This window comes from Citrobacter sp. BIDMC107 (assembly GCF_001037575.1).
Lineage (GTDB): Bacteria > Pseudomonadota > Gammaproteobacteria > Enterobacterales > Enterobacteriaceae > Citrobacter > Citrobacter freundii.
Genome location: NZ_KQ089848.1, coordinates 2692798 through 2750468, shown reverse-complemented (window position 1 = coordinate 2750468; position 57671 = coordinate 2692798). Strand labels below are relative to the sequence as shown.

General features: G+C 52.3%; 51 protein-coding genes and 1 tRNA gene (2 of these 52 only partly in view). 21 read left to right on the top strand and 31 right to left on the bottom strand.

Going from position 1 to position 57671, the window contains the following annotated elements; all coding sequences use genetic code 11:
- Window positions 1-136, top strand: the 3' end of a protein-coding gene (locus SK39_RS12775; protein WP_003837768.1) for a glycoside hydrolase family protein. The gene continues 215 nt to the left of window position 1, outside the view; the window shows 136 of its 351 coding nt (coding positions 216-351); its start codon lies off the left edge, out of view; its stop codon occupies window positions 134-136.
- Window positions 137-154: 18 nt separating this feature from the next.
- Here the strand turns inward: SK39_RS12775 and SK39_RS12770 are convergent, their stop codons facing one another.
- The 4 genes from SK39_RS12770 to SK39_RS12755 form a co-directional block, all read right to left on the bottom strand.
- Window positions 155-757 carry a response regulator transcription factor gene (locus tag SK39_RS12770; RefSeq protein WP_032937223.1) on the bottom strand — a complete coding sequence of 201 codons (603 nt, stop codon included), beginning with the start codon at window positions 755-757 and terminating at the stop codon, window positions 155-157.
- Between the two features lie 361 nt (window positions 758-1118).
- Entirely contained in the window at window positions 1119-1967 is an 849-nt protein-coding gene (locus tag SK39_RS12765) for an EAL domain-containing protein (protein WP_032937222.1), read from the bottom strand.
- Window positions 1968-2166: 199 nt separating this feature from the next.
- On the bottom strand, window positions 2167-2607 hold the full coding sequence (locus SK39_RS12760; RefSeq protein WP_032937221.1) for a winged helix-turn-helix domain-containing protein: 441 nt from the start codon (window positions 2605-2607) through the stop codon (window positions 2167-2169).
- Window positions 2608-3128: 521 nt separating this feature from the next.
- Window positions 3129-3887, bottom strand: coding sequence for an SDR family NAD(P)-dependent oxidoreductase (locus SK39_RS12755; RefSeq protein ID WP_003023319.1), 759 nt, complete (start codon window positions 3885-3887; stop codon window positions 3129-3131).
- A 119-nt stretch (window positions 3888-4006) separates the two neighbouring features.
- On the opposite strand from SK39_RS12755, the gene SK39_RS12750 reads away from it, so the two are divergent.
- The 3 genes from SK39_RS12750 to SK39_RS12740 all read left to right on the top strand — a co-directional run bounded on the left by SK39_RS12750 (window position 4007) and on the right by SK39_RS12740 (window position 7652).
- Window positions 4007-4906, top strand: a complete 900-nt coding sequence (locus SK39_RS12750) for a LysR family transcriptional regulator (protein ID WP_003837759.1) — start codon at window positions 4007-4009, stop codon at window positions 4904-4906.
- A 47-nt stretch (window positions 4907-4953) separates the two neighbouring features.
- Complete coding sequence (yhjD, locus tag SK39_RS12745; protein ID WP_016151136.1) at window positions 4954-5979, top strand: inner membrane protein YhjD; 1026 nt, start codon at window positions 4954-4956, stop codon at window positions 5977-5979.
- Window positions 5980-6329: 350 nt separating this feature from the next.
- Window positions 6330-7652 carry an MFS transporter gene (locus tag SK39_RS12740; protein WP_003023312.1) on the top strand — a complete coding sequence of 441 codons (1323 nt, stop codon included), beginning with the start codon at window positions 6330-6332 and terminating at the stop codon, window positions 7650-7652.
- Window positions 7653-7745: 93 nt separating this feature from the next.
- Here the strand turns inward: SK39_RS12740 and SK39_RS12735 are convergent, their stop codons facing one another.
- Window positions 7746-9806, bottom strand: a complete 2061-nt coding sequence (locus SK39_RS12735; protein WP_048217064.1) for an AsmA family protein — start codon at window positions 9804-9806, stop codon at window positions 7746-7748.
- Between the two features lie 78 nt (window positions 9807-9884).
- Window positions 9885-10652, bottom strand: coding sequence for a cyclic-guanylate-specific phosphodiesterase (gene pdeH / locus SK39_RS12730; RefSeq protein ID WP_003023308.1), 768 nt, complete (start codon window positions 10650-10652; stop codon window positions 9885-9887).
- Window positions 10653-10882: 230 nt separating this feature from the next.
- Between pdeH and kdgK the strand changes: the two genes are divergently transcribed.
- Window positions 10883-11812, top strand: a complete 930-nt coding sequence (gene kdgK, locus SK39_RS12725) for a 2-dehydro-3-deoxygluconokinase (protein WP_032937217.1) — start codon at window positions 10883-10885, stop codon at window positions 11810-11812.
- A gap of 100 nt (window positions 11813-11912) precedes the next feature.
- Here kdgK and SK39_RS12720 read toward each other — a convergent pair whose 3' ends face one another.
- The 4 genes from SK39_RS12720 to SK39_RS27125 all read right to left on the bottom strand — a co-directional run bounded on the left by SK39_RS12720 (window position 11913) and on the right by SK39_RS27125 (window position 17412).
- Window positions 11913-13406 carry a M16 family metallopeptidase gene (locus tag SK39_RS12720; RefSeq protein ID WP_003846129.1) on the bottom strand — a complete coding sequence of 498 codons (1494 nt, stop codon included), beginning with the start codon at window positions 13404-13406 and terminating at the stop codon, window positions 11913-11915.
- 221 nt (window positions 13407-13627) lie between these two features.
- On the bottom strand, window positions 13628-14914 hold the full coding sequence (gene dctA, locus SK39_RS12715; RefSeq protein WP_003837746.1) for a C4-dicarboxylate transporter DctC: 1287 nt from the start codon (window positions 14912-14914) through the stop codon (window positions 13628-13630).
- A gap of 157 nt (window positions 14915-15071) precedes the next feature.
- Window positions 15072-17078 carry a biofilm formation regulator HmsP gene (hmsP, locus tag SK39_RS12710; RefSeq protein WP_071681698.1) on the bottom strand — a complete coding sequence of 669 codons (2007 nt, stop codon included), beginning with the start codon at window positions 17076-17078 and terminating at the stop codon, window positions 15072-15074.
- 226 nt (window positions 17079-17304) lie between these two features.
- Window positions 17305-17412 (bottom strand): type I toxin-antitoxin system toxin Ldr family protein, encoded by a 108-nt coding sequence (locus tag SK39_RS27125; protein WP_003023297.1) that lies wholly within the window; start codon window positions 17410-17412, stop codon window positions 17305-17307.
- A gap of 428 nt (window positions 17413-17840) precedes the next feature.
- Between SK39_RS27125 and megL the strand changes: the two genes are divergently transcribed.
- Together megL and SK39_RS12695 are read left to right on the top strand one after the other, a co-directional pair.
- Window positions 17841-19037 carry a methionine gamma-lyase gene (gene megL / locus SK39_RS12700; RefSeq protein ID WP_003023295.1) on the top strand — a complete coding sequence of 399 codons (1197 nt, stop codon included), beginning with the start codon at window positions 17841-17843 and terminating at the stop codon, window positions 19035-19037.
- 117 nt (window positions 19038-19154) lie between these two features.
- On the top strand, window positions 19155-20453 hold the full coding sequence (locus SK39_RS12695; protein WP_003837738.1) for an aromatic amino acid transport family protein: 1299 nt from the start codon (window positions 19155-19157) through the stop codon (window positions 20451-20453).
- Between the two features lie 35 nt (window positions 20454-20488).
- On the opposite strand, the gene SK39_RS12690 is transcribed toward SK39_RS12695, so the two are convergent.
- The 12 genes from SK39_RS12690 to SK39_RS12640 all read right to left on the bottom strand — a co-directional run bounded on the left by SK39_RS12690 (window position 20489) and on the right by SK39_RS12640 (window position 32533).
- The gene (locus SK39_RS12690) at window positions 20489-21691 is read right to left on the bottom strand and encodes a sigma-54 interaction domain-containing protein (RefSeq protein ID WP_003024321.1); all 1203 of its coding nucleotides are present in this window, start codon (window positions 21689-21691) and stop codon (window positions 20489-20491) included.
- Window positions 21692-21867: 176 nt separating this feature from the next.
- Window positions 21868-22872: a dipeptide ABC transporter ATP-binding subunit DppF gene (gene dppF / locus SK39_RS12685; protein WP_003024319.1), complete on the bottom strand. Its 1005-nt coding sequence runs from the start codon at window positions 22870-22872 to the stop codon at window positions 21868-21870.
- Entirely contained in the window at window positions 22869-23852 is a 984-nt protein-coding gene (gene dppD, locus SK39_RS12680; RefSeq protein WP_032950483.1) for a dipeptide ABC transporter ATP-binding protein, read from the bottom strand. Before dppD ends, dppF begins: the two co-directional genes overlap by 4 nt.
- Before the next feature lie 10 nt (window positions 23853-23862).
- Window positions 23863-24765 carry a dipeptide ABC transporter permease DppC gene (gene dppC / locus SK39_RS12675; RefSeq protein WP_003837734.1) on the bottom strand — a complete coding sequence of 301 codons (903 nt, stop codon included), beginning with the start codon at window positions 24763-24765 and terminating at the stop codon, window positions 23863-23865.
- A 9-nt stretch (window positions 24766-24774) separates the two neighbouring features.
- Window positions 24775-25794, bottom strand: a complete 1020-nt coding sequence (dppB, locus tag SK39_RS12670) for a dipeptide ABC transporter permease DppB (protein ID WP_003837733.1) — start codon at window positions 25792-25794, stop codon at window positions 24775-24777.
- Between the two features lie 166 nt (window positions 25795-25960).
- Window positions 25961-27568, bottom strand: a complete 1608-nt coding sequence (gene dppA / locus SK39_RS12665; RefSeq protein WP_044700383.1) for a dipeptide ABC transporter periplasmic-binding protein DppA — start codon at window positions 27566-27568, stop codon at window positions 25961-25963.
- A complete protein-coding gene (locus SK39_RS27120) occupies window positions 27483-27719 on the bottom strand; it encodes a hypothetical protein (RefSeq protein ID WP_127674029.1) in 237 nt (78 codons plus the stop codon). Before SK39_RS27120 ends, dppA begins: the two co-directional genes overlap by 86 nt.
- Window positions 27720-27928: 209 nt before the next feature.
- The gene (locus SK39_RS12660; protein WP_127663664.1) at window positions 27929-28228 is read right to left on the bottom strand and encodes a hypothetical protein; all 300 of its coding nucleotides are present in this window, start codon (window positions 28226-28228) and stop codon (window positions 27929-27931) included.
- 73 nt (window positions 28229-28301) lie between these two features.
- A tRNA-Pro gene (locus SK39_RS12655) sits at window positions 28302-28378 on the bottom strand.
- A 91-nt stretch (window positions 28379-28469) separates the two neighbouring features.
- Window positions 28470-30164: a kdo(2)-lipid A phosphoethanolamine 7''-transferase gene (gene eptB, locus SK39_RS12650; protein ID WP_003837727.1), complete on the bottom strand. Its 1695-nt coding sequence runs from the start codon at window positions 30162-30164 to the stop codon at window positions 28470-28472.
- A gap of 213 nt (window positions 30165-30377) precedes the next feature.
- Window positions 30378-31580 carry an L-lactate MFS transporter gene (locus tag SK39_RS12645; RefSeq protein WP_003024301.1) on the bottom strand — a complete coding sequence of 401 codons (1203 nt, stop codon included), beginning with the start codon at window positions 31578-31580 and terminating at the stop codon, window positions 30378-30380.
- Between the two features lie 251 nt (window positions 31581-31831).
- Complete coding sequence (locus tag SK39_RS12640) at window positions 31832-32533, bottom strand: autotransporter outer membrane beta-barrel domain-containing protein (protein WP_003846109.1); 702 nt, start codon at window positions 32531-32533, stop codon at window positions 31832-31834.
- A 157-nt stretch (window positions 32534-32690) separates the two neighbouring features.
- Here SK39_RS12640 and tag point away from each other — a divergent pair, with 157 nt between their 5' ends.
- The gene (tag, locus tag SK39_RS12635) at window positions 32691-33260 is read left to right on the top strand and encodes a DNA-3-methyladenine glycosylase I (protein WP_044700387.1); all 570 of its coding nucleotides are present in this window, start codon (window positions 32691-32693) and stop codon (window positions 33258-33260) included.
- Window positions 33250-33690, top strand: a complete 441-nt coding sequence (locus SK39_RS12630; RefSeq protein WP_003846105.1) for an N-acetyltransferase — start codon at window positions 33250-33252, stop codon at window positions 33688-33690. Before tag ends, SK39_RS12630 begins: the two co-directional genes overlap by 11 nt.
- Here the strand turns inward: SK39_RS12630 and SK39_RS12625 are convergent.
- Window positions 33659-35992, bottom strand: a complete 2334-nt coding sequence (locus SK39_RS12625) for a molybdopterin guanine dinucleotide-containing S/N-oxide reductase (protein ID WP_044700390.1) — start codon at window positions 35990-35992, stop codon at window positions 33659-33661. The two genes, SK39_RS12630 and SK39_RS12625, sit on opposite strands and share 32 nt — an antisense overlap.
- Before the next feature lie 159 nt (window positions 35993-36151).
- On the opposite strand from SK39_RS12625, the gene SK39_RS12620 reads away from it, so the two are divergent.
- The 6 genes from SK39_RS12620 to ghrB all read left to right on the top strand — a co-directional run bounded on the left by SK39_RS12620 (window position 36152) and on the right by ghrB (window position 42377).
- Window positions 36152-36814, top strand: coding sequence for an OmpA family lipoprotein (locus SK39_RS12620; protein ID WP_003837719.1), 663 nt, complete (start codon window positions 36152-36154; stop codon window positions 36812-36814).
- Between the two features lie 141 nt (window positions 36815-36955).
- Complete coding sequence (locus SK39_RS12615; protein ID WP_044700393.1) at window positions 36956-37972, top strand: LacI family DNA-binding transcriptional regulator; 1017 nt, start codon at window positions 36956-36958, stop codon at window positions 37970-37972.
- 99 nt (window positions 37973-38071) lie between these two features.
- The gene (locus SK39_RS12610) at window positions 38072-38821 is read left to right on the top strand and encodes a sugar phosphate isomerase/epimerase family protein (RefSeq protein WP_003024284.1); all 750 of its coding nucleotides are present in this window, start codon (window positions 38072-38074) and stop codon (window positions 38819-38821) included.
- 3 nt (window positions 38822-38824) lie between these two features.
- On the top strand, window positions 38825-39763 hold the full coding sequence (locus SK39_RS12605) for a sugar kinase (protein ID WP_046671000.1): 939 nt from the start codon (window positions 38825-38827) through the stop codon (window positions 39761-39763).
- Window positions 39764-39833: 70 nt separating this feature from the next.
- A complete protein-coding gene (locus tag SK39_RS12600; RefSeq protein ID WP_032939182.1) occupies window positions 39834-41144 on the top strand; it encodes an MFS transporter in 1311 nt (436 codons plus the stop codon).
- Window positions 41145-41402: 258 nt separating this feature from the next.
- Complete coding sequence (ghrB, locus tag SK39_RS12595; protein WP_032950490.1) at window positions 41403-42377, top strand: glyoxylate/hydroxypyruvate reductase GhrB; 975 nt, start codon at window positions 41403-41405, stop codon at window positions 42375-42377.
- Between the two features lie 58 nt (window positions 42378-42435).
- Here the strand turns inward: ghrB and SK39_RS12590 are convergent, their stop codons facing one another.
- A complete protein-coding gene (locus tag SK39_RS12590; RefSeq protein ID WP_003837709.1) occupies window positions 42436-43146 on the bottom strand; it encodes a DUF3053 domain-containing protein in 711 nt (236 codons plus the stop codon).
- A 380-nt stretch (window positions 43147-43526) separates the two neighbouring features.
- On the opposite strand from SK39_RS12590, the gene SK39_RS12585 reads away from it, so the two are divergent.
- The 3 genes from SK39_RS12585 (at window position 43527) to cueP (ending at window position 45036) form a co-directional block, all read left to right on the top strand.
- Window positions 43527-43817, top strand: coding sequence for an HTH-type transcriptional regulator (locus tag SK39_RS12585; RefSeq protein ID WP_003024273.1), 291 nt, complete (start codon window positions 43527-43529; stop codon window positions 43815-43817).
- Between the two features lie 279 nt (window positions 43818-44096).
- Window positions 44097-44309, top strand: a complete 213-nt coding sequence (cspE, locus tag SK39_RS12580) for a transcription antiterminator/RNA stability regulator CspE (RefSeq protein WP_000014594.1) — start codon at window positions 44097-44099, stop codon at window positions 44307-44309.
- A gap of 187 nt (window positions 44310-44496) precedes the next feature.
- The gene (gene cueP, locus SK39_RS12575) at window positions 44497-45036 is read left to right on the top strand and encodes a copper-binding periplasmic metallochaperone CueP (protein ID WP_048217063.1); all 540 of its coding nucleotides are present in this window, start codon (window positions 44497-44499) and stop codon (window positions 45034-45036) included.
- Between the two features lie 64 nt (window positions 45037-45100).
- Here cueP and glyS read toward each other — a convergent pair whose 3' ends face one another.
- The 3 genes from glyS to SK39_RS12560 form a co-directional block, all read right to left on the bottom strand.
- Complete coding sequence (gene glyS / locus SK39_RS12570; protein ID WP_003837705.1) at window positions 45101-47170, bottom strand: glycine--tRNA ligase subunit beta; 2070 nt, start codon at window positions 47168-47170, stop codon at window positions 45101-45103.
- A 9-nt stretch (window positions 47171-47179) separates the two neighbouring features.
- Window positions 47180-48091, bottom strand: coding sequence for a glycine--tRNA ligase subunit alpha (gene glyQ / locus SK39_RS12565; protein WP_001168551.1), 912 nt, complete (start codon window positions 48089-48091; stop codon window positions 47180-47182).
- Between the two features lie 95 nt (window positions 48092-48186).
- A complete protein-coding gene (locus SK39_RS12560; protein WP_032937205.1) occupies window positions 48187-48495 on the bottom strand; it encodes a YsaB family lipoprotein in 309 nt (102 codons plus the stop codon).
- A gap of 172 nt (window positions 48496-48667) precedes the next feature.
- Here SK39_RS12560 and SK39_RS12555 point away from each other — a divergent pair, with 172 nt between their 5' ends.
- Complete coding sequence (locus SK39_RS12555) at window positions 48668-49663, top strand: acyltransferase (RefSeq protein ID WP_003837703.1); 996 nt, start codon at window positions 48668-48670, stop codon at window positions 49661-49663.
- Here the strand turns inward: SK39_RS12555 and yiaB are convergent.
- From yiaB to xylA, 3 genes are all read right to left on the bottom strand, one after another.
- On the bottom strand, window positions 49660-50013 hold the full coding sequence (gene yiaB, locus SK39_RS12550; protein WP_003844581.1) for an inner membrane protein YiaB: 354 nt from the start codon (window positions 50011-50013) through the stop codon (window positions 49660-49662). The genes SK39_RS12555 and yiaB overlap by 4 nt on opposite strands.
- Before the next feature lie 167 nt (window positions 50014-50180).
- Window positions 50181-51635, bottom strand: a complete 1455-nt coding sequence (xylB, locus tag SK39_RS12545) for a xylulokinase (RefSeq protein WP_048217062.1) — start codon at window positions 51633-51635, stop codon at window positions 50181-50183.
- A gap of 71 nt (window positions 51636-51706) precedes the next feature.
- The gene (gene xylA / locus SK39_RS12540) at window positions 51707-53029 is read right to left on the bottom strand and encodes a xylose isomerase (protein ID WP_003024252.1); all 1323 of its coding nucleotides are present in this window, start codon (window positions 53027-53029) and stop codon (window positions 51707-51709) included.
- 361 nt (window positions 53030-53390) lie between these two features.
- Between xylA and xylR the strand changes: the two genes are divergently transcribed.
- On the top strand, window positions 53391-54569 hold the full coding sequence (xylR, locus tag SK39_RS12535; RefSeq protein WP_003024250.1) for a D-xylose utilization transcriptional activator XylR: 1179 nt from the start codon (window positions 53391-53393) through the stop codon (window positions 54567-54569).
- Between the two features lie 44 nt (window positions 54570-54613).
- On the opposite strand, the gene SK39_RS12530 is transcribed toward xylR, so the two are convergent.
- The gene (locus SK39_RS12530) at window positions 54614-55438 is read right to left on the bottom strand and encodes a protein bax (RefSeq protein WP_003024247.1); all 825 of its coding nucleotides are present in this window, start codon (window positions 55436-55438) and stop codon (window positions 54614-54616) included.
- Window positions 55439-55754: 316 nt separating this feature from the next.
- Here SK39_RS12530 and malS point away from each other — a divergent pair, with 316 nt between their 5' ends.
- Window positions 55755-57671, top strand: the 5' portion of a protein-coding gene (malS, locus tag SK39_RS12525) for an alpha-amylase (protein ID WP_048217061.1). 114 nt of this gene lie beyond the right edge of the window; only the first 1917 of its 2031 coding nucleotides appear in the window; its start codon is at window positions 55755-55757; its stop codon lies off the right edge, out of view.

Below are 57671 nucleotides of genomic sequence, written 5' to 3'. Positions count from 1 at the left end.
ACACCAGAAAATGCCGCAAATAAAAGAAAGGTTTCAACAGGAAGCGTTAATTGCGTGGATGCTCAGCGTGGGGATAAGCCGGTTTTGTGCTGCAGAATTCTGCTCGGGGGTTATTTCACAGCCAGAATCGTTCTGACTGTGAAATATTCGCCCGTTAAATTGCGTCGTTTAACATCATTGCCGCCTGCGTACGGTTTTTTACCTCGAGGCGCTGATACAGCGATTCAAGATGGGCTTTGACCGTTCCGGTGCTGATATTTAACAATCGACCAATTTGTTTATTTGATTCTCCGGCGGCAAGCATAGTCAGAATCTCTCGCTGACGCGCACTAAGCGATCTGATATTTTGCCCGCTGCTCTCGGGGGTTATCATACAATCTCTGGGGATAAATACCATTCCCATCGCAATGCTATTGAGAGCCAGCGTGAAGGTTTCCGCGTCAGAGTCGCGTGGAACAATGGCCAGCACATTCAATTGCGTAACCTCCTGCAGCCATTTTTTACGGCAGTCCGTTGCTGTTACCAGCACTTTTACTGTCGAAAAGCGTTGCGCTATCTGCTGTAGCAAGTTACGGCAGAACTCGGCGTCCTGGTCGCCATCCAGCATTATCAGTGCATCAGGGGTGTCTTCCAGTTTCTGCCAAAGGTCATCTGCCTGACTGACACCCTGAACATCCACTCCTGGAATACGCTCTTGTAAACTTACATTCATTCCATGAATAAATATCGACTGCCTGTCAAACATTATTACCTGCATTACTTATCTCCGTCTGAATAAGATACTAGCCTTAACACGCGGAAGGGTATTACCCGAGGGGTAAAATAAGAAGTCACCATTTGGCGGGGGCCATTTTACCGATAGACGGAGAAGAAAAAAGTAGAAATCAAAAATAGTTACAGCTCAAACCGAATAATCACACAAAGGGACAAAAGTGGCGCTAAACATTAAGGAAATCCTTAATATCCAATACTCAAAATCAGCTTATTAATATTAATTTTTTGGAGTCTATATTTTCTAATAAAAATAAGGAACTCACAGTAACAGACAAATATGTTACAAAATAAAATGTCGCATCAATTGATCATCACCTGTGGTTTCCCCAGGCAGTATTGCTGTATCAATCGACACTAAAGGTTGCGGGCGATTGCATCACTCCGATCAGATCTTCAAGTGGAACGGGTCTGCATAAATAATACCCTTGTAAAAAATCACAGCGTTTCATGCGCAGATAATCGGCCTGAACCTGAGTCTCAACGCCCTCGGCAATCATTTGCAGACCCATCTTCTGCGCCAGCTCAATAAGCGTATCGACAATGCGGGTATCGCCCCCCTCACCAATCTGGCTGACAAACAGTTTATCTATCTTAATAAACTCCGGTTCCAGCGCGTGGAGGTAACACAGATTCGAGTATCCCGTCCCGAAATCATCTAACGCTACGGCGATATTGGATTTTCTCAACGCGGCAAACCACTCGCTTAGCTGAGGGGTAAAGTGCAGAGGGCGTCTTTCGGTAATTTCGATAACCAGTTGAACCTGAACCGGGGCAAGCTTTTGCATGAGCGCCACGACGTCCGACTCAAAGCGCGGATCGAGGCAGTTTTCGGGGCTCAGATTTAGGTTAAGGTAAAGTCCATTTGGGAAAAGGGGGAGCCGCGACTGCAGGTCGGCAATGACTTGCTGAATAAGTTGATGCGTCAGCGAGGCGATAAGACCATGCTCTTCCGCAAGGGGAATAAATATATCAGGGGGAATAGCGCCATACTGGGGATGCGTCCACCTGGCGAGTACCTCAATACCTGCAATTTCACCCGTCTGGCTGTTAAAAATGGGTTGATACACCGGTTGGAACTGCCGTTGAAGAATGGCTGCATTCAACGTTTTTACCGGTGCACAGGTGAGGAAACGGGCCAGTAATTCGCTGGCGTCAGAGAATAATATCGGGAGTTGCCTGGTTGTGGTAATCATCACGAGCCTCAAGCGTGCGGCGGCCTATTGAGGGCAACCGCACAGCAATCATCAGAACCTGACCCAATCGCCCTGGCCGTTATTGGTATCTATCGAACAATAACGCTATTTAGCGAAAATACATTGAAAATAAAAAGTAAAGATAACGATAAAAAAAGCCCCTCGCACTGCATGCTCAGGGCAAATACCTGGGTTGACATCACTCACTCAGGTTATCTATTTTCTCCCTTTTTTTGACAGCATGAGTTGGGAGTTCGCTCACTTTGTAATAAACGGGAATGACATCAGGATAATTGATGACATAACCCTGACCTCTTATATTAAGGATAAAATCCCTGGGTAACCCCAGCAGGCCAAGTTTATTATTAAGATTGTGCAGGACTTGCCATAATCTTTGCGCAGAGGGGCTCAGATTATGCGCTTCCCAGATTTTCTCAAATAATTCTTCTTTCGGTACCGGCTGGCTCCTGGCATTTATTAATAAATACAGGAAAAGCCTGAGCATTGTTTCATTAAAGTAAATTGACGCAAAAACGATGTTTTTCTCGGTATGGCTACCAGTAAGCCGATACAGTCGGCGATTAGAAATGTCAAAATGAATTTCAGCACCAATCATAAATCCATATAGACGATAGCCCATATCTTATACCTACGTTAAATGAAGACGAACATGCACCTCTACATATAAGCGTTGAGATAATCCATACCGTTTGTATGGTGGATTATATGACTGCTATAAATGCTTTCCAATCTTCATCCCAATCTACTATGAGGAAGCGGTCGTTTAGTATTCGTTTATGGTAGATTTAAGGTTATAAATGAAATTCACGATTTATTATTCTTCCTATGCGAAATTTTTAGCACATAGGCCATGTTTTCACATACGCGATCGAACGCTCAATTTTTAATGTCGAATTTTTAACATTTTAAAGAATTAAATTCTGAATCCGTGGAGGATGGGGAAGTGATCATGGTTTCTTCTGAGACAAATCCGCTGTCGAAGAAAAATGAGTTATTCAGAAAGTTTATCCCGGATTTCTTTCGGCACCGCGATCGCTGAATTAGATTGCAGATAATATCGGTAACGCCACCAGCTATATTTTTACCTGGAGTGGCGCACCGGTTTTCTATTGCTCCAAAGCTGAATAAGATACGAGCGATTTACAGGAACATTCCGCCCGATACTTCGATACGCTGCGCTGTCATCCAGGCCAGCTCATCGCTGAGCAACGCGGCAATCGCGTCGCCAATATCATCCGGCAAGCCCGCGCGTCCCAGCGCCGTTTGCGATGCCACATATGCATTCAGCTCTTTATTATCCCGCAGTCGACCGCCGCCAAAATCGGTTTCAATCGCCCCAGGCGCGATGATATTTACTGAAATACCCCGCTCTCCCAGTTCTTTCGCCTGATAACGCGTCAGTACTTCCATCGCCCCTTTCATTGAGGCATAGGCGGCATACCCTGGCAGTGCAAAACGCGCCAGTCCCGATGAAACATTCAGGATCCTGCCGCCATTCTGGATCAACGGCAACAGACGTTGGGTCAGGAAGAAGGGGCCCTTAAAGTGAATGTTCACTAATTGATCAAACATCGCTTCGGAGGTATCGGCAAAAGCGCCATACAGACCAATTCCGGCATTGTTCACTAAATAATCAAACGCCTCACGATTCCACATGCTTTTCAGCTGCGCTTGCACCTCATGGGTAAAGGACTCAAAGCCAGCCACATCGCTGACATTCAGTTGTATTGCCGCAGCTTTTCTGCCTTTTTGCTCAATTTCAGCAACCACATCCAGCGCCGCCTGCTGCTGGCTGTTGTAGGTAAAGATAATGTCCGTTCCTCTGTCAGCCAGCTTAAGTGCGGCGTTTTTACCGAGCCCACGACTACCACCAGTCACTAATGCGATACGTTGCGTCATAAGAAACCTCATTTCCGACATTGTGATGATTGAGATAAAGCTTATTAGGTGATAGAAAAACAATAAATGTCGTCTGTTGCGCATTACTGTTTCATTTGGAACAACAATAGGGCATAAGAATGGATAAAATTCACGCAATGCAGTTGTTCATCCGCGTCGCAGAACTGGAGAGCTTTTCGCGTGCGGCAGACACCCTTGGTCTTCCTAAAGGTAGCGTATCGCGCCAAATCCAGGCCCTGGAAAATCATCTGGGCACGCAGTTGTTGCACCGCACTACCCGCCGCGTTCAGCTCACACAAGACGGTATGATCTATTACGAACGCGCAAAAGATTTGTTGAGCAATCTGGATGAGCTGGATGGACTATTTCATCACGATCCGTCCAGCATCAGCGGCAAGCTGCGCGTCGATATGCCGGTTGGCGTGGCGAGAAATCTGGTGATGCCCCGCTTACCCACTTTCTTGCATCAGTATCCCGGCCTTGAGCTCGAACTCAGCAGCAGCGACCGCCTGGTGGATCTGGTCCGCGAAGGTTTCGACTGTGTGGTACGCGTAGGCACGCTGAAAGATTCAGGGCTGATTGCGCGCCCACTGGGGAAACTCACGCAGATTAACTGCGCCAGCCCGCAGTACCTCGCCCGCTTTGGTTATCCGGAAAGCCTGGAGGATTTAGCTTCACATGCAGTGGTGCACTACTCGGTCAATTTGGGAACGCGTGCGCAAGGCTTCGAAGTGGCGACAGAAAACGGCACGCAATGGGTTAAAACCGGCGGCATGCTAACGGTAAACAGTACCGAAACCTATCACGCGGCATGCCTTGCCGGTCTGGGCATTATTCAGGTACCGCGCGTTGGCGTGCGTGATGCCCTGCGCGCCGGTACGCTGGTCGAAGTGTTGCCGCAATATCGCGCCGAGCCAATGCCGGTCTCTTTGCTTTATCCGCATCGACGCAACCTCTCTCGCCGGGTACATCTGTTTATGGAATGGCTGACTGGCGTGATGAAAGACTATGTGGACTGACAAGCTATACTGTCCTGAGAATGAACAGAACAAGGATTATTGCCCTGATGACGCAGGAAAAAGAGATTAAACGCCCCATTCAGGAACTTGAGCACGCCCCCATCCTAAAAATTGAGCCCCTGGAGCAGGAAAATACAGAAACCAATGGTAAGACCAACCAGGCGTTGAAAACTGCCCTGACCTTCGCTGAAAAAGTTCAACGCCAGCCCATGATTGCCCATCTGATTCGGGCTGCGGAGCGGTTTAACGATCGCATGGGAAATCAGTTTGGCGCCGCGATTACCTACTTCTCGTTTCTGTCGATGATCCCTATTCTGATGGTGTCGTTTGCCGCCGCGGGTTTTATTCTCGCTTCGCATCCTACGCTGTTACAGGATATCTTCGGCAAAATTCTGCTCAACGTCAGCGATCCGACGCTCGCCTCTACGCTGAAAAACACCATTAATACTGCCGTACAGCAACGTACCACCGTCGGTCTGGTGGGGCTTGGCATCGCGCTCTATTCCGGCATTAACTGGATGGGAAACCTGCGCGAAGCAATTCGTGCCCAGTCGCGGGATGTCTGGGAGCGTACCCCGCAGGATCAGGAAAAAATTTGGGTCAAATATCTGCGTGATTTTATCTCATTGATTGGCTTACTGATTGCGCTGATTGTTACTCTGTCCATTACCTCCATTGCCGGCTCCGCCCAGCAGATGATTATCTCTGCGTTGTATCTCGACGGTATCGAATGGCTGAAGCCCGCCTGGCGACTGATCGGCCTGACCATCTCTATTTTCGCCAACTACTTGCTGTTCTTCTGGATTTTCTGGCGGCTACCGCGTCACCGACCGCGTAAAAAAGCGCTCATACGCGGCACATTTATCGCGGCTCTGGGGTTTGAAGTCATCAAAATGATCATGACATATACCCTGCCGTCACTGGTGCAATCGCCGTCAGGCGCGGCGTTTGGTTCCGTACTTGGATTGATGGCGTTCTTCTACTTCTTCGCTCGTCTGACTCTGTTTTGCGCTGCCTGGATTGCCACAGCAGAATACAAAGACGACCCGCGTATGCCGGGGAAAACGCAGTAGCCGCCGCCGGATTAGTTGTTAATTGCCGGATGGCGACGCACGCGTCTTATCCGGCCTACGGGTGAGTTTTGTAGGCCGGATAAGCGCAGCGCCATCCGGCAATTATAATGCCGCCCAATCTCACCGATTTAGTGAATAAATCCAACCCGTAACTTTTATTTAACCAAAAACCAGTTTTATCATCTAAGTTTTAAATTATGTGAAGCATTTCATGGAAGTGAAATCTCGAGCCTAAAAATTATCCCCTTTTTGCTCTATTTTTGACCGCTCTCAAAGTTTGTTACAGATTGAAATGTCTCTTTTGCTGTGCGTAATATGGCCTCTCGTTCGGCCAAAAATAAGAAAATATTATGCAAGCAACAGCCACAACACTCGACAACGAACAGGAACACACCCCGGTCAACTCGCGCAATAAAGTCGTCGTCGCCTCGCTCATTGGCACCGCCATTGAGTTCTTCGACTTCTATATTTACGCCACCGCCGCGGTGATCGTGTTCCCGCATATCTTCTTCCCGCAGGGGGATCCGACTGCCGCGACGCTACAGTCCCTGGCGACTTTTGCTATCGCCTTTGTGGCACGCCCGATCGGTTCTGCGGTATTCGGGCATTTCGGCGATCGCGTCGGCCGTAAAGTCACGCTGGTTGCTTCGTTACTCACCATGGGGATTTCGACGGTCGTCATTGGTCTGCTGCCGGGCTATGAAACGATCGGCATTTTCGCCCCACTGCTGCTGGCGCTGGCGCGTTTTGGCCAGGGGTTAGGTCTGGGCGGTGAATGGGGCGGTGCTGCGCTGCTGGCAACGGAAAACGCACCACCGCGCAAACGCGCGCTGTACGGATCATTTCCGCAGTTGGGCGCGCCTATCGGCTTCTTCTTCGCCAATGGTACCTTTCTGCTGCTCTCCTGGCTGCTGACCGACGAGCAGTTCATGAGCTGGGGTTGGCGCGTACCGTTCATCTTCTCTGCGGTACTGGTGATTATCGGTCTGTACGTTCGCGTTTCGCTGCATGAATCCCCGGTCTTCGCCAAAGTAGCCGCGGCGAAAAAGCAGGTGAAAATCCCGCTGGGTACCCTGCTGACCAAACATGTTCGCGTGACGATCCTCGGCACGTTCATCATGCTGGCGACCTATACGCTGTTCTATATCATGACCGTCTATTCGATGACGTTCAGTACCGCAGCCGCGCCTGTAGGACTTGGCCTGCCGCGTAATGAAGTGTTGTGGATGCTGATGATGGCGGTGATTGGCTTTGGCGTCATGGTGCCGGTGGCGGGCCTGCTGGCCGACGCATTTGGTCGTCGCAAGAGCATGCTCATCATCACCACGCTTATCATTCTGTTTGCGCTGTTTGCCTTTAAACCACTGCTCGGCTCTGGCAATCCGGTGCTGGTTTTCGCCTTCCTGTTGCTGGGCTTAAGCCTGATGGGGCTGACATTTGGTCCGATGGGCGCGCTGCTGCCGGAGCTGTTCCCGACTGAAGTGCGCTATACGGGAGCGTCGTTCTCGTACAACGTTTCGTCGATTCTTGGTGCGTCCGTTGCCCCTTACATTGCCGCATGGCTGCAGGCGAATTACGGCCTGGCGGCGGTCGGTACGTATCTGGCATCGATGGCGGCGTTAACGCTGATTGCGCTGCTGTTAACCCATGAAACACGGCATCAATCGCTGTAATTTGATTGCCTGATGGCGCTATGCTTATCAGGCCTACAGACTGCAATCCCCCGTAGGCCGGATAAGGTGTTTACACCTCATCCGGCGCTCTCATCACTTCTTCATCTGCGACAGGATTGTCCGGCACTGATTAGCATCCCCTTCAGAAGGTGAAATCAGCGCCAGCAGGGCTGCCGCTGGCGTCACCAGCGTTGCCAGCGCAGCAGCAACCGCACCGCGCGCAATTAGCGGTCCGGCCTTCACGCCTGCCTGCGGATTCTTAAAGGTACCGCGAACATACAACGGCGAACGCAGAGTAATAATACGAATCCCTTTGCTCTCCGGATCGATGGTTAAATCCAGTTGCTCCGACGCAAAGCTTGCCGTACCGGTGACATTAATGACTGCGTTTTCCGTATCAAAAGCAAAAATCTGCGGACGCGCCACGCCGTTAACAATATCCAGATTCGCCGCCGCGCAGTTCACCCGCACTTCGTCATCGCCAAATATCTGCCCGACAAGATAGTTCCCCAGATTCAAGCCCACAATTTCCATCAGATTCCGGCTGATCAAACCGTCATTCATCAGCAGTTTCAGGTTGCCATTGCTGTTACCCAACAGCGCCGCCACCGAGTTTCCGCTCCCACTAAACCTGGCGTCACCGTTCATTTCACCAAGCGTTTTTTGCATCAGTTCCACATCCGGCATCAGCGCTTTAAGCTTCAGGCGGCGAGCCTGGATATCCGCCTGCCCCCGCATCGGCTTTTTATCCCCTTCCAGATGGATGCTGGAAACAATGCTGCCTCCCGCAAGACCAAATTTCAGCGGTTGCAGACGCAGGTCGGCATTTTTCAGGATGATATGAGTGGAGAGATCGCTGATCGGCAGACTACTGCCATGCTCAATACGCCGTCCTTTGAAACGCACGTCAGCGTCCATTACGTTCCATTTGTCAGTTTCAAAACGGTCATACGGCAACACCTTGTCCGCAGGCTGAACGCTCTTCTCACCTTTGCGCTGTTCAGATTGTTTTGCCCGTTCCGCCCCTTTGCCTGAATCCACCCCGATCAGCGGCCCCAAATCGGCCAGCCTCAGCTGGCGTGATTCCACATCGCCCTTCAGCATGGGTCGCGGCTTGCCGGTGGTGTAGACCAGCGTTCCGTGAATATCGCTGTCGCCAATGCGGCCATTGAAATCGCGATAATCAAAAACAGAGGATTTTTCCGGGTCAATTTTCGCTACCAGACGTCCGTCGGTTTCAAACGGCGGCGTATCCGGGAGCAGCACGCCGGTCAAATCGTATAAATCCCCTAGCGAATCTCCCGAGAATTTAAGTCGCAGATCCGCCCCGCCCATGTTCATCGGATCGTTTATCGTGCCGATAAACGCTACGCGCGTATTGCCCGAACGGAAATCAGCCTGAATCGGGAAAGGCGTATCTTCACCACGCAGCGCCAGCATTCCGCCAATTTTTCCGCTACCGCTTAGCGGTTCGCCGTTATATCGCCCTTGCACTTTCAGACCAAACACGTAGTCCTCGACGCGGGCGTTGCTCTCTTTACCTTTTGCGCCGGTCACTTCGCTAAAGGGCAACGGTTTGCCCAGCGGATCGACCAGGATCTCAATCTCCGACTTCGTCACCTTATCGTTAATGGCGATGCGTCCCTGGTCAAACAGAATGTTATCCAGCCGGAACGACCACGCGGATGGCGGCGCATTAGGATCGCGGTTTTCGTCCCCAGCTAAGTTAAAGGTCCAGTTATTGTTTTTCTCCGACAGGCGGATCAGCCGCGCATCGGGTTTGACCAGCTTGACCCACGGGAGCCAGACGTTTTTTGTCAGCAGTGCCAGTGGGGCGAGCGTAGCTTCAACACGCGGGAGATGCACCATGGTAACGTCAGGAATGTCTGGCGGGTTGCCGAGGATGATATCTTCAGCATGAACATGCGGCCACGGAACCCAGCTACGCCAGCCGGTTTCCTGCTTCTGGCGTTCCCAAACCACGCCCAGGTCACCCCGTATAGCAAAGGGCCGGTTGAGTTCTGTAGAGACTTTCTGGTTGATGGTCGGTTTGAGCCGGTTCCAGTCAAATGTCGCAATCACAATGATGAGTACGACGATCAACAACAAGAAAACCCCTATTACTGAAGTGGTTATTTTACCTGTTTTCGTCATGTCTAACCTCTCTACTTCCTTCCTTGCCTGTCCTAAAGATAGTCCAGCAGGATGAAAAGGAGGTGTGCTACGTCCTCATCAAAGCGACAGGATCACCTCTTCAAGCGTGTCCAGAGGCACTGGACGAGAGAGAAAATAGCCTTGTGCGGCAAAAGCCGGTGAGTTTTGCACATCGCGCCACTCTTCCAGCGTTTCAACGCCTTCGACAATCACGCCGCGGCAATAGCGGTTCATCAGCTGTAATAGTAGTGTGAAGAGATTACGTCCCTCCGGCGTCTTGCGCAGCATGACGAACAGGTCTCGCGCCACTTTGATATAGTCATAATTCACTTCACTAAGCGCCGAGAAGTTCGCCATTCCGGTACCAAAATCATCCAGCCAGAGCGGGCCAAACTCGCACATTGAGGCGAAGGACGACCCCTTCGGTAAGCGGATATGTTCCACTAGCTCAAAACGCAGCCACGGCAGGCCTTCAATGATTTTCAGGATTTCGGGATCCTGGCGCATCGCTATGAGCGTTGGTCCGTCGACGTTCACGGAAGCCAGCAGGTTGTTGGCTCTGAAAAAGTCCCCTTTCAGCTCAAGTTGAAGAAGTTGCTCTATCACCACATCAACACGATGTCGGACGGTTACTTCGGCAAAATAGCGGTCTGGCGCAATACGTTGGGATGGATTATCAGGATGGCTCACGACAGTCAGCAGTTCAACGGCCATCAGTCGTCCGTTGGTCTGGTAAATTGGCTGGTAGGTGTAAGCACGCTCGCACTGCAGCCAATAGCGTCTCTCCTGCAAGTTTTCAATACTCGCATCGAGCGTAATGAGCTGCTGGGTAACCTGCTTTATCATCTGAGATGTCCTGTAAATAAGAGTGTGACTGACCGGACTCGTCAAAGGTTATCGGCGCTCAGACGCAGAACTTTACGTTCAGCTGTGCGCAAAAATAAAAACTAAGCGGCAAAAACAACGCAGAACACGTGCTGGCTCAAAAAAATAATGGAACGTTGTTTTAATATAGTTGACCACTTAAAACCCACAGCGCACACTAACGCTAATTTTTTTCAGAGCAGGTTACGACTATGTCCAGAAAGATTGCCGTGATTGGCGAATGCATGATTGAGCTGTCACAGAAAGGCGCTGACGTTCAGCGCGGATTCGGTGGCGACACGTTGAATACATCCGTTTATATCGCCCGTCAGGTCGATGCTACGGCACTTTCCGTACACTATGTGACTGCACTGGGTACCGACAGTTTTAGCCAACAAATGCTGGAGTCCTGGCAGGGTGAAAACGTGGATACCTCATTAACCCAGCGCATGGAAAACCGCCTGCCGGGTCTCTACTACATTGAGACCGACAGCACTGGCGAGCGCACCTTCTATTACTGGCGTAATGAAGCCGCCGCAAAATTCTGGCTGGAGAGCGAGCAGTCTGCCGCGATTTGCGAAGAGCTGGCGACATTTGATTACTTGTATCTGAGCGGAATCAGCCTGGCGATTTTAAGCCCGGCAAGTCGTGACAAGCTGCTGTCGTTGCTGCGTGAATGCCGTGCCAACGGCGGAAAAGTCATTTTTGATAATAACTACCGCCCACGTCTGTGGAGCAGCAAAGAAGAAACCCAGCAGGTGTATCAGCAGATGCTGGAATGCACCAATATCGCATTCCTGACGCTGGACGATGAAGACGCGCTGTGGGGTGAAAAACCCGTTGCTGAGGTGATTGCCCGTACTCACGCAGCTGGTGTACAGGAAGTGGTTGTGAAGCGTGGCGCAGACTCTTGCCTGGTTTCCATCGCGGGCGAAGCGCTCATCGACGTTCCGGCCATTAAATTGCCGAAAGAGAAGGTGATCGATACCACTGCGGCCGGAGACTCCTTCAGCGCCGGATATCTGGCGGTACGTCTGACCGGTGGCGATGCTGCTGAGGCCGCAAAACGCGGCCACCTGACGGCAAGCACCGTGATTCAGCACCGCGGGGCGATTATCCCACGCGACGCTATGCCGCAATAACGTCGATTATCCGGTCTGCATACCGTAGGCCGGGCAAGCGAAGCGCCCCCGGCATCTCCAATGCCGGATGGCGGCGTAATCGTCTTATCCGGCCTACAGGTTATTGTACCGGCGGGATATCCGTCACTTCAGGGTGTGATTCATCCGTTTCAACAGATGTTGCCGCTGCGGTAACGGGCGCCATAATGCTATCCCACGTCGCCTGCAGATCCTTCATATTGAATTCAGGTTCACCCTTCGGCTGCAGCAGAATTAACGCCATATCTTGCGACAGCTGCTGTCGCAGGTCCTGATTCAACATCTCAACGCTCAGGCTGTTGAGGAAGCTCTGGCGTAAACGCTGATACTGTTCAGGCGCAATATCCACCACCTGATTTTGCAGCGAGCGCAAACGCTGGCTGATCAAAATATCGGTATCGGTACGACCATAGGTGGCAAACAGCTTCTGCAGTTCCAGATTCTTTTGCGCGACCAGCGCATTGAACTCTTCTTCCGGAAGTCCCTTATCACGCACTTTCGCCAGCTCACGCGCAACCGTACCCAGATTGGCGTTCAGCTTATCGTTTGGCGACTCAACGTTAATCGCACACTGCGCGCGCAGGAACAGCACCCGGCAGTCAAATCCGAGGCCAATGTCTTTGGCATTGTTTTTGGTTAGCTCTTGCTGAATGTGCCAGAACAGCGCCTCACGAGCTAAATCAGCGCGCCAATAACGTAACAACGCGGCAGATTCACGGATCGGTTGCCACGGCGTATCCCACATAATAGACAGGCGATCCTGGCGTACCGCATCGGTCATAATGCTTACGGCTTCTGCTCGCAGCGGAGAGAGCGTAGGTACCGGTGCAGGCGTTTCGCGTTTTCCTTTTAACTCGCCAAAGGTTTTATTGATTTGCTCAGCTACGCTGCGTGCATCAACGTTACCGACGATGATCAGCGTCATCGCGTCCGGGGTATACCATTTCTGATAGAAAGACTGAATTTTCGCCGCATCTACAGGCGTTTTCAGCGGATCGGCGGGATCGTGTCCCAGCAGGGTCGATCCCTTCAGACGGTAACGCCACCACCCTTCTTTGGTATCTGACGGCCAGGTTGCAACCATATCTTCGCTGCTCAGCGCATGATTGACCGTTTCAGAGGTGATGCTCAGATTGCCGGAGATATTCGCCAGGTAAGAAAGTGACTCTTTCAGTAGATCGTTACGGCTGTTTGGCAGACTGAGGTTGTACAACGTGGAATCATAGGAAACGATAACCGGCGGCATGGGACGTTTGGGATCGAACCCCTGCTGCCACAATGAACGGGCTTGCGTGGCATCGAGGCCACCGCTTTGCGTCAGCGCGATACGTGGGATCGCATGGCTGAAACCACTCTGTTGCGTATTTTCGGTGAGTGAACCGGTATTAACCAGCAGGCGGACCTCAATACGGTCGCTGGGGCGCTGGGGAGTGGCTAACACTTGCCACTGTAGACCATTTGCCAGCGTGCCCTGTTGCCACGCCGGGTCAGGCTGGAGCGCATCTGCCTGCACATAGCCGGCAGTGGCCATCATCAGCAAGCCGCCCGCTAAAAGTCGAATTTTTGTGCCCTGCATGTGAACCCCTGATCAACTATCCTGGAAATAAAAAGACAGCCCTCGAAAGGACTCTCTGAATATGACGTTAAAAACACTTCGTGTTAGACCGCGAGAACATAAAAATGTCACGGAAGAAGTGAAAAAATCCCGAGCCGCCGAATCGACGGTTTCAGGCACAGGGGGTAATTATGCGCAAACGCCCGCAGTCCTGGAAGGGACTACGGGCATAAGTGACGAGATTAAGAGGATAAATCGTGCGTTTTGCCATCCGGCGCACGATTATTCAGCACATCGTCCAACTTTTTATGGTCCAGTTCTTTGACCCATTTAGCGACGACGACAGTTGCCACACCGTTGCCGACCAGGTTAGTCAGCGCACGTGCTTCAGACATAAAGCGGTCAATACCAAGAATCAGAGCCAGACCCGCAACCGGCAAATGGCCCACAGCAGAGATCGTCGCGGCCAGAACAATGAAGCCACTGCCGGTCACACCCGCTGCACCTTTTGAGGAGAGCAGGAGCACCACCAACAGGGTTATCTGATGGAAGATATCCATATGGCTGTTGGTTGCCTGAGCGATAAACACCGCCGCCATCGTCAGATAGATTGATGTCCCATCAAGGTTAAACGAGTAGCCCGTGGGTATAACCAACCCGACAACCGACTTCCGGCAGCCCAGTTTTTCCATCTTATCGAGCATACGCGGCAGCGCGGATTCAGAAGAAGACGTACCCAGTACGATCAGCAGTTCTTCACGGATATAGCGGATGAATTTGAAAATGCTGAAGCCGGTTGCGCGAGCAATGGAGCCCAGAACCACAACCACAAACAGAATACAGGTGATGTAGAAGCAGATTATCAGCTGACCCAGTTGCACCAGCGTTCCGACGCCATATTTACCGATGGTAAAGGCCATGGCACCGAAAGCACCGATCGGCGCCAGACGCATAATCATATTGATGATGCCGAAAATAACCTGCGAGAAGCTTTCAATCACGTTGAAAATCATCTGGCCTTTGCTGCCCAGACGGTGCAGCGCAAAACCAAACATTACCGCAAACAGTAATACCTGCAGGATGTTACCGCTGGCGAACGCGCCAATCACGCTACCCGGGATAATATCCATCAGGAAGCCTACGATCCCCTGGTCTTTTGCCTGTTCAGCGTAAATGGCAACCGCTTTAGCGTCCAGCGTCGCCGGATCGACGTTCATTCCGGCACCGGGTTGCACCACGTTGACGATGATAAGGCCGATGATCAGCGCAATCGTACTGACAATTTCAAAATAGAGCAGTGCAACCGCACCGGTGCGGCCTACTGCTTTCATACTTTCCATGCCTGCAATGCCGGTCACGACAGTACAGAAGATGACAGGTGCGATGACCATCTTGATGAGCTTAACGAAAGCATCACCAAGCGGCTTCATTTGGGCGCCTAATTCAGGGTAGTAATGGCCAAGGAGAATACCAATGGCAATTGCTGTCAGGACCTGAAAGTAAAGGCTTTTGAATATAGAGGTCTTCATAGGGTGTCCTTAAAGTAAAAACCACAGGTCTTGTAAGGTTTTGTTTAACCTGCGGCCTTAAAGTAACACCCACTCAACATGACAGAAATGCACCTGGATCATAATTGATACAAAAATGTTAAAAATTTTGAGCTGGCTCGCACAAGCGAGACCTTTTTTAACTTTTGTAATCAGCGCTTTCCGGTGCCAGATAACGTTCTTCAAAGATATTTGCCGGAACGGGTCGAGCAAACAGGAATCCTTGCGCCACTTCCACCCCGGCTTTTGATAACCATTCGCGTTGCGCTTCGGTTTCAACGCCTTCGGCGATCATCTGCAAGTTGAGGCTATGTGCCAGCTGAATGATGGCGGAGATCATGCTGCAATCTTCGGGCACGCCATCGACAAACATCTTATCGATTTTGAGTACATCCACCGGCAGCGACTTCATATGCTGTAGCTGTCGCAGACCCGCATACCCCATGCCAAAGTCATCCAGGGCGATGCGCACGCCCGCGTTGCGCAGCGGTCGCAAAATGGCCACTGCGGCGTGGGGATCGTCAATATGCCGGCTTTCAGTCACTTCCAGAATCAATGTGCCAGGCTTAATGCGATAGCGCGTTAACAACTCCAGCAGATCAGACACCATACTTGGGTGCATCAACTGGAGAGCGGATAAATTCACCGAGAGCGGCAGCATGAGACCGCGTTCTTGCCAGGCTGACAGCTGGCGGCATGTTTCTTCCAGCACCCAATAACCGACGGTCACCATCAGACCACAAGACTCAATTCTGTCGATTAACCCTTCCGGCAGCTCCCAGCTACCGTCCGGCTGCTGCATCCGCAACAATGCTTCTGCGCTCAATACCTTGCCGCTGGACATCTCAACCTGGGGCTGCATCCAGAGCGCAAATTGCCGGTTATCCATGGCGGTTAAAATATCGTTCTCTTGGGTTAAACGCTGCTGCGCCTCTTCCATCTGCAACGGATCAAAGAACTGAATTTGGTTTTTACCTTTATGACGCGACGTTAACACGGCTGACAGGGCGCGGCGGTAGAGCTGCTCTGCGGTTAAATCACCATAAAACATCGCCACCCCAATGTTGCAGGTAGGACGTAGTTGAATACCCTGAATCGGTAACCGCTCATTAACGATAGTGAGTACTTGCTGACCTAGCGTAATAGCGTGCCAGGGTTCTTTTACACCATGGGCGATAATGGCAAAGTCATAGCCACTCACTTGGGTAAGCACCATCCTGGGAGACAATACAGACTTCAGTTTTTCGACCAGCGTAAGTAACAGGATTTCTCGCTGGGTTTCGGTTAACACACCCGCGGTGTCACGTAGGGTTTCGCAGGTGACAATCATCAGCGCCGTCGTCTGTTGGCGGGTAACAACCTGCTCCAGCAGCCCCATTAAAAACGACTTATTGGGCAGTTCGGAAACCGGGAAACGCATTGCTAAGTCGCTTTGATCTTCGCTATGTCGCTGAATCAACTGCTGATTAAGATTGTAGCTACGCACCAGCATACCAATCTCATCATCCTGATGTAGACGCGGCAATGCCAGTTGATAACCAATCAGGTCCTGCTGTTGAATGTCGTTCAGCTCACGGGCAATTTTACGTAAGGGGTGCACAATCAAGCGGTTAATGCACCAGGAGATAGCGACGGTCAGTATTAGCGACAAAAGTAAGTAAATGGTCACTAACGTCGAGAGCGTACTCATCACGAATTTGTACATGCGGTACGAATCCGCCTGCAGCACCAGATACGCCAGCGGTTGTGGGTTAGCGGAACGTTCAAGAGAATAGATAGGCAGCGAAATTTGTACCGGAAGCTCAAACAGGCGAGTCACCGTAACCGGAACCGGACGTTCAGGTATAAAGCTCATCCGCAGCGCCTGAAACTGATTAGGCAGCACCACATCGGCGCGACTTACCACGCCTGCTGGCCGAATACTTCTTAAAATAGCTTCCGCTTCGGGAATATCCCCTTTCAGGATAGTGTTCGACAGAGGTTCACGAACGGAGCGAGCGATGCTTTCCAGTTGCGTAGCCGTGTTATAGCGGTTTTGCTGGACCAGATGGAACAACAAAACGGTGCAAAAAATAAAAACGAACACCATAACAACGGCCGCAACCATTGCCATCTGCTTAATTGTTAACGAGCGACTGACACGCAAACTGACTCTCCACGGATAGACGAAACTGCCGTCAGAGTATACCCGATCGTAGCGGTATTAAGAGAGGCGGTATCTGAAAACTTCCCAGCGTGCATTATCGCGACAGGATAGGCACCTGACGACGAGATTTATCTGCATTTAAGCCGAAAAAGGCCGCAAGGTTACCCCCTGCGGCCTGGTTCGGGCGCATGTTGCCATTACGGCAGGCAGACGCCCGCAAAGTGCATTACTTCCTGTTACGCAGCCAGTTCACAATCAAGCTGGCAATAATGCCAGCGATAATTGGAGCCGCTAAATCGTGCCAGAAAGCCACGCCTAACTGTGCGAGCGTCATATAGCCGCCTGTGTTGCAATGGCAACTGTTCGCGGCTATTCTTGAACTGTTGAGGATCAAGGTTAGCCCCCGTTTTGTTGCCAGGTTTATACCGAACAACGTGCGGGGGTTTTCTCTTTCCAGCAACCTATGCCGCCGGGGATCAAGCCCCCGCAACATCGCGCCTCACCGGGTAAACCCGGCGTGCTGCTGATTCTACGGTAACACTTCCGTCTCATCACCCCGGAGTGATCCAGTCTGCGTAAAGCCTCGCAATTACGGCTTAATAAATCCGCCAAGCGCTGGAAAGTTTCTTGCCAACTGGCAACTTTCCTGACGGCTACCCGCACGATAAAACCACTAACACATTGATATCTATTGGTTTATTTTCTGGCACAGCGATTGCTATATGACTGTGAGCTGTTCTGTTCCGAATCAAAGGAGATATCATGTCTGACTGTCGTACTTACGGATTCAACACCCAGATCGTTCACGCGGGGCAACAACCCGACCCTTCAACTGGCGCGCTCAGTACGCCTATTTTCCAGACTTCAACGTTTGTTTTTGACAGCGCCGAACAAGGTGCCGCCCGCTTTGCGCTCGAAGAGTCCGGGTACATTTACACCCGTTTGGGTAACCCCACCACCGATGCGCTGGAGAAAAAGCTGGCGGTACTGGAACGAGGTGAAGCCGGACTGGCAACCGCGTCCGGTATTTCAGCTATCACCACAACGCTGTTGACGCTTTGTCAGCAGGGTGACCATATCGTTTCCGCCAGCGCGATTTACGGTTGTACCCACGCGTTTTTGTCGCACAGCATGCCAAAGTTTGGGATTAACGTCAGCTTTGTCGACGCGGCAAAGCCTGAAGAAATCCGCGCCGCCATGCGCCCGGAAACCAAAGTTGTATATATCGAAACGCCCGCTAACCCGACGCTGTCGCTGGTCGACATTGAAACGGTAGCCGGTATCGCCCATCAGCAAGGCGCATTGCTGGTGGTGGATAACACCTTTATGTCGCCGTACTGTCAGCAGCCTTTGCAACTGGGCGCGGATATTGTGGTGCACAGCGTCACCAAATATATCAACGGTCACGGGGATGTGATTGGCGGCATCATTGTTGGTAAGCAGGAGTTTATCGACCAGGCGCGGTTTGTTGGCCTGAAAGATATCACCGGCGGCTGCATGAGTCCTTTCAATGCGTGGTTGACGCTGCGCGGCGTTAAAACGCTGGGCATTCGTATGGAGCGTCACTGTGAAAATGCGCTGAAAATCGCCCGCTTCCTCGAAGGGCATCCGTCCATTACTCGGGTGTATTATCCAGGCCTGTCATCGCATCCGCAGTATGAGCTGGGCCAGCGACAAATGAGCCTGCCAGGTGGAATTATCAGCTTCGAAATCGCCGGCGGCCTCGAGGCTGGCAGACGGATGATCAATTCTGTAGAATTATGCCTCCTCGCGGTCAGTCTCGGTGATACCGAAACCCTCATTCAGCACCCAGCGTCTATGACACATTCGCCCGTTGCGCCAGAGGAACGGCTTAAAGCAGGTATTACCGACGGGCTTATCCGTCTTTCTGTGGGTCTTGAAGATCCAGAAGATATTATTAACGACCTTGAACACGCCATCAGAAAGGCAACATTCTGACCAATATGGCCTGAACCGACGCCGTTCGGTTCAGGTTGTTGAGAATCAAGGCACAACAGTCTGGCAATACGCGCAATCCTCTTTCGGGGAGAACGTGTATTTTGGGCAGGGGGTTCTATGCAGGACAACACATTACAATTAAGCAACAATACAGCAACCGCCGTACCATTCTCAAAAAAAATACCGTTTACGAAATACGATTTTGGCTGGGTATTACTGTGCATAGGCATGGCCATTGGTGCCGGAACGGTACTGATGCCGGTACAAATTGGCTTAACAGGCATTTGGGTATTTATTGTCGCCTTTATTATTGCTTATCCGGCAACTTATATTGTGCAGGATATTTATTTAAAAACATTATCAGAAAGTGAAACCTGTAATGACTACACGGATATTATAAGTCATTATCTGGGAAAAAACTGGGGCGTATTTCTTGGCGTCATCTATTTTCTGATGATTATTCACGGCATATTTATTTATTCCTTATCTGTGGTTTTTGACAGCGCCTCATATATCAAAACCTTCGGCTTGACCGAGACCGATCTTTCACAGTCGATAATCTACAAAGTGGCCATTTTTGCCGTGCTGGTCGCCATTGCTTCCGGGGGAGAAAAACTGCTGTTCAAAATCTCCGGCCCGATGGTAGTGGTCAAAGTGGGTATCATCATCGTATTTGGTTTTGCGATGGTTCCGCACTGGAACTTCGCTAATATCAGCGCCTTCCCTGAAGCCTCGGTGTTCTTTCGCGATGTACTGCTAACCATCCCGTTCTGCTTCTTCTCCGCGGTGTTTATTCAGGTGTTGAACCCTATGAACATCGCCTACCGCAAACGGGTGGCGGACCGGGTACTGGCCACTCGTATGGCTATACGTACGCATCGGATCAGTTACATTACGCTGATTGCGGTCATCCTGTTTTTCTCTTTTTCTTTTACCTTTTCCATTAGCCATGAAGAAGCCGTTTCAGCCTTCGAACAAAATATTTCCGCACTGGCGCTGGCGGCACAGGTGATTCCGGGACAGATTATTCATATCACCTCAACGGTATTAAATATCTTCGCCGTATTAACCGCGTTCTTTGGTATTTATTTGGGATTCCACGAGGCGATCAAAGGAATTATTCTTAACGTACTGAGCCGCGTTATTGACGTGGAAAAAATTAATCCTCTGGTGCTTACGCTGGGTATTTGTACCTTTATTGTTATCACCCTGGTGATTTGGGTATCGTTTCGCGTATCAGTACTGGTGTTCTTCCAGTTAGGCAGCCCGCTGTACGGGATTGTGTCGTGTATTATTCCGTTTTTCCTGATCTATAAAGTCACACAGCTGGAAAAACTACGCGGGCTGAAAACCTGGCTAATCCTGCTGTACGGGATCCTGCTGTGCCTGTCGCCATTACTGAAGCTGATTGAATAACCCGCGTAAACTGCGCCGTCAGCTCCTGGCGGCGCTTAGCTCACACTCTCCAGTTGATAGCTGCGAATTTTATTCAGTACCGTGGTATGTGACACCCCCAGCGCTTTGGCGATATGCCGCGACGACACATTCTCTTCCATCATCTGTTCAATAAGCTGGCGTTCCGCATACAAAACCTGCTCTTTAAAAGGACGTTCTGTCGGGCCTTGCTCAGCGGCGGGCAAATTCACCATCCCTAATTCTTCGGGCGTAATGACATCGGATTCCGCCATTAGCATCAGACGAATAATGGTATTTTCCAGTTCGCGCACGTTTCCCGGCCAGCTGTGATGGTGCAAGGCATCAAAACAAGCTTTATCCAGAATGATCCGCCGTTGGAATTCCTTCGCGTATTTCTGCACAAAGTGGCGAATCAACAGACTGATATCCTGCGGACGCTCCCGCAAGGGCGGAATAGTCAGGGAAAGTACATTGATGCGGTAATAGAGATCGGCGCGCAGCAGACGTTGTTCCACCATATCTTCCAGATTGGCGTTGGTTGCCACAATAATGCGAACATTAACCGGAATAATTTGCGCCCCGCCAACGCGACGGATCCCACCATCCTGCAGGACGCGCAATAATTTAGCCTGTAAGCCCAGCGACATTTCACCAAACTCATCGAGAAAAAGGGTGCCTTTATCGGCCATTTCAAACAGCCCTTTTTTGCCTTTACAATCCGCGCCGCTAAAAGCCCCTTTCTCATAGCCAAAGAATTCACTCTCCATAAGCGACTCAGGTAGCGCAGAGCAGTTGACCGGAATAAACGGATAAAAACGTCGCTGCCCGGAATTATGGATAGCCCGGGCCAGCAGCTCTTTGCCGGTACCCGTATCGCCACGGATCAGAACGGTATATTTGCTGTCAGCAATTTTTATCGCCTTTTCGATAAGCGCGTGCATGCTCTGGCTGCTGCAAATAATGTCAGAGAAATAACGCGGGCGTTCCGGCTCCGGCGTTGACAGCTCGCTTATCTCCTCACAGAGGTAGGCGACATTAATAATATCGGCGCGCTGGCTTAAACAGGATTGCACACAGGAAATATCCTGTAGCTGGCGGCACCAGGATTTAATCAGGATTCGTCCAGGTGTGACTTTCATGGAGATGATATTGATATCGCAGCAGGAAAATTCCTTCAGGACATCCTCAACCATCGACAGACGATCAATTGTTTTAATATCCCAGCGTATCGTGACCACATTTGCTCCTGATAGTTAGCAACTGCGAAATAGATATTTCTGTGGCGAGAGGAAACCTGACTACATTTTAGACGCTGTGGAATAATGTTCTGCCAGAGGACTCACATTGTGGACGGAAAAACAAAATATAAAAAAACCGGAGCACAAGGCTCCGGTTATCGGGTCATAACCCACGTTTATTGCTGTGGGTTTTCGTCCTGGTCAACGGCGAAACAGGCCACCAGTTGACCGCCATAGTCTTTTAACTGTGGCTGAAGCTGAGTACACGGACCAAAGCGACGACGGCAACGGGCGTTGAATGCGCAGCCTGGTGGCGGATTCAGCGGGCTTGGCAGCTCACCGGTCAGCTTGATACGCTCGCGGCGATCGTCCGGGTTCAGGCGCGGCGTTGCGGAGAGCAGCGCCTGAGTGTACGGATGCCGTGGATTATTGAAGATCTGATCCTTGGTCCCTTTTTCCACACAGCGGCCTAAATACATCACCATCACTTCATCGGCAATGTGCTCTACCACCGACAGGTCGTGCGAGATAAAGACGTATGACAGCCCCAGTTCCTGTTGCAAGTCCATCATCAGGTTCAGCACTTGCGCACGTACGGAAACGTCCAGCGCCGAGACCGGTTCGTCGGCAATCACCACATCCGGGTCAAGCATCAGACCGCGGGCAATGGCGATACGCTGACGCTGGCCGCCGGAGAACATATGCGGATAGCGGTCGTAGTGCTCGGTTTTCAGTCCCACTTTCGCCATCATCGCCAGCGCTTTTTCACGGCGCTCCTCTTTGCTGAGCGTGGAGTTGATCAGCAACGGCTCTTCCAGAATCTGCCCTACTTTTTTACGCGGGTTCAGGGAACCATAGGGGTTCTGGAACACTATCTGGATTTTCTGCCGACGCAGCTTCTGCGCCTGCGGGTCATGCTTGAGTAAATCCTGACCCTGGTAATACAGCTCACCGCCAGTCGGGATTTCAATCATCGTCAGCAGACGGCCAAGGGTGGATTTCCCACAGCCCGACTCACCTACCACCGCCAGCGTTTTACCGCGCTCCAGAGTAAAGGAAACGCCATCCAGCGCTTTCACCAGGCGTTCCGGGGCGAACATGCCCTTCTTCACCGGGTAGTGTTTTTTCAGGTCAATTGCCTGCAACAGCGGCTGTTGCGCGGCGGCCTTTTGCGTACTCATAGCCCAGGCCTCCCGGCATCATCAAGTGGGTAGTGGCATTTCGACTGACGACCGCCTTCCAGCGGGTTCAGTTCAGGTTCTTCAGCGCGGCATTTGTCGGTCGCATAGGGGCAGCGTGGATTCAGCAAACAGCCGCTCGGGCGGTCATATTTACCGGGAACCACGCCCGGCAGTGAGGCCAGACGCGCTTTGTCCTGAGCAAACTCCGGCAGCGCGCGCAGCAGCGCCTGGGTGTAAGGATGACGCGGCGCGCGGAAGATATCCTGCGCGGCCCCGGTTTCCACTACCTGCCCAGCGTACATCACGATGATTTTGTGTGCCGCTTCAGCCACCAGCGCCAGATCGTGCGTGATTAAGACCAGCGCCATGTTCTCTTTTTGCTGCAATTCCAGCAGTAGCTCGATGATCTGCGCCTGAATGGTCACATCCAGCGCCGTTGTCGGTTCATCTGCAATCAGCAGCTTCGGACGACAGGCAATTGCCATCGCGATCATCACGCGCTGACTCATCCCACCGGACAACTGGTGCGGATAGACATCCAGACGCGAGGCCGGATCGGGGATCCCCACCAGCGTCAGCAGGTCAATTGCCCGCTGAATACGCGTTTTTTTGTTGCCGCCCTGGTGCACCTTGATGGCTTCCATAATCTGGTAGCCGACGGTGTAGCAGGGGTTAAGACTGGTCATCGGGTCCTGGAAGATCATTGCCACTTCCGCACCCACCAGTTGGCGACGCTCTTTCTCAGAGATGCGCTTCAGGTCGCGACCATTAAACTCCAGATTTTCGGCCATAACGCGGCCAGGGTAGTCAATCAGTCCCATAATCGCCAGCGAGCTGACGGACTTACCAGAACCAGACTCCCCAACAATGCCAACCACTTCACCCTGATTCACACTGTAGCTAATGCGGTCTACGGCGCGGAATTCGGAACCTACGTCGCCGAAATGCACCGATAATTTATCTACATTTAATAACGCCATCTCGAACCTCTTACTGCTTCAGTTTGGGATCGAGCGCGTCACGCAGACCGTCACCCATCAGGTTAAATGCCAGCACCGTCAACAGGATCGCCAGTCCCGGGAAGGTCACGACCCACCAGGCGCTTTGGGCAAACTGCAGAACGTCAGAGAGCATGGTGCCCCATTCCGGCGTAGGCGGCTGTGCGCCCATCCCCAGGAAGCCGAGGGCAGCCATATCGAGAATGGCGTTAGAGAAGCCAAGCGACGCCTGAACAATCAGCGGCGCAAGACAGTTAGGCAGAATATTGACGAACATCTGGCGCATCGCGCCGGCTCCCGCCACGCGGGATGCGGTGACGTAGTCGCGGTTAACTTCCACCAACACAGCGGCGCGCGTCAGACGCACATAGTGCGGCAATGCCACAAACGTCAGCGCCAGCGCAGCGTTGCCTATCGAGGGGCCAAATACCGCCACCAGCACCAGCGCCAGTAACAGGCTCGGCAATGCCAGCATGATATCGACCACACGCATGATGACGTTATCGACAATTCCACCAAAGTAGCCAGCGATCAGCCCAAGAACCACGCCCATCAGCAGGGAGAGTACAACCACCAGACAGCCAACCAACAGCGACAGACGCGCACCGTACATCAGGCGGGACAGCACGTCGCGGCCCACATCATCAGTACCAAACAGATGCGCCATGGAACCACCTTCCTGCCATGCAGGCGGAGCTAGTAGCGTATCGCGGAACTGGTCTGCCGGGTTGTACGGCGCAAGGACGTTGGCAAAGACCGCAATCAGGATCATCACCACCACATACACCAGCCCAACAACCGCGCCTTTGTTGCGTTTAAAATAGTGCCAGAACTCCTGCAGCGGCGTCATCGGCACCGGTGCAGCAATAACTTTATTTTCAGTAACCTGTGACATGATGGCCCCTTACTTCTTATGCCGAATACGCGGGTTCACCACGCCGTACAGCAGGTCTACCAGCAAGTTGACTAGGATAATCATCGTCGCGACCAGTAATACCCCGCCCTGCACTACCGGATAATCACGGCGTTGCAGCGCATCGATCAGCCAGCGTCCCAGCCCCGGCCACGAGAAGATAGTCTCGGTCAGGATTGCCCCAGCCAGCAACGTACCAACCTGCAGGCCGATAACGGTTACAACGGGCAGCATCGCGTTACGCAGAGCGTGAATGATGATGACGCGCATACGGGTCAAACCTTTAGCGCGCGCGGTACGAATGTAATCCTCGCCCAGCACTTCCAGCATCGACGAACGGGTCATACGCACAATGACCGCCAGAGGAATGGTACCCAGCACCATCGCAGGCAAGACCATATGCGCCAACGCATCGATAAAGTTGCCCTCTTCACCCCAGATGGCGGTGTCTATCAACATAAAACCGGTCAGCGGATTGGAATCATCAAGGAACACCATGTCGCTCACCCGCCCAGAAACTGGCGTCAGGTTCCACTGCACGGAAACCAGCATGATCAGCATCATGCCCCACCAGAAAATCGGCATGGAGTAACCGGTCAGCGCCAGGCCAACGGCGGTGTGATCGAAAATGGAGCCGCGCTTAACGGCAGCAAGTACACCCACCGGGATACCCACTGCGACGGCGAAAATCATCGCGCAGACGCCGAGTTCCAGCGTGGCTTTGAATCGAGGTACGAACTCTTCCCACACCGGTAAGCGGCTTTTCAGTGAGATACCTAAATCGCCATGCATAACCCCCCAGATATAGTGGAGGTACTGCTGCCACATAGGCTTATCCAGACCGAGTTCAGCCAGCAGTTGAGCATGACGCTCAGGGGAGATCCCACGTTCACCTGCCATGATCATAACCGGATCGCCGGGGATCATATGGACGAAGGCAAAGGTGAGAAGAGTGATACCGATAAACGTGGGGATGACGAGTCCCAAACGTCGGAGAATGAACTGCAACATAACCCGGATTCTCTCTAATGACGCACGGCCTGGAACCGTGAGTCTGCATTGCTCACAAATCTTATCCCACGCAAACTGCATCGTGGGTAAAGCATTACGCCGGATGGCGCTGCGCTTATCCGGCCTACACAATACCGGGGCGCAGCGCTTCCTTGATTGCTTTTAATTATTCGACAGAGACGTTTTCGAAGTGGTGTTTGCCTAATGGATCAACCACATAGCCTTTTACTTCTTTACGCACTGGTTCATACACGGTGGAGTGAGCAACAATCAGAGCCGGGGCCTGATCGTGCATAACAACCTGAGCTTGCTTGTACAGTTCAATACGTTTGTTGTGATCGTCGGTCGCACGCGCCGGTTGGATCAGGTCTTCAAACGGCTTGTAGCACCAGCGAGAGTAGTTGGAACCGTCTTTCGCTGCCGCACAGCTAAACAGGGTGGCGAAGAAGTTGTCCGGATCCCCGTTGTCACCGGTCCACCCCATCATCACCGCCTGATGTTCACCCGCTTTGGCGCGTTTCAGATACTCGCCCCACTCGTAGGTCACAATCTTGGCCTGAACGCCAATTTTCGCCCAGTCAGCCTGAACCATTTCCGCCATACGACGTGCGTTCGGGTTATATGGACGCTGTACCGGCATAGCCCACAGCTCAACGGTAAAGCCTTTGTCCTGACCGGCTTCCTTCAACAGCGCTTTGGCTTTCTCAGGATCGTAGGTGTAGTCTTTAACGTCGTCGTTATAGCCCCACATGGTCGGTGGGATCAGGTTTTTCGCGGCAACGCCAGCACCCTGATAAACCGCTTTGATGATCGCTTCTTTGTTTACCGCGTAGGTCAGCGCCTGACGGACTTTCACATCATCAAACGGTTTCTTCTCGGTGTTGAAAGAGAGGTAGCCAACGTTCAGACCGGCCTGCTCCATCAGGTTGATATTTTTATCCTGCTTCATGCGTGCGATGTCAGCCGGGTTCGGGTACGGCATCACCTGGCACTCGTTCTTCTGCAGTTTGGCGTAACGCACAGAAGCGTCAGGCGTAATGGAGAAGACCAGACGGTCGATCTGCGGCTTAGTGCCCCAGTAACCTTCGAATGCTTTATACAGAATACGAGAGTCTTTCTGGTACTGCTGCAGCTGGAACGGACCGGTACCGATTGGGTTCAGATCCACTTTCTCCGGGGAACCGGCTTTCAGCATGTTGTCCGCATATTCTTTGGAAAGAATAGAAGCGAAGTCCATCGCCAGGTCAGCCAGGAACGGTGCTTCCGGGCGAGTCAGCACGAACTGAACGGTTTTATCATCCACTTTTTTCACTTCGGAGATCAGGTCTGGCAGACCCATCCCTTCGAAGTATTCATAGCTGCCGCCAGAAACTTTATGGTACGGGTTCTGGGCGTTTTTCTGACGATCGAAAGAGAACACCACGTCATCGGCGTTTAATTCGCGCGTCGGTTTGAAATCTTTGTTGTCCTGCCACTTCACGCCCTGACGCAGGTGGAAGGTATAGGTTTTACCGTCTTCGCTGATTTCCCACTTCTCAGCAAGTCCCGGGATCACTTCAGTTGTGCCGGTTTTGAACTCGACCAGGCGGTTATAGATCGGCACGGAGCTGGCATCATAGGTGGTACCAGAGGTGAAAAGCTGCGGGTTAAAGCCTTCAGGAGATCCTTCTGAACAATAAACCAGAGTTTTAGCCTGTACGCTTGCTGCGACGGTCATAGCCACCAGGCTCAGACCAAGCTTCAGCATCCCTGACTTCTTCAAGGAAATACTCATTCTTCTGCTCCAAATGTGATGTTTGTTGTTTTACCCTTTGCAATGGGTTTGCACCGCCTGGCCTTTTTTGTTTTTTACCCGGCCGGGTCAGCGTTAAGAGGATGGGGATTCCGTTCACATAAGCGACTGAGTTGCAGTGCGGATTCTCCATGAAATGCCCCTCATACCCTACAATCTGTCAACAGAATGTGAAAACGTCAATACAGGTAACCGCGATTTACACCAACGGTGAGAATTGGCAAACAAAGATTAAAAAAAGTGCAAGCGGGTATTTTCAGCAGGGAAATTTGTGCTACGCGCACTATGCCAGAATAAACATCTTCATACTTCGCAACATTTGGAGATTAACATTTATGCAATTTATTCAAATTTTCCCAATGAATGCTGCATATCTGAGCGATTAATGCCATGAACGTTAAAACGCACAGCGGAAAATGCCAGCGCCAGCCATAAGTAGCGCAAAAAAAGTTTCAAGCAAACATAAAAAAAGGCAATGGAATATGTCACAGAATCGTTAACTGTCAGTGGGAAGTGATGCACAATTTTTGCAGATAAAAGGAAGGTCAAAGGTGGGATTGGAATAACGCCATACACGCCAGGATGAAACTGAGTCTGTAGGCCGCATAAGGCGCTTGCGCCGCCATCCGGCAATGTCTCCAATATTGCCTGATGGCGCTTCGCTTATCAGGCCTACAAAACAAAAAACCCTGCTCGTTGAGCAGGGTTTTAAATTTGGTCGGTGATAGAGGATTCGAACCTCCGACCCCTTCGTCCCGAACGAAGTGCGCTACCAGGCTGCGCCAATCACCGAATGCGGGGCGCATCTTACTGCTCAGCCGCGCGCCCGTCAATCCCTTAGTATCAAAATGCCATTTGATCGGCGAGAAAGTCAGCAGCTCTGTTACTGGGCTGTAACCTTCTTCGCGTCCGGGATACGACACCAGTTGTTATTCTCGTTAATCCCCCCATTTGGCGAGGTATAACCAAGGCAACCCAGAACGGTATCGTACAGTTCCACATGACGACGCGGCACCTTCATCTCAGCTTCTTGCTTCAGGTGCGCAAATGCCTTCGCATGGTCAGGGTCTTCCAGATATTTGTCTGACATCCACACCATCATAGGAACGCGGAACTGCTCAGGCGGCGCCATTTTACGCGGCGTACCGTGCAGGTGCTCACGTTCGTTAATTGACTCACCGTGATCGGCGGCGTAAAACACGATCGCTTTCTTATCGCGCAGCTGATCAAACACCTGGGTAATAAAGTGATCAACGTAGGTTACCGAATTATCAAATGAATTAATCATCTCAGCTTTCGAGCAGCCACTATCAACATTGACACACTCCGGCTTCCACTGTGCATATTCGCGGGTGTAGCGCTGGGTGTAGTTAAAATGCGAGCCCTTGGTGTGCAGAATAATCAGACGCTTTTCGCCATCATCAGTCTTCTGTAAAGATTGCTGCATCTCATTAATCAGCAGCATATCGTCAACGTTTTTGCCACGGTTACGCGGCTCTGCGCCAATCTGTTCACGATAGGCAATGTTTTCCGCCATGGTATTGCTGTAGAACCACATCTCGCTTTGCATCGCGTACAGATCGGTTTTAAATCCTAACTGGCCGAGCACAGAAAAGACGTTTTGTTCTTTCAGCGTACGCTGTGGGTTTTCCTCTGCCCCACCTTCACGAACGAACATGCAGCGTAGTGAAAGCTTGGTCGCGGTATCACAGGAATATCCACGGAAAGCCGCCAGGTTTTTCTCCTGAGCCAGCCTTGGCGTGGTGTTTCGCTCATAGCCAAAAATCCCCATATGATCCCAGCGCGTGGTTTCACCGATAATAAACACGACATAGGTGTCGTCGAGATTGTTGGGGGCAACGTAGGTGAACTTCTTCGCCGGGTTCATCAGCGATTTGTTGTCTGAAGATTCATCCACCTGCGCCCAGGCGTATAAACCCAGCGCAGAGAGCCAGTTTGACGGCAAATAGGAGTTCGCAACGACTCCGCCGTAGCTGGGTAAATCGATCCCTGTTTCACGCTCAACGCTTTTTTGTTGCATGCTGAGCAGACGAATGGGCGCCCACACCATCAGGCCAGCCAATAAAACCGCCGCTACGCTACGCCATCTCATGCCAGGCGTACGAATCTGTTTCATCAGGGTATAACGACAGCGGTTACTCCAAATCAACACCAATGGGATAATACTGACTGAAACCAGCCAAACGATAAAATGCCAGCCGACGACTTCTTTTGATAAATCAATATCGGTGGTCATGACCGAGGCAATAATACCGTAGCCAATGACCACATTCAGGAAGGTCATGTAATAGCTGGCGCCGGCAGAGCAGAGCACCACAAACGTTGCCAGGACACGCCAGACGCGTCGGCCAAATAAAGAGAGAACACGGAGTAAAAAAAAGGTCACCAGCACAGTGCCAGCTAATTCAACAACCGCAGAGAGTCCTTTCCAGACGGTAAACTCGTGCGCATATCCGCTAAAGCGACGGAAAAACACAGCGCAATTCATAAAAAGACCGATATAGATCGCCAGCAAGAAACTCAGCTTCTGCTGCGTCATCGATTTGATATATCTCATGCAAACAAACCCTGGAGGAAGGGATAAAAACACCCTGCGCAAAAGCCTGTCAGGCCATACAGGGGAAAAGTGCGACAAGTGCAGATAATAAGAAAATTCTACAGCGCAGGTAAGTAGACCACAGGAGGGAAGAAAAGTGCTTATAGAGAATGCAAACGGCGCATATATTTTTGTAAATATATGCGCCGGGCATTAATCAGACCACTAATAGATTCAGGCGTGTGCCTCGGTATAGACGCTACGCTGCGGCTGACGAATAGTGGTAGAAAGCGCCAGCGAGATAATTAACAGCGCAAAGATAACGCAGAAGGTCACATAGAATCCGCCGAACAGCGAGGCGATAATGGAACCACAAATGCTGCCGATACCGAAACCTAAGTAAATGACACCGTAGTTTTTAGCCAGGTTGTTCAAACCGAAGAACTCACTCACCAGTGACGGGAACACGGTGATGGTGCCACCAAAGTTAAATGCCACACAGGCAATCGCCGTAAAGAAGGTCACATCATTCAACGGCGCGAACAGCAGTGCCGCCATACCCACCAGCGAAACGACCTGACCAATGGTGATAACGCGAATACGAGAGATTTTGTCGGACAGAATCCCCAGAACCAGACGACCGGACAGGTTAGCGATAGAAATCACGGTCACCGCGTTTGCCGCCGTTGCCACATCCATATGTGCCAGACTTTGTGCGATATCTTTCGCCACGCCAATTACGTACAGCCCGCTCATACACGCCGTCAGGAACATGACCGCCAGCATCCAGTACTGCGGTTTACGCATGGACTGCGCCAGGGTGTAGTCATTCTCAACCACGCCATTTTTCGTTTTCACTTCCTGATTCGGCGCGTCTTTCATCAGCGTGGAGCCAAAGACGATCATTACCAGCACAATCGCGCCCCAGATCATGAAGGTTTTTTCCAGACCCACGGTGCTCAACAGTTGGCTATCGATGAATTTAAAACCGAGGCTGCCAAGACCGTAAGAACCGATAGCGAAGGCGGAAATCAGCCCTTTACGCTCCGGGAACCATTTTACACAGTTGGAAAGTGTTAACAGGTAGCCTGCGCCATCCGCCAGACCAACCAACACACCAGCGCTCAGCCACAGCATAATCAGGCTGTCAGAGTGTGCCGTTAAGAAGAAGCCAACACCGAGTAAAATACCGGAGGCCATGGTGACGCGTTTCACGCCAAAACGTTCCTGCAGTTTCCCGGCGACGGAAGAAGAAATTGCCAGCCCGAGGCTCAGCAGGCCAAAGGAAAAGGCAACCTGACTCACCGGCGCATCAAGCTTAGAAGAAAGCGCACCGTTAAACAGGCTCCAGGTATAAACAGAACCTAAAGCAAATTGGGTAATGATGGTGCCGATCAGTGTCAGCCAGCGGGTACGCTGATAATCAGAAGTTTTCATGGCAGTCTTCCTGCATAAACAAAAGGGGAAATTCTCTGCCAACAACCATACCGAAGCGTTTTTATGAGCAGGGGAAAACGGCATGAAATGCCGCCAGGACGGAATGAAATGCCTGGAATGCGGAATGAATGACGAGACAAAAAGTCGGGTTACTGAATTTTATCGCATGAGTTAGTACACGCTATCGCTGGAGTGCTTGTGATTGTTGATCTCAACATGTAATCAAGATGTTTATGTGATGATTGTTTACGTTAAAATTTGGCGCTCACTCCCATGGTGTACATATAGTCGCTGTTGTTGGTGCTATTTTCCGCCTGCGACAGCGCCGCGTAAGCCGCCATGTGCGGGTTCAACAGCATATCCGCACCGACGGTAACATCTACCCAGTTACCATCCTGACCCGCCGCCGTCATGCGACTGAGACCCGACTGCGCCTTCCAGATATTTTCGCCAAACTGCTGGTTATAGCTGATTTGCGCCCACGGTCGCACATCACCGAACTGCGAATTGACTCGCCAGCCCAACGAGCTCACGCTGGCATGCCACAGCGGATCGTTCTGCGTTACCGACGTCGCGCTATCGCCAAATTCGTTGTAAGTAGATGTGGTGGAACCGTCATAATGCAGCGCGGCAACCGGACCGGTTGTCACCTGCCTTGAAAGCGGGAAGTTCCAGCCCATACTCATGCCGCTGGTGGCATCCATTGGCGTCTCATCCGCCAGATTCACCACGGGCCCCGCCACGTTCTGAGTGGAACGAATACGTTCTTCCAGAATGTCGTTATAACGTGGTTGGTGATCGCTGTCCCATGTATAACGTTCAGCCGTATGCCCTGACAGCGCATCAACGATATATTCTTGTTGCCAGCCATATGCTGTATTGATGGACAGCGCACAAACTATGACGCTCGCCAGAGTTAACCTTTGGCGACCACTACTGTTTCTTATAAGCATCAACGCGACTCCAGAAAAGAGCCGAATTCGGCGATATTATTGTCATTGTGTGAAGTATTTGGGCCAGCAGGCCTTGTATTAAATATTGTCTTTTTAGCTGGCGCGTCAAGGCGGGCCGAATGAAATTTTTACGCCAGTAAAAACAGCGAGGAAGAATATGCAGCGTTGCGGATGGGTCAGTCAGGATCCACTTTACATTGCCTACCACGACAAGGAATGGGGCGTCCCCGAAACCGATGGCAAAAAGCTGTTCGAAATGATCTGCCTCGAAGGCCAGCAGGCCGGGTTATCGTGGATTACTGTACTCAAGAAACGGGAAAATTATCGCCACGCTTTCCACCATTTTGACCCGGAAAAAGTGGCGGCCATGACCGAAGAGGATGTGGAAAGGCTGGTACTGGATGCCAGCATAATTCGCCATCGCGGAAAAATTCAGGCCATTATCGGCAACGCTCGTGCCTTTCTGACGATGGCACAAAACGGAGAGTCGTTTAGCGAGTTCGTCTGGTCATTTGTTGATAACCAACCACAAGTGACCCGCGCCGCCAACCTGAGCGATATTCCCACCTCCACGCCTGCGTCAGACGCGCTGTCTAAAGCGTTAAAAAAACGCGGTTTTAAGTTTGTCGGCACCACCATTTGTTACTCCTTTATGCAGGCATGCGGCCTGGTCAACGATCATGTCACCAGCTGCATCTGTTATCCGGGAGAACAACATGATTCGTGAATCAAAGGCTGAAGATATACCAGCGATTCTGACGCTGTGGATGGAAAGCACAATCCATGCCCATCCGTTTATCGAAGAGCGCTACTGGCGCGAAAGTGAATCAGTGGTGCGGGATGTTTATCTGCCAGCCGCGCAAACCTGGGTGTGGGAAGAAGAAGGCGAGCTCAAAGGTTTTGTCAGCGTCATTGATGACCGCTTCCTCGGCGCGCTGTTTGTCGCGCCTGCCGCCATCAGAAGCGGGATCGGCAAAGCGCTGGTGCAGCATGTGCAGCAGCGCTTTTCGTTACTAAGCCTGGAGGTCTACCAGAAGAATCAATCAGCGGTGAACTTCTACCATGCGCTGGGTTTTCGCATTGAAGACGGCGCATGGCAGGAAGAGACTCACCATCCCACGTGGATTATGGGCTGGCAGGCGGATCAAACGCCGTAAGCGTCAACGTGGGTCCGTTGTATTTTTCAAGCCACGCCAGCGCGGTGTTGCCCGCGCAGCCATTCCCCAGCTTCGAGCTGGGGAGATCTTTGGTCAGCACGTTGACGGCGCCATTTTTACAAATACCGTTCGCTGCGAGATCCAAATCAGGCCAGGCGCCTTCATGAATACAGATAACGCCGGGTTTAATACCCGCCGTCACCACCGCGCCCGCCAGAACTTGACCACGCTGGTTCCACACCCTGACCGTATCGCCATCCGCAATGCCGCGTGCGTGGGCATCCTGCGGATGAATCGTTACCGGCTCACGATCCGCTACCGCGTACTGCTCACGTAGCGCACTGTAGTTAAGCTGACTATGCAAACGGTGCGCCGGATGGGCGGAAAGCAGCTGTAGCTGGTCCGGTTCGGCGTTACCGAACCACTCATCCGGCTCCAGCCACATCGGGTGCCCCGCACAGTCCGCGTAGCCGTAACCAGCAATCCTCGCGGAGTAGATTTCAATTTTTCCGCTGTACGTTTTCAGCGGATGAGCCTGCGGGTCGCGGCGAAAATCCGCAAAACGGATAAACTGCGCGCTGGCGGCATTTTCCGGCATTTCGATCAGGGCGTTGCGCTGCCAAAACTCGGCGAAAGGCGGCAATGTCACCTGCTGACTGGCCCCACGTTGCCCGGCAATATTGTAAAACGTCTCCAGCCATTCCAGCTCGCTTTTGCCTTCGGTGAATCGCTCGTAACCGCCCTCTTCCCAGCGTTCACTCAGCTCGGCAAAAACATCATAATCATTTCGCGCTTCGTCCTGCGGCGGCACAACCTGCTTCATCGGCACCAGGTGCTGGTTGCTGTAGTCGCCGGTCATGGTCAAATCATTGCGCTCAAAGGAGGTGGTCGCCGGCAGTACGATATCGGCATGCTTCGCTGCGGCGGTCCAGAAACACTCCGAGATAACCACCAGCTCCGGTTTTTGCCAGGCGCGAATTAAACGGTTAGTGTCTTGATGATGGGTGAAGTTAGCGCCACCAGCCCACCACAACATGCGGATGTCCGGGAAATGGCGGTCCATGCCGTTGTGCTGGTAAAAACCACCGGGATTTTCCAGCGCTTCAACAATTCGCGCCACCGGGATTTTATCTACCGCGTCGGTACCGCCTTTAACGCTGCCCTGCATTGAAGCCAGCACCGCAGCCCGGCGCGTTGGGTTGCCTCCGTTGGCAAAATGGTACGACAGCCCAAAACCGCCGCCTGGCGTCCCGATTTGCCCGAGCATGGCGGCCAGGGTGACGATCATCCAGTGTTTCTGCTCACCATACTGTTGGCGCTGCATCCCCCATCCGGCCATCAGCATGGTGGTATTTTGGTGAAATATCGCCGCAAGTTCGCGTATTTTTGTTGCGGGTATACCGCAAATCTCCGCAGCCCACTCTGCCGTTTTCACAACATCATCAGATTTACCCAACAGATAGTTTGCAAAACGGTCATAGCCGGTGGTACACCGGGCGAGAAAATCCTCGTCATGCCAGCCGTTTTCCACCAGCGTATGCGCGATGCCCAGCATCAGCGCCACGTCGGTCCCCATATGCGGGGCAATCCATTCCATCTTTTCGCCAAAGAATTCGACGCTTTCCGATCGCATCGGATCGATACAGATCAACCGTTTACCGCTGTCGCGCAAAGCCTCAAAGTAAGCAAGCCCCTGCTCATCGGACGCGTTCCAGGCAATCTTCAGTGTATTCAGCGGATTAGCGCTCCATAACACCACCACCTCGCTGTTCTCAAGCACCACTGGCCAGCTGGTTTGCTGCTGGTAAACTTCGTTACCGCCCACCACGTACGGCATGATCGCCTGCGCAGCCCCTGTCGAATAATCCCCCAGATGCCCGGTATAACCGCCTGCCAGCGCCATATAGCGTTGTAGCAGGGTTGCCGCTTTGTGTAACACGCCGTTAGAGCGCCAGCCGTAGGAACCGGCAAAAATCGAGGCCGGGCCGTTGCTGTCACGGATGCGTTTATGCTGCGTATGGATAAGATTCAGCGCGTCGTCCCAACTGACGCGAACAAATTCATCCTGCCCACGCACGCCCTGGGGATTCTCCGGCGAGGCGAGAAAGCCTTTACGCACCATTGGAAAACGTACCCGCGTTTTACTGTGAACCTGGTCGCGCACCACGGTTTGCAAAGAGTTGGGATGGGAAGTGGGCAGCGCGCCACGCGAGGAGAAAACCGTCTCACCATCGGTGTCGACGAGAATTGGTCCCCAGTGGGCGGCGGTTAACACCGAGTAATGTGCGGGTGAATTAGCCAAGATGGCGCTCCTGAATGCGATGTGACGACTTATTTATTATGCCGTTCAATGTTACTTACAAATTTCAGAGTCTTCCCTGGAATTTTCTTCATGTTCACACGTCATAATCAACCGCCACGGTCGCTGTGGCAAAGAAGAAAAAGTCATTAAGGAATTAAGATGAAGAAACGTGTTTTTGTTATTGCTGCCATCGTGAGCGGCGCCCTGGCGGTTTCTGGCTGCACAACAAACCCTTACACCGGCGAACGCGAAGCAGGTAAATCCGGCATTGGCGCGGGTATTGGCTCTCTGGTCGGCGCGGGCATTGGCGCACTCTCTTCTTCGAAGAAAGATCGCGGTAAAGGCGCACTGATTGGCGCGGCGGCGGGTGCGGCCGTTGGCGGCGGTGTCGGTTATTACATGGACGTGCAGGAAGCCAAACTGCGCGACAAAATGCAGGGAACGGGCGTCAGCGTGACGCGTAGTGGCGATAACATCATTCTGAATATGCCGAATAACGTCACCTTCGACAGTAGTAGCGCCAACCTGAAACCTGCTGGTGCCAACACCCTGACCGGCGTGGCAATGGTACTGAAAGAGTACAATAAAACCGCCGTCAACGTGCTGGGCTTCACCGACAGCACCGGCAGCCAGGATCTGAATATGCGTCTGTCTCAGCAACGCGCGGACTCCGTGGCCAGCGCCTTAATCACGCAAGGGGTTGCCGCTAATCGTATCCGCACTCAGGGCATGGGTCCGTCAAATCCGATCGCCAGCAACAGCACGGCGGAAGGTAAAGCGCAAAACCGTCGCGTTGAGATTACGTTGAGTCCTATGCAGTAATCGTTGAGCCGGGTGGCAGCTTCGCCTTACCCGGCCTACGTTCGACAAGTAGGCCCGGTAAGCGCAGCGCCACCGGGCAAATTACTTGCTTCGTCAGATTTTCCCGCTAAGGTATTCACACGAAATTCAGGGAAATCAGCGATGAGCAAATCAACACGGGCAACCATCAGCGATGTGGCGAAAGCCGCAAAAACCGGCAAGACCAGCATTTCACGCTATCTCAACGGTGAAAAGCACCTGCTTTCCGACGCGCTACTGGCCCGCATTGAACAAGCCATTGCCGATCTCGACTACCGTCCCAGCCTGATGGCAAGAGGACTGAAACACGGTCGTACCCGCCTGATTGGCCTGATCATCGCCGATATTACCAATCCCTACTCCGTCAACGTGTTAAGCGGCATTGAAGCCGCCTGCCGCGATAAAGGCTTTACCCCGCTGGTGTGTAACACCAACAACGAAGTGGATCAGGAACTGCATTATCTTGACCTGCTGCGCAGCTACCAGGTCGAAGGGATTGTGGTCAACGCCGTCGGGATGCGCGAAGAGGGGCTGAACCGCCTGCAGCAGTCTGCGCTGCCGATGGTGCTGATTGACCGTAAAATTCCCGATTTCGCCTGTGATATGGTCGGGCTGGATAACACCCAGGCGGCAACGGTTGCCACGGAACATCTGGTCGAACAAGGTTTTGAAGCCATCCTGTTCCTCAGCGAACCGCTCGGCATGGTGAATACCCGCCGCGAACGCCTGAGCGCTTTTCGCGCCACCCTCGCACAGTACCCCGGCGTTATCGCACAAAATGCCGAAGTCCCGCTCACGGACAATACGCAGTTGGACGAAACCCTGCGCCAGTTCCACCAGCAGCACCGGGGAATGCGCAAAGCCGTTATCTCAGCCAATGGCGCTCTCACACTACAGGTTGCCCGCGCCCTGAAACGCATTGGCCTTAACTGGGGCAGCGATATCGGCCTGCTCGGTTTTGACGAACTGGAATGGGCCGAACTGGCGGGCGTTGGTATTACCACGTTGAAACAACCTACCTGGCAGATTGGCTACACCGCCGTTGAGCAGGTTGTACGCCGGATCGATGGCGGCCCTGCTGCCATTCAGGAACAGGTCTTCTCCGGCGAACTAATCGTTCGCGGCTCTACCGCCCGTTAAATTTCCTTCGTGATGGTGATCATAAATTCAACATCATAAGCTTTTCTTTGGAACCGGTTCCATCTAGCGTTATAGCAAGAACGCTAGTCTGGAGTTTCCATGAAAAGAAAAATTATGGTGGTCACCGCCGCTTACGGCCATGACCAGGTACGGGCCGCTGGCGGGCAAACGGCAATGCTGCCCATTATCGCTGAAGCCGGTGCTGACGGCGTCGAAATCCGCCGCGAATTGCTGACCGACGCCGAGCTGCACACGCTGTCTACGGTGGCATCTGCTATCGAAATTTTCGGCCTGCTGGCCTGTTACTCAGCGCCTGAGCCGTTGTTCCTTGAGGACGGTAGCCTCAATCCCCGACTTCCTGCGCTACTTGAAGAAGCACAGGCCCTGCAGGCGCTGTGGCTAAAAGTCTCCCTCGGTCATTTCTCCCATACCGAACAGTTCAACGTGTTACGCGAATGGCTGGACAACAGCGGAATGGAACTGGTTGTCGAAAACGATCAGACCGCCTGCGGACGCCTGAAGCCGATGCAGCGCTTTAACGAAGCCTGCCAGACGCAAAATCTGCCGATATCTCTGACCTTCGATATGGGCAACTGGCTGTGGGTGGGCGACTCCCCGGAACAGGCGGCGCAGAAACTGGCGTCAACCGTTGGGTATATCCATGTCAAAGCCGCCGTTGCACATCGCGACAGCTACCGTGCCGTACCGCCTGATGCAGCCGATCCGCGCTGGCTGACGCTGTTGAAAACGCTGCCGGGCGATGTTCCACGCGGCATTGAGTTTCCCCTGGAAGGGCAGGATTTGGCGGCGGTTACTCGCCGTTACGTCGAGTTGTTACGCGAGGAGTAACGCATGAAAAATTCACTGGATGTGGTCACTATTGGTGAAGCGATGGCGATGTTTGTCGCCACGCAAACCGGCGAACTGGCGGATGTGGAGCAGTTTATCAAGCGCGTTGCTGGCGCTGAACTCAATGTGGCGACCGGTCTTGCCCGGCTGGGCCTGAAGGTCGGTTGGGTAAGCCGTGTAGGCAACGACAGTTTTGGCCGTTTTATCGTTAAGTCGCTGGAAAAAGAAGGGATTGATGCGCAGGGAGTCACCCAGGACGAGCGTTACGCTACCGGCTTTCAGCTTAAATCTAAGGTCGAAAATGGAACCGATCCCATTGTGGAATACTTCCGCAAAGGTTCCGCTGCCAGCCACCTCAGCATTGAGGATTATCACGAAGCCTACTTCGCCAGCGCGCGCCACCTGCACCTGAGCGGCGTAGCGGCGGCACTTTCTGCCAGCTCTTATGAACTGTTAGCCCATACCGCCCGCACACTGAAAGCACAAGGGAAGACCATCTCGTTCGACCCGAATTTACGCCCTGTGCTGTGGAAAAGCGAAGCCGAGATGGTGGAAAAACTGAACCGTTTGGCATTCCAGGCCGACTGGGTTTTGCCTGGATTAAAAGAGGGCATGATTTTAACCGGTCAGCAGACGCCTGAAGCCATCGCCGACTTTTATCTGCGCCACGGGGTGAAGGCCGTGATCATCAAAACAGGGGCCGATGGCGCCTGGTATAAAGCCGCCAACGGCGAGCAGGGCTGCGTCGCACCGGTAAAAGTCGACAACGTGGTCGACACCGTCGGCGCAGGCGATGGCTTTGCCGTGGGCGTTATTAGCGCCCTGCTGGAAGGCCGCTCGCTGCATCAGGCGGTGACCCGCGGCAATAAAATTGGCGCACTGGCCATTCAGGTTCAGGGCGACAGCGAAGGATTACCCACACGTGAACAATTAGGGGAATAAATTCCCGGCCAACTCTGTCTCTGTACCCTACATTCAGAGGCGGCGTATCAGTATAACCAGAGGGCAGTCTATGAATAGCTCAACTAATGCAGCAAAACGCTGGTGGTACATCATGCCAATCGTGTTTATCACGTATAGCCTGGCGTACCTTGACCGCGCGAACTTCAGCTTCGCCTCCGCCGCAGGTATCAACGAGGACCTCGGCATTACCAAAGGGATCTCTTCCCTGCTGGGCGCGCTGTTTTTCCTCGGCTACTTCTTCTTTCAGATCCCGGGCGCAATTTACGCCGAACGCCGCAGCGTACGAAAACTGATTTTTGTCTGTCTGATCCTCTGGGGTGCCTGTGCGTCGTTAACCGGCATGGTCAGCAATATTCCAATGCTTGCCGCCATCCGCTTTATTCTTGGCGTCGTTGAAGCCGCCGTGATGCCCGCAATGCTGATTTATATCAGTAACTGGTTTACGAAGTCCGAACGTTCGCGCGCAAACACTTTCCTGATCCTCGGTAACCCGGTTACCGTCCTGTGGATGTCCGTGGTTTCCGGGTATCTGATCCAGGCACTGGGCTGGCGGGAAATGTTCATCATCGAGGGCTTCCCGGCCATCATCTGGGCGTTCTGCTGGTGGGTGCTGGTAAAAGACAAACCGTCTCAGGTCGGTTGGCTGTCAGAATCTGAAAAAGCCGCCCTTCAGGCACAACTGGAAAAAGAGCAGCAAGGCATCAAAGCCGTACGGAACTATAGCGAGGCTTTCCGCTCACGTAACGTCATCCTGCTGTGTATGCAGTATTTCACCTGGAGTATTGGCGTCTATGGTTTTGTCCTGTGGCTGCCGTCGATTATCCGCAACGGCGGTGCAAATCTGGGGATGGTTGAGGTTGGCTGGCTGTCATCCGTACCTTATCTGGCGGCGACTGCGGCGATGATCCTCGTTTCCTGGGCCTCCGATAAACTGCAAAATCGTAAGCTGTTTGTCTGGCCACTGTTACTGATAGCTGCTTTCGCTTTTATCGGCTCCTGGGCCGTGGGCGCAGACCACTTCTGGATTTCTTACACGCTGTTGGTTATTGCGGGTGCGGCAATGTATGCCCCTTATGGTCCTTTCTTTGCCATCATTCCGGAAATGCTGCCGCGTAACGTTGCCGGGGGTGCAATGGCGCTGATTAACAGTATGGGCGCACTAGGCTCATTCTTTGGTTCATGGTTTGTCGGCTACCTCAATGGCGCTACCGGCAGCCCGTCCGCCTCGTACATTTTTATGGGGGTAGCGCTTTTTGTCTCAGTATGGCTAACTCTCATTGTGAGGCCGAGTCCTGCCATTGAACACACCGTCGACACTGTGGCAGAACCGCGTAATCAAGGCGGAGGGCGCTGGGCATAGTGAACTATGCCCAAGCCAGACAACGAAGAGTTCGTGGTTCTGACGCGTGTCCCGAAGGGCTGGGGCTATTTTTGCCCATTGCGGCGTTACTCCCAGCTCGTTTGGTTCACCAAACTTCTCTGCTCATGCCTTGCACTGGGCAAAAATAACCGCCAGCGACGTGCGTGTGCAACGGCAGGACTCGGCCTGAGCCTGCTAATAATCAACAGCTACCTATTGGCGCACGCCACGCTTAAATTTTAACTTACGGAGATTCGCATGAAGCCGTCCATTATTCTCTATAAAGCGTTACCTGACGATTTACTGCATCGCCTGGAAGAGCATTTTACTGTGACTCAGGTGCCTAACCTGCGCCCGGAAACGGTCGCACAGCACGCTGAGGCTTTTGCCAATGCGGAAGGTCTGCTGGGCTCCAGTGAAGCCGTCAATACCGCTCTACTGGAGAAAATGCCGAAACTGCGTGCGACCTCCACGATTTCCGTCGGCTATGACAACTTCGACGTCGATGCCCTTAACGCGCGTAAGGTGCTGTTGATGCACACGCCAACCGTACTGACAGAAACCGTCGCCGATACGGTGATGGCGCTGGTGTTAAGTACCGCTCGCCGCGTGGTAGAAGTGGCTGAACGCGTGAAGGTCGGTGAATGGACCAAAAGTATCGGGCCGGACTGGTTCGGTACGGATGTGCACCACAAAACGCTGGGGATTGTCGGAATGGGCCGCATTGGGCTGGCGCTGGCACAACGTGCGCATTTCGGCTTTAGCATGCCGATTCTCTATAATGCGCGCCGTCATCATCAGGAAGCAGAAGAACGCTTCAATGCGCGCTACTGCGACCTCGATACGCTGTTACAAGAATCCGATTTTGTCTGCCTGATCCTGCCGTTAACCGACGAAACGCATCATCTGTTCAGCACCGAACAGTTTGCCAAAATGAAGTCTTCCGCCATTTTCATTAACGCCGGACGTGGGCCGGTGGTCGATGAAAAAGCACTGATTGCCGCCCTGCAAAACGGTGAAATTCATGCCGCTGGCCTGGATGTGTTTGAGCAGGAGCCATTACCGGCTGACTCACCGCTGCTGTCGCTGCCAAACGTGGTTGCTGTGCCGCACATTGGTTCAGCCACGCACGAAACGCGCTATAACATGGCGGCCTGTGCGGTGGATAACTTAATCGATGCGCTGCAAGGACGCGTTGAGAAGAACTGCGTAAACCCGCAGGTCGCACCATAAACAAAAGGCCGGGTAGCGCTTACGCTCACCCGGCCCTTCATATCTTACAGCGGCTTAATTACTGAGCGGCATTCACCGCAGCAGTCCAGGCCTGGTTAAATGCTTGATGTTGAGAAGCCAACGGGCCAATCAGCGTGTTGTACTGACTTGCCTGCTGTGACGTTGGGAACTGGATACCGTTGGCGACAAAGCTCACCTGCGTATCCTGCTGCGCCACAAAATCACCAACCTGCACTAACTGCTGCGTGAAGATTTGCGCTGCAGGGATCAGCGGCTGTAACGCCTCTGCAGGTACAGTGACGACTTTATTGTAAACCTGGTCAAAGACCGGCTTCAGATCTTCGCCCTGCTTCAGCGCGCCATGCGCAGCATCTGCCTGTAGTTTCGCATTCTGCAACTGTTGCCCTAATACACCTAGCGCACCATTTGCCTGACGCAGCGGCTCACGCTGAGTCACATAATCCTGAGGAACACGAATCGCATTTACGCTATCAACCACCGGACGCAGACCGGAGTCCATCGCCTGATTAACCTGCTGCGAATAGCCATACAGAATCGCGTAATCGGACACAAACGGGCCAAACTGTTTTTTCTGATCGGCGGTCAGCGTTGGTAAACGCTCTCCGCTACGCATTGCAGTATTCTGCAGAAAATCGATAAACGCTTTGCGTTGATCGCCTTCTTTATCAAAACACCCACTCAGGCCAACTACCATTAAGAGCGCCAAAACAGGCGCAAACCAGCGAGAGCAGGACTTACCTGTCGCCATTTTAATACTCCTTTCACCCAAAAATGCGCACAACGACACCCGCGTGCCTGACGTTAACAAGGATAGTCCAGGTCAGCCCCGCAAGATACCCTTTCCGCATAATCTTGTGGGGGAAAATAACCGTTCCCACCACCGTTCGTTTTGCTAAACAATGCTGCATTTACTACTCGGCGTCATATTTTAGTCATCTTTACAATCGGAATCGATCGTTCGGAGATCCCGACCTTTATCAGTTTGTTAGCCTGCGAAAGATTGTTGCCCACCGTTTGCTGAAACGAATCCATCTCTCAAACCCCGAATCCGACTTCATTTTTTCCGACTACTCTTAATGAGCTTCGAAGAAATTCACGATCCCGCTGTGTGATTTGTAGGAGTTCTCAATGGAATACAAAGATCCTATGTTTGAACTGCTGAGCAGTCTGGAGCAGATTGTTTTTAAAGATGTATCGCAGACGGTCACTCTGACGCAAAAAACCAACCCTTTCACCGAATTTGAACAGTTACGACGAGGGACGGGTTTAAAAACAGATGATTTTGCCCGAGTAATGGGCGTGACAGTCGCGATGGTTCATGAATGGGAGTCTAAACGCGTAAAGCCTTCCACTACCGAATTGAAGTTAATGCGCCTGATCCAGGCAGATCCAAGATTAAGTAAGCAACTGATGGATTGAACTATTTTTCAATTTTGCTTAAGAACGGTCCTGTAACGGGGCCGTTCCCTTACGAAGGTTATCCACAAAAAAGAAAATAGTAGTTGCATCCACATGCGTAAAATGAGTTAATGCCCTCAACGGTTTGACGTACAGACCATTACAGCAGTTAGTAAGGCAAGTCCCTTCAAGAGTTATCGTTGATACCCTTCGTAGTGAGCATTTCCTTTACTGTTAAAAAATCTGTAAAGCACGCCATATCGCCGAAAGGCACACTTATTTTTTAAAAGGTAATACACTATGTCCGGTAAAATGACTGGTATCGTAAAATGGTTCAACGCTGACAAAGGTTTCGGCTTCATCACTCCTGACGATGGCTCTAAAGACGTGTTCGTACACTTCTCTGCTATCCAGAACGATGGCTACAAATCTCTGGACGAAGGTCAGAAAGTTTCCTTCACCATCGAAAGCGGCGCTAAAGGCCCGGCAGCTGGCAACGTAACCAGCCTGTAAGCTTAAAAAGCTCAAGATTCTGAATCCCTGCCAAACGGCGGGGATTTTTTTTATTTGTACTTCTTAAAACGCCTCGCCCACATGCGTCTTTGCATTACTTTACCCGTCGCCCCTTTGACCTTTCCCTAAGGGCAAGCTTTATAGTGAGCAAGTCTGTATTCCACAATGTTCACAAGGAATTGAAGCTATGTCGAAATCCTCATTGCTGCTGGTTTTAGGTTTACTCACCACCGGTAGCGCGTTCGCCGCAACCCCTGAAGCCACTTTTTTGGCGGAACACGGGCTCAGCGGAAAATCCGTCGAGCAAATCGTCGAGGCCATTGACCAGTCTCCCCAGAGCCGCCCACTGCCCTACTCGGCATCCGTCACCAGCACTGAACTGAAGCTATCTTCAGGCGATCAGATCTATACCCTGTCGCTCGGTGACAAGTTCTATCTGTCATTTGCCCCTTATGAATGGCAAACACATCCTTGCTTCAACCACAGCCTTTCCGGTTGCCAGGGCGAAATGCCGGAGAAGACATTCAATGTCAAAGTGACGGATAACAAGGGTGACGTAGTGCTACAAAAAGAGATGAAGAGCGGTCGAAATGGCTTCGTCGGGGTTTGGCTACCGCGCAATATGGCAGGCACCATCGCAGTAAGCTACAACGGCAAAAAAGCGGAGTATCCCATTAAGACCATGGAAGACAGCCAGACCTGTCTGACTAAATTACAGCTGCGCTAACAACATAAAAAAATGCCGGATGGCGCAATGCTTATCCGGCATTTTCTAAGTCAGCTCAGGACCGTTACTGCAGCAGCGAAATATCCGCCACGCGCAGGAACAGTTCGCGCAGTTTTTCGAGCATGGAGAGACGGTTGATACGCAGATCTTTATCTTCTACGTTGACCATCACTTTCTCGAAGAACGCATCAACCGGCTCACGCAGTTCCGCTAACTCAACCAGCGCTTCCTGGTAATGGCCAGCGGCGAAAACTGGCTCCAGCTTATCGCGCAGCACCACAACCTGCATCGCCAGCGCAATTTCTTCCGGCTCTTTCAGCGTTGCCGCATTCACACGGTCATTCAGCGTTTCTTCAGACTTCGCCAGGATGTTCGATACACGTTTGTTCGCGGCAGCCAGCGCGGACGCGGCCTCCAGTGTACGGAAGTGCGAAACCGCCTTCATACGTGCGTCGAAATCAGCCGGACGAGTCGGACGACGCGCCAGCACGGCCTGAATGGTATCGACGGTATAACCTTCGTCCTGATACCAGGCGCGGAAGCGACCAAGCATAAAGTCGATAACGTCATCCACCACGTTGGCGTTGGTCAGCTTGTCGCCATACAGACGAACAGCCTCTTCCGTCAGCGTTTGCAGATCCAGATTCAGGTTCTTCTCAACGATGATACGCAGCACGCCCAGCGCAGCACGACGCAGCGCAAACGGGTCTTTGTCGCCTTTCGGATGCTGACCAATACCGAAGATACCCGCCAGGGTGTCCATCTTGTCAGCAATCGCCACGGCACAAGCCACCGGGTTAGACGGCAGGTCATCACCGGCAAAACGCGGCTGATACTGCTCGTTCAGCGCCACAGCAACATCTTCCGCTTCGCCATCGTGACGCGCGTAGTGCATTCCCATCACGCCCTGGGTGTCGGTGAACTCGAAGACCATGTTGGTCATCAGGTCGCACTTGGACAGCAGGCCAGCACGCGTTGCGTGGTTAACGTCAGCGCCAATTTGACCAGCAATCCAGCCCGCCAGCGCCTGGATACGGTCAGTCTTGTCGCGCAGCGTACCCAGTTGCTGTTGGAACAGCACGGTTTGCAGACGCGGCAGATGGTCTTCAAGGCGTTTTTTACGGTCGGTATTGAAGAAGAACTCGGCATCCGCCAGACGCGGACGAACAACCTTCTCGTTACCGGAGATAATCTGGGTCGGATCTTTCGATTCGATGTTGGCAACGAAGATAAAGTTCGGCAGCAATTTGCCGTCGTTCGCATAAACCGGGAAGTACTTCTGGTCACCTTTCATGGTGTGTACCAGCGCTTCAGACGGAACAGCGAGGAATTTCTCTTCGAATTTCGCGGTAAGCACTACCGGCCATTCTACCAGCGAGGTGACTTCTTCCAGCAGGCTTTCGCTCAGGTCAGCGTTACCGCCAATCTTACGCGCCGCTTCTTCAGCATCGGCTTTGATTTTCGCTTTACGCTCAGCGTAATCCGCAATGACTTTGCCGCGCTCACGCAGGATTTCCGGATACTGATCGGCAGAATCGATAGTGAATTCCGGCTCGCCCATAAAGCGGTGTCCACGGATCACACGATCGGACTGAATGCCCAGAATCGTTGCCGGAATAACTTTGTCGCCCAGCAGCAGAGTCACGGTGTGAACCGGACGCACGAAGTGAACGTCAGACGCGCCCCAGCGCATCAGTTTCGGGATCGGCAGCTTCGCCAGCGAAGTGGCAATCATGTTTGGCAGCAGCGTTTCAGCGCTTTCGCCTTTCACATGCGCGCGATACAGCAGCCATTCGCCTTTGTCGGTAGTCAGACGCTCAGCCTGATCAACCGTGATGCCGCAGCCACGTGCCCAACCTTCTGCCGCTTTGCTCGGTTTGCCTTCAGCGTCAAACGCCTGGGCAATGGCCGGACCGCGTTTTTCAACTTCACGATCGGGTTGAGATTCCGCCAGATTCGCGACTTTCAGCGCCAGACGACGCGGCGCAGCGAACCACTCAACGTTGCCGTGCGCAATGCCAGCGTTATCCAGCTCCGCGGTAAAGTTTGCAGCAAAGGACTCAGCCAGGCTGCGCAGTGCTTTTGGTGGCAGCTCTTCAGTGCCGATTTCCACCAGAAAAGTTTTCTCAGACATGGCCGCCTCTTATTTGTCTTTGTTGCACATCGGGAAGCCAAGGGCTTCACGGGAAGCGTAGTAAGCTTCTGCCACTGCTTTGGTCAGGGTGCGAATGCGCAGGATATAGCGCTGACGCTCGGTGACGGAAATGGCTTTACGCGCATCCAGCAGGTTGAAGCTATGGGCGGCTTTCAGAATACGTTCATACGCAGGCAGCGGCAGCGGATTTTCCAGCGCCAGCAGCTGCTGCGCTTCTTTCTCGTACTGCTCGAAGCAAGTGAACAGGAAGTCCACATCGGCGTATTCGAAGTTGTAGGTGGATTGCTCCACTTCGTTCTGATGGAACACGTCACCGTAAGTGGTTTTACCCAGCGGGCCGTCGCTCCAGACCAGGTCGTAAACGCTGTCTACGCCCTGAATGTACATGGCCAGACGTTCCAGACCGTAGGTAATTTCCCCGGTTACTGGTTTACATTCCAGACCACCAACCTGCTGGAAGTAGGTGAACTGAGTCACTTCCATGCCGTTCAGCCACACTTCCCAACCCAGGCCCCAGGCACCCAGCGTCGGGTTTTCCCAGTTATCTTCCACGAAACGGATATCGTGAATGGTCGGGTCCATACCCAGCTCTTTCAGAGAACCCAGGTACAGCTCCTGAATGTTGTCCGGTGACGGCTTAATCACTACCTGGAACTGATAGTAGTGCTGTAAGCGGTTCGGGTTTTCGCCATAGCGGCCATCGGTCGGACGACGGGAAGGCTGCACATAAGCAGTCGCCATCGGTTCCGGCCCCAGCGCACGCAGGCAGGTCATTGGGTGAGATGTTCCCGCGCCGACTTCCATGTCCAATGGTTGAACAATGGTGCAGCCCTGGCGAGCCCAGTAATCCTGTAAGGTCAGGATCAAGCCCTGGAAGGTCCTGGTATCAAACTTTTGCATATTATTTCGTGCTGGATACGTGTGGATTTAAAGGAAGCGATCAGTATACCCGCTGGCTGCAAGATATACAGTACGAAACGGGAAAAAGGGGGAACTTAGCGCATGGAAAGGTGCAAAAACTGCCCGTCTGCATCAAAAGAACAGACAAAACTCTCTTTACGGAAGGTAGAACCACGCATCTCATAGCTGCCCTGGAATTGCTCCAGGCCGGAGATATCAATTTTCTGCGCGCCAGTGTTGTAGCGTTGCGCCGCCTCATTTTTGCACAATGACTCCATATCCAGCGAACGTGTGGCACTGACCTTAACCTTTTGCGCTTTCTGCGCGGGTGCAGACGGTTGTGTGTCAGCGCACGCTACCAGCAAAAGGGTAGCGATTGCGGGAAAGAAATACTTCATCATCATTTTATTACCGCCTGGTTTGCTGGTCAGTCTTATTATTAGTGTCTGGAAACAGATCCTATTTTGAGAATCTCATCAGACCATCTCAAGCTTTAGCGTAAGAACTCGGATTATTCCAGTGAGCTACGTTCGCAAAATATCGGTCAGACTTTTTTTAATGGACACAGAGGAACTGATGCAGCCCAAAATTTTCTGGATTGATAACCTGCGCGGGATAGCCTGTTTAATGGTCGTGATGATCCACACCACGACCTGGTACATCACCAATGCGCAAAGCGTCAGCCCGTTGAATTGGGATCTGGCTAACGTGCTCAATTCAGCCTCTCGCGTCAGCGTCCCGCTGTTCTTTATGATTTCGGGCTATCTGTTTTTCGGTGAGCGTAGCGCCAAACCGCGCCATTTCCTGCGCATCGCGCTCTGCATTTTGTTTTACAGCAGCGTGGCGCTGGCCTATATCCTGCTGTTTACCTCGATCAACGCTGAGCTGTCGCTGAAGAACCTGCTGCAAAAGCCGGTGTTCTATCATCTGTGGTTTTTCTTCGCGATCGCCGTCATCTACCTGGTTTCTCCGCTGATACAGGTGAAAAATATCAGCGGCAAGATGCTGCTGGCGTTGATGGTGGTGATAGGCGTGATTGCCAATCCCAATACCGTCTCGCAAAAAATTGGCGGTTTTGAATGGCTACCCATTAACCTGTACATCAGCGGCGACACCTTCTATTACATCCTGTACGGCATGCTGGGCCGGGCGATTGGCATGATGGATACGCAAAAGCGCGCGCTCAGTTGGCTCTGTGCGGCGTTATTCATTACCGCAGTATTTATTATTTCTCGTGGCACATTGCATGAACTGCGCTGGCGAGGCAATTTTGCCGACACCTGGTATCTCTACTGCGGCCCTGCGGTATTTATTTGCGCCGTCTCACTCCTGACGCTGGTCAAAAATACGCTCAGCACACGTACTCTGCCGCTACTGGGCCTTATTTCTCGCCATTCATTGGGCATTTATGGTTTTCATGCGCTGATCATTCACGCACTACGAACCAACGGAATTGAACTCAAAAACTGGCCACCGCTGGATATGCTGTGGATTTTCAGCGCCACGCTGGCAGGCAGTTTACTGTTGTCCATACTGTTGCAGCGCATCGATACGCGCAGGCTGGTGAGTTAACCCCCCATATTTTGCAGACGTAGCAACAAAACTTGCCCCAGTAAACATATGATGAATGCCACCGGATACAGCCCTTTTTCGAGGGGCGATAACGGGGCGTTCCAGACGCCCACCAGCAGCAACCCTATCGTGATGAGTGTGACCATTTGACATACAGAGGCGAAGCGTTCGTCGCTCTGATTGAGATTCACTGCACGCTGATAAACATATGTCACAAACATTCCCGTCATCAGCACGCCCAGAAAATAGCCTTTGCCGCTCAATAACGGGCATGCCTGCCATAAGCCAATAACGTAAATCAGTGCGCCAGACAGGAATAATATCCATGGCAACAGCCTTGTCGTCTTCATTGGGATCTCCTTATCCATCATGGATACAATATGAATAACCCGCTAAAGACAACACAGAAAAATGGCACTACGCCGGACTTTCAGAATAAATCCATGCGTACTAACTATTTATTGGATTGAAATATACATTTGATAAATCCCCTCTGTTTACCAGAGGGGAACGAGGATCAGGACATCAGCGGTTGCAACTGCTGGTAGATTCGGCGGAAGGTTTCCCGACGTTGTTGGTAAAGCGCGTGGCGCCCGGCGTCAGGATAATGCGCTTGTTCCAGCGTAAGCTGAGGCAGAAGGTCTGATAAAGGCCGCTGCGGATTCATGGCAATTTGCGCCAGTCGCGCCGCACCAAGTGCAGGGCCGACATCACCGCCGGTACGATAATCCAGCTGCAATCCGCTGATGTCAGATAGCATCTGACGCCAGTATTCACTGCGCGCCCCGCCGCCAATCAACGTAATGCTGGCGGGCTGCACGCCGCAGGCATGTACCACGTCCATACCGTCAGCCAGCGCAAACCCCACACCTTCCAGCACCGCCTGCGCCAGTTCTGCCGGACCATGCTGATGCGTCAGACCGAAAAATACGCCCTTGGCCTGCGGATTGTTATGCGGCGTACGTTCACCGGAAAGATAAGGTAAAAACCAGACCGGCTCCGCGAGTTCATCAGCCTGTTGCGCAGCGTCAATCAATGCAGGAACGCTCGCCAGTCCGGTTAATTTTGCCGCCCAGTCCAGACACGATGCCGCACTTAACATCACAGACATCAGATGCCATCGCTCAGGCAAAGCATGGCAAAAACTGTGAACCGCACTTTCCGGTTTGCTAAGGAAACCATCACTCACCGCAAAATAGACACCGGATGTCCCCAGCGAAAGCATCGCCTGACCGGCATTCATCATGCCTACGCCAACCGCTCCCGCCGCGTTATCACCACCTCCGGCAACAACCGCAATCTCCTGCATTCCCCAGGCTTTAGCGACGTCTGGCAACAAGGTTCCGGTAATCTCGCTGCCTTCATAGAGCACAGGCATATGTGCGCGAGTCAGTTTACAGGCAGCCAGCATGACATCGCTCCAGTCACGCTTCGCGACATCCAGCCACATTGTCCCTGCCGCATCAGACATATCGCTGGCAAAATCACCGGTCATGCGCAAACGCAGGTAATCTTTCGGCAGCAGAACTTTATCAATCTGTTTGAAAATCTCCGGCTCGTGGCGTTGCACCCACAGCAGTTTTGGCGCGGTAAAGCCAGGCATCATCAGGTTGCCGGTGATCGCACGAGACTGCGGAACCTGATTCTCCAGCATCACGCACTCTTCACCACAGCGACCATCGTTCCACAGAATAGCCGGACGCAATACCTTCTGTTGCTCATCCAGTAGCGTCGCGCCGTGCATCTGCCCGGCAATCCCCAACGCTTTCACCTCGCGAAGCGAATGCTGCTGACCCAATGCTTTCACAGCCCGATCCGTTGCCGACCACCACTGCTCAGGGTCTTGTTCAGACCATAACGGATGCGGGCGCGAGACGGTGAGTTTCTCCGTGTGCGAAGCGACCACATCCCCCTGCTCGTTGAGCAGGATGGCCTTTACGCCTGATGTGCCAAGATCTATCCCGATATACATAAGGCATCGTTCCTTAAAGAAAGGCCCGGTAGCGCGAGCTGACCGGGCTTACGGACGTTCTCAGAAACCCGTTATTTGTCGAACAAATAATGGTTCACCAGATTTTCCAGCAATTCCTGATGACCGCTCTGGTGCACCGGCGCCAGGTTATGTTGTTCAGCGTACTGCGCAATTTCCGTCAGCGTCATCTGCCCTTTCAGAATTTGCTGGCCCAGCTCACCATTCCAACCGGCATAACGTTTTGCCACGCGCTGATCCAGACCACCGTCTTCAATCATACGGGCCGCAATTTTCAACGACAGTGCCATGGTATCCATCGCGCCAATATGACCATAGAACAGATCATATTTATCGGTACTCTGACGACGCACTTTGGCATCGAAGTTCAGGCCACCGGTGGTGAAGCCGCCCGCCTTCAGGATTTCGTACATCACCAGCGCGTTCTCTTCTACGCTGTTCGGGAACTGATCCGTGTCCCAGCCCAGCTGCGCGTCACCACGGTTGGCATCGACAGAGCCAAACAGACCCAGCGCGATAGCGGTGGCGATTTCGTGATGGAACGAGTGGCCCGCCAGCGTGGCATGGTTAGCTTCGATATTCAGTTTGATCTCTTTTTCCAGACCGAACTGCTTGAGGAAGCCGTAGACGGTCGCCGCATCGTAGTCGTACTGGTGCTTGGTCGGTTCCTGCGGTTTCGGCTCGATAAGCAAAGTGCCCTGGAAACCGGTTTTGTGTTTGTGTTCCACCACCAGTTGCATGAAGCGACCAATTTGCTCACGTTCCTGACGCAGATCGGTATTCAGCAGCGTCTCATAGCCTTCACGACCACCCCACAGAACGTAGTTTTCACCACCTAACTTGTGCGTGGCATCCATGGCCGTAACCACCTGCGTGGCGGCCCAGCTGAACACTTCTGGATCCGGGTTTGTTGCCGCACCCGCGCCGTAGCGTGGGTTGGTAAAGCAGTTTGCTGTTCCCCACAGCAGCTTCACGCCGCTCTGTTCCTGTTTTGCCGCCAGCACATCAACCATCTGCGCAAAGTTGTTTTTGTACTCTTTCAGTGAAGCCCCTTCAGGCGAGACATCCACATCATGGAAGCAGTAGTAAGGCACGTTCAGCTTGTGGAAGAACTCAAATGCCACGTCCGCTTTGCGTTTCGCCAGCGCCAGTGCTTCACCAGGCTGCTGCCACGGACGATCGAAAGCGCCCATACCGAACATATCCGCACCGTTCCAGCAGAAGGTATGCCAGTAGCAGGCAGCAAAACGCAGATGATCTTCCATACGTTTGCCCAACACGATTTCGTCAGGATTGTAATGGCGAAATGCGAGCGGGTTGGTGGATTGAGTACCTTCAAAACGAACACGATCGAGTTGGTCAAAATAAGCCGGCATAATAAGCTCCATAATCAGGTAATACGGTAAGTAAACTGCGATATGGCTATACTGGAATTTCCTGATTTATTGCTCAATTACGTTATTTCACACCGCTATTAAGAGAATACCCAAACGTGCGCTGGCTCCCAAAAAAACGCGCTGAAAAACGAAATAAAAAAGCGATCGCGATCGAAGGTTAGCCATTAAACAAAAAACCGTAATGCGCAGATGAAAAATGACAATTGTCATCCCGCTGACAGTATGTAAATTTTGCCTGGCCTCAGGCAATCAGGAAATTTGTCACGCTTCATCAAGCAGTCGTACCGGCGGTTTTGCTAGTATCGACAGGCCCACGTTAACCTTTCCAGGACAGGTTCTTATGTTTGATAAACGTCACCGCATCACTCTGTTATTCAATGCCAATAAAGCCTATGACCGTCAGGTGGTAGAAGGAGTGGGTGAATATTTACAGGCATCGCAATCCGAGTGGGATATATTCATTGAGGAAGATTTCCGCGCCCGTATCGATAATATTAAAGACTGGTTAGGCGATGGCGTTATTGCCGATTATGACGATGATGACATTGCGCAATTACTTGCCGATGTCGATGTTCCGATCATCGGCGTTGGGGGTTCCTACCATCGGGAGCAAGATTATCCCCCGGTACATTACATTGCTACCGACAACCACGCGCTGGTAGAAAGCGCTTTTCTGCATCTGAAAGAGAAAGGGGTTAACCGTTTTGCGTTTTACGGCCTGCCTTCCTCAAGCGGTAAACGCTGGGCCGCAGAACGTGAATATGCCTTTTGCCAGTTGGTGGCTAAAGAAAAGTACCGAGGCGTCGTCTACCAGGGGCTGGAAACTGCGCCGGAAAACTGGCAGCACGCGCAAAATCGTCTGGCAGACTGGCTACAAACGTTGCCGCCGCAAACCGGCATTATCGCAGTCACCGACGCGCGGGCACGACACGTCCTGCAAGTCTGCGAGCACCTACATATCCCGGTACCGGAAAAGCTATGCGTGATAGGAATAGATAACGAAGAACTGACCCGTTACTTGTCACGGGTAGCGCTGTCATCCGTGGCTCAGGGAGCCCGGCAGATGGGCTACCAGGCCGCAAAACTTCTGCACCGCTTGCTGGCGAATGAGGCGCTGCCGCTGCAACGCATTCTGGTTCCTCCGGTGCGCGTGGTTGAGCGGCGCTCAACCGATTACCGCTCCTTGACCGATCCTGCCGTCATTCAGGCGATGCACTTTATCCGCAATCATGCCTGCAAAGGGATTAAGGTTGAGCAAGTTCTTGATTCAGTAGGGATTTCACGTTCAAATCTGGAGAAGCGTTTTAAAGAAGAGGTCGGAGAGACTATTCACGCCGTGATTCATGCCGAAAAGCTGGAAAAAGCGCGCAGTCTGTTGATTTCTACCACGCTTTCAATCAACGAAATTTCACAGATGTGTGGCTATCCGTCTCTGCAGTATTTCTATTCGGTCTTCAAGAAAGAGTACGACACGACGCCAAAAGAGTATCGCGATGTGAACAGCGAAGTGTTGCTGTGAGGATTATTGCCGGATACGGCGAAGCCGCCATCCGGCACACAGAATTACATATGCGCGGCGATTAAACGCTGGTTATCCTGATACATTGCGAACAGATAGTTGTTGTAGCTCTGTCCTTTAGTGGAATAACCCTTCAGCTTATGGATCATCGCGGTAGCGGTGACTTCCTGATCGGCTTTACGCAGCTGCGCACGTGATTTACGGAAAGAAGAGTAAGCCGGGTGCGTGTTCAGGTTGATGACGTAAGCATTCACCGACTCTTTCACCGATTCAAACTGTGAGTAGCCTTTCACCTTACCAGGGGCATTGTTACAACGACCTTTGCCACATTTCATGCCAAACAGGTTGTTGTTGCTACGCGCCAGCTTCGACGTACCCCAGCCGCTTTCGGCCGCAGCCATGGTTGCCACCATGCTCGTCGGGATAATGTCTACGCGCTCAAGCAGCGTATTCCACGGAATTTTACGCGTGTTGCCAGACCAGCTCACCTTGTAGCGCTTCGCGATGTCTTTCATACGCGTACGCTCAGTCGGTGACCAGCGGTTCTGGTACTGTTTTGAAATCAGCCAGTTACGGTCCGCAGTAATGGCAGCATTTTGACTGGTAATATAAGGCATAACCGTCCGGAGAAACGCTTTTTTCCTTGGTGTTCCGGAAGGGTATTTTCGCAAATCAGGAAGTGAACTACTCTTTGCACTATTGCGAGAATACTCTTGTTTACTGCTAACCTGTTTATTACTTGCCTTGGTTATCTGGGGCTTGTGACTCGTTGTCGCCGTGTGTGTCTTTGCCAGCACCTCACCCGAAAATGCAACGGTGAGTAACATAAGAATCATTGCCCCATATCGTCGAATGGGAGTCAATATCATTAGGTCTCCTGGTCGGATTTATACATTCCAACACCTTATATTTTTCACAAAAATGAGAGATGAATCTCAAATCATATCAAAAATAGCCGTCAAGAGCACCCAAAGGAATAGTCCAATTCTGAAACTATGTCACGCATTAACAGTTCAGGGTGCCATTAATTCGAAGAAAATGTGGAGGTTATCGCAAAATTAGTTCATTTTTTGAACGCGATCGCTCACCCTCACTTCTCCTCCTGGCGGAATCGACTCAAAGGATGAGTTTCCAGCCTGATTTCACTGGCAAACTGGCGAAAACAGCAGCACCAAGGACAGCATTATGAAACTTGCCGCCGTTGCGCTGGCGCTCATGCCCGGCATTGCCATCGCCTCATCATGGACTTCTCAGGGACTCCCCAACTTCGAAGCGGAAGGTACGGGTAAATTCGTCAGCCATGCAGCGTTGACGAAGGGTACTCGTCCTTTAATCCTGAATTTTGACCAACAGTGCTGGCAGCCTGCTGATGCGATAAAACTCAACCAGATGCTATCGCTAAAACCGTGTGAAGGCGCACCGCCGCAGTGGCGTTTATTCAAAGACGGCGATTACACGCTGGAAGTCGATACCCGCTCCGGAACGCCAACGTTGATGCTTTCGGTAAAAAGCGCCGCAGACCCTGTCACGACCCAGATTCGCCAGTGCCCGAAATGGGATGGTTCGCCGTTAACACTGGATGTGAGCCAGATCTTTCCGGAAGGTGCCGTGGTGCGCGATTACTACAGCAAACAAACGGCAACCGTAAAGAATGGGTCGATTACCCTACAGCCTGCCGCAGCCAGTAACGGGCTGTTGCTGCTGGAACGGGCAGAAACCGATGCCCCGGCTGCTTTCGACTGGCATAACGCTACGGTGTATTTCGTTCTGACGGATCGCTTTGTAAATGGTGACCCAGGCAACGACCACAGCTACGGACGTCGCAACGACGGCATGCATGAAATTGGCACTTTCCACGGTGGCGATTTGCGCGGACTCACCAGTAAACTCGACTACCTGCAACAGTTGGGCGTCAACGCCTTGTGGATCAGCGCACCGTTTGAGCAAATTCACGGTTGGGTCGGCGGTGGCACCAAAGGCGATTTCCCCCACTACGCTTATCACGGCTATTACACTCAGGACTGGACCACGCTCGATGCGAATATGGGTAATGAAGCTGACCTGCGTGCCCTGGTTGACGGTGCGCACCAGCGCGGCATTCGTATCCTGTTCGATGTCGTCATGAATCATACCGGCTACGCCACGCTGGCGGATATGCAGGAGTATCAGTTTGGGGCGCTGTACTTGTCGGGCGATGAACTGAAAAACACGCTCGGTGAACGCTGGACGGACTGGAAGCCAGCCGCCGGGCAAAGCTGGCACAGCTTTAATGATTACATCAACTTCAGCGATAAAACAGGTTGGGAAAAATGGTGGGGGAAAAACTGGATCCGTACCGATATTGGCGATTACGACAATCCTGGCTTTGACGACCTGACCATGTCACTGGCCTTCCTGCCCGATCTGAAAACCGAATCCACCACACCTTCCGGGCTGCCAAACTTTTATCAGCACAAACCAGATACGCACGCTAAAGCTATTGCCGGTTACACGCCCCGCGATTATCTGACGCACTGGCTCAGCCAGTGGGTGCGTGATTACGGGATTGACGGATTTCGGGTTGATACCGCCAAACACGTCGAGCTTCCCGCCTGGCAGCAATTAAAAACACAGGCCAGCGCAGCGCTGGCTGAATGGAAGAAAGCCAACCCGGATAAAGCGCTGGATGATAAACCTTTCTGGATGACCGGCGAGGCCTGGGGTCACGGCGTGATGCAAAGCGACTATTACCGACACGGCTTTGATGCGATGATCAATTTCGACTATCAGGAGCAGGCGGCAAAGGCCGTCGATTGTCTGGCAAATATGGATGTCACCTGGCAACAAATGGCTGAAAAACTGCAGGATTTCAACGTCCTGAGCTATCTCTCCTCACACGATACGCGTCTGTTTCGCGAAGGTGGAGACAAAGCCGCCGAGCTATTGCTGCTGGCGCCTGGCGCGGTACAACTCTTTTACGGCGACGAGTCGGCCCGACCCTTTGGACCAACAGGTTCAGACCCATTGCAGGGCACGCGCTCAGAAATGAACTGGCAGGATGTGAGCGGGAAATCTGCTGCCAGCGTCGCACACTGGCAGCGCATCAGTCAGTTCCGAGCCAGA

Coding starts and splice junctions, on each gene's coding strand:
- SK39_RS12735 (WP_048217064.1), bottom strand. CDS start 9,806: ATGACGAAAACAGGTAAAATAACCACTTCAGTAATAGGGGTTTTCTTG.
- SK39_RS12750 (WP_003837759.1), top strand. CDS start 4,007: ATGGATAAAATTCACGCAATGCAGTTGTTCATCCGCGTCGCAGAACTG.
- yhjD (WP_016151136.1), top strand. CDS start 4,954: ATGACGCAGGAAAAAGAGATTAAACGCCCCATTCAGGAACTTGAGCAC.
- cueP (WP_048217063.1), top strand. CDS start 44,497: ATGTCGAAATCCTCATTGCTGCTGGTTTTAGGTTTACTCACCACCGGT.
- SK39_RS12765 (WP_032937222.1), bottom strand. CDS start 1,967: ATGATTACCACAACCAGGCAACTCCCGATATTATTCTCTGACGCCAGC.
- dppC (WP_003837734.1), bottom strand. CDS start 24,765: ATGTCACAGGTTACTGAAAATAAAGTTATTGCTGCACCGGTGCCGATG.
- xylR (WP_003024250.1), top strand. CDS start 53,391: ATGTTTGATAAACGTCACCGCATCACTCTGTTATTCAATGCCAATAAA.
- tag (WP_044700387.1), top strand. CDS start 32,691: ATGCAGCGTTGCGGATGGGTCAGTCAGGATCCACTTTACATTGCCTAC.
- SK39_RS12740 (WP_003023312.1), top strand. CDS start 6,330: ATGCAAGCAACAGCCACAACACTCGACAACGAACAGGAACACACCCCG.
- SK39_RS27120 (WP_127674029.1), bottom strand. CDS start 27,719: ATGGAGAATCCGCACTGCAACTCAGTCGCTTATGTGAACGGAATCCCC.
- kdgK (WP_032937217.1), top strand. CDS start 10,883: ATGTCCAGAAAGATTGCCGTGATTGGCGAATGCATGATTGAGCTGTCA.
- SK39_RS12590 (WP_003837709.1), bottom strand. CDS start 43,146: ATGGCGACAGGTAAGTCCTGCTCTCGCTGGTTTGCGCCTGTTTTGGCG.
- megL (WP_003023295.1), top strand. CDS start 17,841: ATGTCTGACTGTCGTACTTACGGATTCAACACCCAGATCGTTCACGCG.
- SK39_RS12770 (WP_032937223.1), bottom strand. CDS start 757: ATGCAGGTAATAATGTTTGACAGGCAGTCGATATTTATTCATGGAATG.
- SK39_RS12620 (WP_003837719.1), top strand. CDS start 36,152: ATGAAGAAACGTGTTTTTGTTATTGCTGCCATCGTGAGCGGCGCCCTG.
- SK39_RS12695 (WP_003837738.1), top strand. CDS start 19,155: ATGCAGGACAACACATTACAATTAAGCAACAATACAGCAACCGCCGTA.
- ghrB (WP_032950490.1), top strand. CDS start 41,403: ATGAAGCCGTCCATTATTCTCTATAAAGCGTTACCTGACGATTTACTG.
- SK39_RS12585 (WP_003024273.1), top strand. CDS start 43,527: ATGGAATACAAAGATCCTATGTTTGAACTGCTGAGCAGTCTGGAGCAG.
- cspE (WP_000014594.1), top strand. CDS start 44,097: ATGTCCGGTAAAATGACTGGTATCGTAAAATGGTTCAACGCTGACAAA.
- pdeH (WP_003023308.1), bottom strand. CDS start 10,652: ATGATAAAGCAGGTTACCCAGCAGCTCATTACGCTCGATGCGAGTATT.
- glyS (WP_003837705.1), bottom strand. CDS start 47,170: ATGTCTGAGAAAACTTTTCTGGTGGAAATCGGCACTGAAGAGCTGCCA.
- glyQ (WP_001168551.1), bottom strand. CDS start 48,091: ATGCAAAAGTTTGATACCAGGACCTTCCAGGGCTTGATCCTGACCTTA.
- SK39_RS12615 (WP_044700393.1), top strand. CDS start 36,956: ATGAGCAAATCAACACGGGCAACCATCAGCGATGTGGCGAAAGCCGCA.
- SK39_RS12720 (WP_003846129.1), bottom strand. CDS start 13,406: ATGCAGGGCACAAAAATTCGACTTTTAGCGGGCGGCTTGCTGATGATG.
- SK39_RS12630 (WP_003846105.1), top strand. CDS start 33,250: ATGATTCGTGAATCAAAGGCTGAAGATATACCAGCGATTCTGACGCTG.
- dppA (WP_044700383.1), bottom strand. CDS start 27,568: ATGAGTATTTCCTTGAAGAAGTCAGGGATGCTGAAGCTTGGTCTGAGC.
- SK39_RS12600 (WP_032939182.1), top strand. CDS start 39,834: ATGAATAGCTCAACTAATGCAGCAAAACGCTGGTGGTACATCATGCCA.
- dppB (WP_003837733.1), bottom strand. CDS start 25,794: ATGTTGCAGTTCATTCTCCGACGTTTGGGACTCGTCATCCCCACGTTT.
- eptB (WP_003837727.1), bottom strand. CDS start 30,164: ATGAGATATATCAAATCGATGACGCAGCAGAAGCTGAGTTTCTTGCTG.
- SK39_RS27125 (WP_003023297.1), bottom strand. CDS start 17,412: ATGACGCTCGCACAGTTAGGCGTGGCTTTCTGGCACGATTTAGCGGCT.
- xylA (WP_003024252.1), bottom strand. CDS start 53,029: ATGCCGGCTTATTTTGACCAACTCGATCGTGTTCGTTTTGAAGGTACT.
- SK39_RS12555 (WP_003837703.1), top strand. CDS start 48,668: ATGCAGCCCAAAATTTTCTGGATTGATAACCTGCGCGGGATAGCCTGT.
- SK39_RS12610 (WP_003024284.1), top strand. CDS start 38,072: ATGAAAAGAAAAATTATGGTGGTCACCGCCGCTTACGGCCATGACCAG.
- SK39_RS12605 (WP_046671000.1), top strand. CDS start 38,825: ATGAAAAATTCACTGGATGTGGTCACTATTGGTGAAGCGATGGCGATG.
- dppF (WP_003024319.1), bottom strand. CDS start 22,872: ATGAGTACGCAAAAGGCCGCCGCGCAACAGCCGCTGTTGCAGGCAATT.
- SK39_RS12760 (WP_032937221.1), bottom strand. CDS start 2,607: ATGGGCTATCGTCTATATGGATTTATGATTGGTGCTGAAATTCATTTT.
- xylB (WP_048217062.1), bottom strand. CDS start 51,635: ATGTATATCGGGATAGATCTTGGCACATCAGGCGTAAAGGCCATCCTG.
- dppD (WP_032950483.1), bottom strand. CDS start 23,852: ATGGCGTTATTAAATGTAGATAAATTATCGGTGCATTTCGGCGACGTA.
- SK39_RS12530 (WP_003024247.1), bottom strand. CDS start 55,438: ATGATATTGACTCCCATTCGACGATATGGGGCAATGATTCTTATGTTA.
- SK39_RS12560 (WP_032937205.1), bottom strand. CDS start 48,495: ATGATGATGAAGTATTTCTTTCCCGCAATCGCTACCCTTTTGCTGGTA.
- yiaB (WP_003844581.1), bottom strand. CDS start 50,013: ATGAAGACGACAAGGCTGTTGCCATGGATATTATTCCTGTCTGGCGCA.
- SK39_RS12645 (WP_003024301.1), bottom strand. CDS start 31,580: ATGAAAACTTCTGATTATCAGCGTACCCGCTGGCTGACACTGATCGGC.
- SK39_RS12755 (WP_003023319.1), bottom strand. CDS start 3,887: ATGACGCAACGTATCGCATTAGTGACTGGTGGTAGTCGTGGGCTCGGT.
- dctA (WP_003837746.1), bottom strand. CDS start 14,914: ATGAAGACCTCTATATTCAAAAGCCTTTACTTTCAGGTCCTGACAGCA.
- SK39_RS12640 (WP_003846109.1), bottom strand. CDS start 32,533: ATGCTTATAAGAAACAGTAGTGGTCGCCAAAGGTTAACTCTGGCGAGC.